This window comes from Nostoc sp. KVJ20, assembly GCF_001712795.1.
GTDB lineage: Bacteria > Cyanobacteriota > Cyanobacteriia > Cyanobacteriales > Nostocaceae > Nostoc.
Genome location: NZ_KV757676.1, coordinates 1 through 57,671, shown reverse-complemented (window position 1 = coordinate 57,671; position 57,671 = coordinate 1). Strand labels below are relative to the sequence as shown.

The 57,671-nt window shown below is 41.6% G+C and carries 44 protein-coding genes and 1 tRNA gene (1 of these 45 running past the window's edge); 19 read left to right on the top strand and 26 right to left on the bottom strand.

The features are described from left to right. On the top strand, window positions 1-715 hold the 3' portion of the coding sequence (locus A4S05_RS27780; RefSeq protein WP_069073013.1) for a hypothetical protein. It extends 173 nt beyond the left edge of the window; the window shows 715 of its 888 coding nt (coding positions 174-888); the start codon falls outside the window, past its left edge; the stop codon is at window positions 713-715. Window positions 716-802: 87 nt separating this feature from the next. Here A4S05_RS27780 and A4S05_RS27775 read toward each other — a convergent pair whose 3' ends face one another. The 6 genes from A4S05_RS27775 to A4S05_RS27755 all read right to left on the bottom strand — a co-directional run bounded on the left by A4S05_RS27775 (window position 803) and on the right by A4S05_RS27755 (window position 4,714). Beyond that, window positions 803-1,525, bottom strand: coding sequence for a hypothetical protein (locus A4S05_RS27775; RefSeq protein ID WP_069073012.1), 723 nt, complete (start codon window positions 1,523-1,525; stop codon window positions 803-805). 292 nt (window positions 1,526-1,817) lie between these two features. Beyond that, window positions 1,818-2,012, bottom strand: a complete 195-nt coding sequence (rpsU, locus tag A4S05_RS27770; protein ID WP_069073011.1) for a 30S ribosomal protein S21 — start codon at window positions 2,010-2,012, stop codon at window positions 1,818-1,820. A 134-nt stretch (window positions 2,013-2,146) separates the two neighbouring features. Then, window positions 2,147-2,458, bottom strand: a complete 312-nt coding sequence (locus tag A4S05_RS27765) for an RNA recognition motif domain-containing protein (protein WP_069073010.1) — start codon at window positions 2,456-2,458, stop codon at window positions 2,147-2,149. A gap of 249 nt (window positions 2,459-2,707) precedes the next feature. Continuing rightward, window positions 2,708-2,839, bottom strand: coding sequence for a hypothetical protein (locus A4S05_RS43695; protein ID WP_256091204.1), 132 nt, complete (start codon window positions 2,837-2,839; stop codon window positions 2,708-2,710). A gap of 14 nt (window positions 2,840-2,853) precedes the next feature. Beyond that, a complete protein-coding gene (locus tag A4S05_RS27760; protein ID WP_069073009.1) occupies window positions 2,854-3,714 on the bottom strand; it encodes a 3'(2'),5'-bisphosphate nucleotidase CysQ family protein in 861 nt (286 codons plus the stop codon). Between the two features lie 103 nt (window positions 3,715-3,817). Continuing rightward, the gene (locus A4S05_RS27755) at window positions 3,818-4,714 is read right to left on the bottom strand and encodes a sugar kinase (RefSeq protein ID WP_069073008.1); all 897 of its coding nucleotides are present in this window, start codon (window positions 4,712-4,714) and stop codon (window positions 3,818-3,820) included. A gap of 141 nt (window positions 4,715-4,855) precedes the next feature. On the opposite strand from A4S05_RS27755, the gene rsmI reads away from it, so the two are divergent. The 5 genes from rsmI to A4S05_RS27730 all read left to right on the top strand — a co-directional run bounded on the left by rsmI (window position 4,856) and on the right by A4S05_RS27730 (window position 13,462). Further along, the gene (gene rsmI / locus A4S05_RS27750; protein WP_069073007.1) at window positions 4,856-5,716 is read left to right on the top strand and encodes a 16S rRNA (cytidine(1402)-2'-O)-methyltransferase; all 861 of its coding nucleotides are present in this window, start codon (window positions 4,856-4,858) and stop codon (window positions 5,714-5,716) included. A 249-nt stretch (window positions 5,717-5,965) separates the two neighbouring features. Continuing rightward, window positions 5,966-7,453 carry an ArnT family glycosyltransferase gene (locus A4S05_RS27745; protein WP_069073006.1) on the top strand — a complete coding sequence of 496 codons (1,488 nt, stop codon included), beginning with the start codon at window positions 5,966-5,968 and terminating at the stop codon, window positions 7,451-7,453. A 478-nt stretch (window positions 7,454-7,931) separates the two neighbouring features. Beyond that, the gene (locus tag A4S05_RS27740) at window positions 7,932-8,210 is read left to right on the top strand and encodes a GlsB/YeaQ/YmgE family stress response membrane protein (protein WP_069073005.1); all 279 of its coding nucleotides are present in this window, start codon (window positions 7,932-7,934) and stop codon (window positions 8,208-8,210) included. A 54-nt stretch (window positions 8,211-8,264) separates the two neighbouring features. Beyond that, complete coding sequence (locus A4S05_RS27735; RefSeq protein ID WP_069073004.1) at window positions 8,265-9,176, top strand: hypothetical protein; 912 nt, start codon at window positions 8,265-8,267, stop codon at window positions 9,174-9,176. A gap of 641 nt (window positions 9,177-9,817) precedes the next feature. Further along, window positions 9,818-13,462 carry a response regulator gene (locus A4S05_RS27730; protein ID WP_069073003.1) on the top strand — a complete coding sequence of 1,215 codons (3,645 nt, stop codon included), beginning with the start codon at window positions 9,818-9,820 and terminating at the stop codon, window positions 13,460-13,462. Window positions 13,463-13,556: 94 nt separating this feature from the next. Here A4S05_RS27730 and A4S05_RS40685 read toward each other — a convergent pair whose 3' ends face one another. The 4 genes from A4S05_RS40685 to A4S05_RS27715 all read right to left on the bottom strand — a co-directional run bounded on the left by A4S05_RS40685 (window position 13,557) and on the right by A4S05_RS27715 (window position 16,387). After that, a complete protein-coding gene (locus A4S05_RS40685; RefSeq protein WP_141699821.1) occupies window positions 13,557-13,742 on the bottom strand; it encodes a hypothetical protein in 186 nt (61 codons plus the stop codon). A 51-nt stretch (window positions 13,743-13,793) separates the two neighbouring features. Continuing rightward, complete coding sequence (locus A4S05_RS27725) at window positions 13,794-15,200, bottom strand: lysophospholipid acyltransferase family protein (protein WP_069073002.1); 1,407 nt, start codon at window positions 15,198-15,200, stop codon at window positions 13,794-13,796. Between the two features lie 113 nt (window positions 15,201-15,313). Then, complete coding sequence (locus tag A4S05_RS27720; RefSeq protein ID WP_069073001.1) at window positions 15,314-15,775, bottom strand: DUF2127 domain-containing protein; 462 nt, start codon at window positions 15,773-15,775, stop codon at window positions 15,314-15,316. A 539-nt stretch (window positions 15,776-16,314) separates the two neighbouring features. Then, window positions 16,315-16,387, bottom strand: a tRNA-Ala gene (locus tag A4S05_RS27715). Between the two features lie 71 nt (window positions 16,388-16,458). Here A4S05_RS27715 and A4S05_RS27710 point away from each other — a divergent pair. Next, entirely contained in the window at window positions 16,459-17,367 is a 909-nt protein-coding gene (locus A4S05_RS27710; protein ID WP_069073000.1) for an oxygen-dependent tRNA uridine(34) hydroxylase TrhO, read from the top strand. A gap of 121 nt (window positions 17,368-17,488) precedes the next feature. On the opposite strand, the gene A4S05_RS27705 is transcribed toward A4S05_RS27710, so the two are convergent. From A4S05_RS27705 to A4S05_RS27695, 3 genes are all read right to left on the bottom strand, one after another. Next, entirely contained in the window at window positions 17,489-19,006 is a 1,518-nt protein-coding gene (locus A4S05_RS27705; protein WP_069072999.1) for a hybrid sensor histidine kinase/response regulator, read from the bottom strand. 7 nt (window positions 19,007-19,013) lie between these two features. Next, on the bottom strand, window positions 19,014-21,815 hold the full coding sequence (locus A4S05_RS27700; protein WP_069072998.1) for a PAS domain S-box protein: 2,802 nt from the start codon (window positions 21,813-21,815) through the stop codon (window positions 19,014-19,016). 685 nt (window positions 21,816-22,500) lie between these two features. Further along, complete coding sequence (locus tag A4S05_RS27695; RefSeq protein ID WP_069073029.1) at window positions 22,501-24,033, bottom strand: SagB/ThcOx family dehydrogenase; 1,533 nt, start codon at window positions 24,031-24,033, stop codon at window positions 22,501-22,503. Between the two features lie 293 nt (window positions 24,034-24,326). On the opposite strand from A4S05_RS27695, the gene A4S05_RS27690 reads away from it, so the two are divergent. The 3 genes from A4S05_RS27690 to A4S05_RS27680 all read left to right on the top strand — a co-directional run bounded on the left by A4S05_RS27690 (window position 24,327) and on the right by A4S05_RS27680 (window position 28,013). Continuing rightward, window positions 24,327-25,166, top strand: a complete 840-nt coding sequence (locus tag A4S05_RS27690) for an alpha/beta fold hydrolase (protein WP_176727127.1) — start codon at window positions 24,327-24,329, stop codon at window positions 25,164-25,166. Between the two features lie 149 nt (window positions 25,167-25,315). Next, window positions 25,316-27,037 (top strand): serine/threonine-protein kinase, encoded by a 1,722-nt coding sequence (locus tag A4S05_RS27685; RefSeq protein ID WP_069072996.1) that lies wholly within the window; start codon window positions 25,316-25,318, stop codon window positions 27,035-27,037. A gap of 94 nt (window positions 27,038-27,131) precedes the next feature. Beyond that, window positions 27,132-28,013, top strand: a complete 882-nt coding sequence (locus A4S05_RS27680; RefSeq protein ID WP_069072995.1) for an RpnC/YadD family protein — start codon at window positions 27,132-27,134, stop codon at window positions 28,011-28,013. Window positions 28,014-28,145: 132 nt separating this feature from the next. On the opposite strand, the gene A4S05_RS27675 is transcribed toward A4S05_RS27680, so the two are convergent. The 5 genes from A4S05_RS27675 to A4S05_RS27660 form a co-directional block, all read right to left on the bottom strand. Next, on the bottom strand, window positions 28,146-28,934 hold the full coding sequence (locus A4S05_RS27675; protein WP_069072994.1) for an ABC transporter permease: 789 nt from the start codon (window positions 28,932-28,934) through the stop codon (window positions 28,146-28,148). 77 nt (window positions 28,935-29,011) lie between these two features. Then, window positions 29,012-29,995: an ABC transporter ATP-binding protein gene (locus A4S05_RS27670; protein ID WP_069072993.1), complete on the bottom strand. Its 984-nt coding sequence runs from the start codon at window positions 29,993-29,995 to the stop codon at window positions 29,012-29,014. 243 nt (window positions 29,996-30,238) lie between these two features. Beyond that, a complete protein-coding gene (locus tag A4S05_RS27665) occupies window positions 30,239-31,885 on the bottom strand; it encodes an ABC1 kinase family protein (RefSeq protein ID WP_069072992.1) in 1,647 nt (548 codons plus the stop codon). A gap of 31 nt (window positions 31,886-31,916) precedes the next feature. Next, window positions 31,917-32,213, bottom strand: coding sequence for a membrane protein insertion efficiency factor YidD (gene yidD / locus A4S05_RS39485; protein WP_084227296.1), 297 nt, complete (start codon window positions 32,211-32,213; stop codon window positions 31,917-31,919). Between the two features lie 78 nt (window positions 32,214-32,291). Continuing rightward, a complete protein-coding gene (locus A4S05_RS27660) occupies window positions 32,292-33,356 on the bottom strand; it encodes a mannose-1-phosphate guanylyltransferase (RefSeq protein ID WP_069072991.1) in 1,065 nt (354 codons plus the stop codon). 115 nt (window positions 33,357-33,471) lie between these two features. Between A4S05_RS27660 and A4S05_RS27655 the strand changes: the two genes are divergently transcribed. Together A4S05_RS27655 and A4S05_RS27650 are read left to right on the top strand one after the other, a co-directional pair. Next, window positions 33,472-34,992 carry an LCP family protein gene (locus A4S05_RS27655; protein WP_069072990.1) on the top strand — a complete coding sequence of 507 codons (1,521 nt, stop codon included), beginning with the start codon at window positions 33,472-33,474 and terminating at the stop codon, window positions 34,990-34,992. 120 nt (window positions 34,993-35,112) lie between these two features. Continuing rightward, window positions 35,113-35,619: a pentapeptide repeat-containing protein gene (locus A4S05_RS27650; RefSeq protein WP_069073028.1), complete on the top strand. Its 507-nt coding sequence runs from the start codon at window positions 35,113-35,115 to the stop codon at window positions 35,617-35,619. A gap of 82 nt (window positions 35,620-35,701) precedes the next feature. On the opposite strand, the gene A4S05_RS27645 is transcribed toward A4S05_RS27650, so the two are convergent. Beyond that, the gene (locus A4S05_RS27645; RefSeq protein ID WP_069072989.1) at window positions 35,702-38,719 is read right to left on the bottom strand and encodes a GAF domain-containing sensor histidine kinase; all 3,018 of its coding nucleotides are present in this window, start codon (window positions 38,717-38,719) and stop codon (window positions 35,702-35,704) included. A gap of 783 nt (window positions 38,720-39,502) precedes the next feature. Here A4S05_RS27645 and murJ point away from each other — a divergent pair. From murJ to A4S05_RS27630, 3 genes are all read left to right on the top strand, one after another. After that, window positions 39,503-41,107 (top strand): murein biosynthesis integral membrane protein MurJ, encoded by a 1,605-nt coding sequence (gene murJ / locus A4S05_RS27640; RefSeq protein ID WP_069072988.1) that lies wholly within the window; start codon window positions 39,503-39,505, stop codon window positions 41,105-41,107. Between the two features lie 148 nt (window positions 41,108-41,255). Further along, window positions 41,256-41,777 (top strand): porin family protein, encoded by a 522-nt coding sequence (locus tag A4S05_RS27635; protein WP_069072987.1) that lies wholly within the window; start codon window positions 41,256-41,258, stop codon window positions 41,775-41,777. Between the two features lie 210 nt (window positions 41,778-41,987). Next, the gene (locus A4S05_RS27630) at window positions 41,988-42,254 is read left to right on the top strand and encodes a hypothetical protein (RefSeq protein ID WP_069072986.1); all 267 of its coding nucleotides are present in this window, start codon (window positions 41,988-41,990) and stop codon (window positions 42,252-42,254) included. Window positions 42,255-42,305: 51 nt separating this feature from the next. Here A4S05_RS27630 and A4S05_RS27625 read toward each other — a convergent pair whose 3' ends face one another. The 4 genes from A4S05_RS27625 to A4S05_RS43685 all read right to left on the bottom strand — a co-directional run bounded on the left by A4S05_RS27625 (window position 42,306) and on the right by A4S05_RS43685 (window position 47,319). Next, window positions 42,306-45,191: a DUF3769 domain-containing protein gene (locus A4S05_RS27625; RefSeq protein WP_069072985.1), complete on the bottom strand. Its 2,886-nt coding sequence runs from the start codon at window positions 45,189-45,191 to the stop codon at window positions 42,306-42,308. Between the two features lie 195 nt (window positions 45,192-45,386). Continuing rightward, window positions 45,387-45,503, bottom strand: a complete 117-nt coding sequence (locus tag A4S05_RS27620) for a photosystem II reaction center protein I (RefSeq protein ID WP_041566417.1) — start codon at window positions 45,501-45,503, stop codon at window positions 45,387-45,389. Window positions 45,504-45,846: 343 nt separating this feature from the next. Beyond that, complete coding sequence (locus A4S05_RS44100; protein ID WP_069072984.1) at window positions 45,847-46,548, bottom strand: acyltransferase; 702 nt, start codon at window positions 46,546-46,548, stop codon at window positions 45,847-45,849. A 642-nt stretch (window positions 46,549-47,190) separates the two neighbouring features. After that, window positions 47,191-47,319 (bottom strand): hypothetical protein, encoded by a 129-nt coding sequence (locus A4S05_RS43685; RefSeq protein ID WP_256091202.1) that lies wholly within the window; start codon window positions 47,317-47,319, stop codon window positions 47,191-47,193. A 610-nt stretch (window positions 47,320-47,929) separates the two neighbouring features. Between A4S05_RS43685 and A4S05_RS27605 the strand changes: the two genes are divergently transcribed. Next, window positions 47,930-48,253: a hypothetical protein gene (locus A4S05_RS27605; protein ID WP_069072982.1), complete on the top strand. Its 324-nt coding sequence runs from the start codon at window positions 47,930-47,932 to the stop codon at window positions 48,251-48,253. A 585-nt stretch (window positions 48,254-48,838) separates the two neighbouring features. After that, the gene (glgP, locus tag A4S05_RS27600) at window positions 48,839-51,403 is read left to right on the top strand and encodes an alpha-glucan family phosphorylase (protein WP_069072981.1); all 2,565 of its coding nucleotides are present in this window, start codon (window positions 48,839-48,841) and stop codon (window positions 51,401-51,403) included. 69 nt (window positions 51,404-51,472) lie between these two features. Here the strand turns inward: glgP and A4S05_RS27595 are convergent, their stop codons facing one another. After that, window positions 51,473-51,940: a DUF29 domain-containing protein gene (locus A4S05_RS27595; protein ID WP_069072980.1), complete on the bottom strand. Its 468-nt coding sequence runs from the start codon at window positions 51,938-51,940 to the stop codon at window positions 51,473-51,475. A 37-nt stretch (window positions 51,941-51,977) separates the two neighbouring features. Then, entirely contained in the window at window positions 51,978-52,736 is a 759-nt protein-coding gene (locus tag A4S05_RS27590) for a DUF429 domain-containing protein (protein ID WP_069073027.1), read from the bottom strand. A gap of 277 nt (window positions 52,737-53,013) precedes the next feature. Here A4S05_RS27590 and A4S05_RS27585 point away from each other — a divergent pair, with 277 nt between their 5' ends. Further along, window positions 53,014-54,276 carry a glycosyltransferase family 4 protein gene (locus tag A4S05_RS27585; RefSeq protein WP_069072979.1) on the top strand — a complete coding sequence of 421 codons (1,263 nt, stop codon included), beginning with the start codon at window positions 53,014-53,016 and terminating at the stop codon, window positions 54,274-54,276. Between the two features lie 199 nt (window positions 54,277-54,475). Further along, window positions 54,476-55,342 (top strand): hypothetical protein, encoded by an 867-nt coding sequence (locus A4S05_RS27580; RefSeq protein WP_069072978.1) that lies wholly within the window; start codon window positions 54,476-54,478, stop codon window positions 55,340-55,342. A gap of 157 nt (window positions 55,343-55,499) precedes the next feature. Here A4S05_RS27580 and A4S05_RS27575 read toward each other — a convergent pair whose 3' ends face one another. Further along, the gene (locus tag A4S05_RS27575) at window positions 55,500-57,080 is read right to left on the bottom strand and encodes a B12-binding domain-containing radical SAM protein (protein ID WP_069072977.1); all 1,581 of its coding nucleotides are present in this window, start codon (window positions 57,078-57,080) and stop codon (window positions 55,500-55,502) included. Window positions 57,081-57,671 lie beyond the last annotated feature (591 nt).

The following is a 57,671-nucleotide window of genomic DNA, read 5'->3' as shown; positions in this document are numbered from 1 at the left end:
TGGCGAAAGAGCAATTTATCTATTCAACGACAAATCCCAAGGATACCAAACAGCTTTGTGGCTTTATCAAACCGTTGATGCTACAGATAGAGCGCTTGGTGCAGCAGCTTTAGCTAACAAAGTTGGCGAGAAAATTCCTTTATTGGGTTTTTTAAACTCTGTCACTCCCAAACCTGATAAAGCCCAAACCATCGATCTGACATTAAAATTAGTGGCTGAGTTAGTAGCCTTCTGTCAAATTAACGGTATTCCTGGAGACAGTATTGGGGATTTTGTCGCCTCTTTAGGTGAGTATAGTGGTGAGTCACTCATTCGCATGGTGGCATTAGTTTGTGTTGATGGTTTGATACCTTTGGGCCCAGACTTCATCAGCAAAGCAATATCCGGGATTAATCAAACAAATCCACAGGAGTTAGAACAAAACTCGACTTTCCAAAACATCAAAGACGTAATTCCAGGAAACAATGCTGGTAGTAAGCTTAACTTTATCGGTGAGAGCTTTGACTCAGTTAAAGGTTGGATGAGTGGGTTAGTTAGCGCTAATAATTTAACGCCACAAAAGGTAGTTAGCAATTTGCAAAGTTTTGTCGATATTGCTGATGACAAGTTAGACTACCTCGCGGCGTTCCTGGATGTATCAACAAATTATTATGAACACACTGGTACGCAAACTTTGGCACATCGCTTGATTGAACGAGCGGTAGCTGAGATTTAGGTTGATGGGGACTGGGGACTGGGGACTGGGGACTGGGAACTGGGAAGATTACCCAATACCTGATCTCTAATACCCAATCTCCAAGGCCTATTGGGGTAAACGTAGATCAGATGCGATCGCATATAAGTAAGGTTGAAAAATAGCCAAGTTTTCCAGTTTTTCAAATTTACCTGTTTGCGTACCTGTGTCAAATGCAGTGGTAATTACGTAAAGTTTACTGCCATCAAAGGCAACATGACCGATGTGTTGCTCTTTTACTCCACCTTGTTCCTTGAGTCCAGCGAACCCATAGCGGATTCCCTGAAGCTTACCAATGGGTACTGGTTGTGGTGGGTAGGCTGAGAAAGTAATCTCTTTGCCATATTCACCCTGACGATCTTTCGCAAACGCAGTATAGTGATCTACAACCCAAGTCTTAAGTACTGGTAATACCTGGGTTTGGTATTTGGTACTTTGGTAGTCCACTTGGGAAGCAGTTGGAATACCCGCTGCTACGAGTTTATTTCGGAAATCCTCATTATTTGCTAGTGGGTAAATGTTAATCTCAACTGTACCCAAACGTTTCCCTTTAGAGGAGACACACAACAGGGGTGCATTTCCCTCACAAGCAGAAACTTGCCAGTTAGTTGGAGCAGTAGCATTTCCCAGGATTTTCTGCCAGATATTTCCCTCATTCGGATTAGGAAGTTTTGCAACGCCAGAGGGTTTTATGACTTTAGGTGGAGAAAATTGGGGGAGAACAAATTTGGCTCCCAGCGGTATTGATACCAACAAAATAGAACCTAGTAATAAATGATAAAGTCGTAACATTTTTTTAAAATCCAGAGCCAACTATTGCAGACGCACCATAACTACAATACTTTATCGGTATAGAGGAACATAGATACATTTATATTGCTACAAGTTCCACAAATGGAACAGAGGGTATGTTTAATTATGCCTAGTAGCGCTGTATTAATTTTCAGCGCTACTACGAACAGTGTTATTTATTTATTGATTGATGTTGATGTATGCCTAATTACTTGTGACTTGGCAAAGATATGGCAACAATGAAGAGATGCTGGCTAGATGTGAAATCGAAGGGCAAATTTGCTGGGACTTTTTAATTGAAGCGAGAACGTTGTTGACGACGTTGCTTGTGCCTAGCAATTGCTTTACGCTTCTCTTTTTCTATCGGCGTCTCGAAGTGACGCTTTTTTCTCATATCTTGGAAAATTCCTGCTTTAGAAACTTCCCGCTTAAATCTTCTCAAGGCTGATTCAATACCTTCATTCTCCCCTAAAACTACTTGTGTCATTCTCATTCCTCCTTAATATGGATGAATAGTGGATGAATAGTTCAAGACTAGATACCAAATAAAATATTCCAGCAGAGTGGAGCCTTTGGCTTTATCTGCTGGAGACTCTAAATGTGAAACTTTAACGAATCGACTTAGTAGCGATCATTGTTGCGGCGGGCATTACCGCCACCCCAGCTACCACGAGGAGAACTGCTTCTTTCCTCACGAGGTTTAGCTTTGTTCACTTTCAAGTCACGCCCCATCCATTCCGCACCATCAAGTGCATCAATGGCAGCTTGTTCTTGTGTGTCTGATTCCATTTCCACAAAAGCGAACCCACGCGGCCGGCCTGTTTCCCGATCTGTGGGTAGTTGAACACGATTTACTGTTCCGTATTCTGCAAAAGCCTGCTTTAGGTCCTCTTCTGTAACCTGATAGGACAGGTTCCCGACGTAAATTGACATAGAAATCTCCGAATTCAGGGAGTGTAGAGAGTTAAATTCGGAGAGACGGTTTTTAGAAATCAAAACTAGTTACTCAACCGAAAATAATCTTTATGTCCATGAGTGTAACACAGCCTTTAGCCTTTGAATATCGTCTTATAGTGAATTTTATTCACAAATCAAACCTTTAGGGGAGGTTTGCAGACTTCTCCATTGACTGGCTTTTGTTGCTTGTACTATAAAAGTTACACTTTTAACAGGAAATCGGAATTAACTAGCGATCGCCCAGATATTTAGTGTTTTGAAAATTAAGCTGTGGACTAAAAGGTAAAGATTATTATCGGCAATGGGGGCAATCATACCATAACTAACTTTTTTAAAAGCAAATTCCAAAATATTCATCCTCAAGTACCCTATTAGCTATGGTCAAACTGCGCTAAGATTCCTTCTGCTTTCTTACACAGTAATTCGTGATATTCACCGTTACTAGCGAACAAACCTCCCCATTGATTGATATCACCAGTGTTATACTGCAACGGAGTGCCGTCAAAGTGGGTAAATTTACCACCTGCTTCGGTTAATATAAGTTCTGGGGCTGCCATATCCCAATCTTTGGGCGCAGACTTGCCGGAAAGAGAAATGTAGATATCTGCCTGTTGCTCGACAATGGTGGCGATTTTGCAGCCTACACTACCCACAGATTTATGATTTTGACAGGGTAGGTGTTGTAGTAAGTGATCTAAGCGTTGGTTACGGTGAGAGCGACTCACGACTAAAGTTAAGTCCTCAACTCTTTTACCTGATGACACTTGCAAAGGAACAGATTTACCACGGGTTTCTACAAATGTCCCCCCGCCTTTGGTAGCGTAATACAATTTTTCCGCCTCTGGTACTGCCACTACTGCCAACACTGGGCGCATTTCCTTGACTAAAGCAATGTGAACCGCATAGTCTCCAGTTTTTTCGATAAAGTCTCGTGTGCCATCCAAAGGATCAATTATCCATACCCAAGGGGCGGAAGGCTGTGCGCCCGTAGTTGGCGATTGATAGGTTTCTTCACTGATGTAAGCAAAATCTTCATTACCCAAAGTTGCTTGTAGCTTCTGCAAAATGTATTGACTCACAGCTACATCGGCAACGGTAACAGGCTCATTCTGTTTATATTGAACTTCTAAATTAGGGTCTTTTGCAGTGCCGTGGTAATACGATCGCAGTATATCTGCTGCGCCCCAACCAACCTCACGAGCGATCGCTAATATTTCTTGTAAGTCTTTCATTAAATTTGGCCTATCTAAAAATATGTATAACGTGATTAAGGGCGCACAGCGATACTTAGTTTAACTAATTACGAATTACGAATTACGAATTACGAATTACGAATTATCTTAAGTTCATCCAGCGCCGTGTGCCAAAAAATTTACATGAATCAGCAGCAATATTAGCTGCCAGTGCCAGCGCATCAATAAAACTTTCCCTTAAAATGTAATGACAGAAAGCACCGTGAAAAATATCTCCAGCCCCTAATGTATCAACTGCTTGAATCTGCGGCACATCTACGATACCAGTTTTAGTGCAACTCAAGTATTCAATTGGTTTTTGTCCGTGGGTAATGGCAATGTGAGGAATGTCAAATCCACTAAGATAGCTAAAAACGTCTTCTCCAGTCTGGCAGTTCGGGGGATAAAAATTTGCTGAACAGATAGCGTAATCTACGAATGGCAGAATTTGCTCAAATCCAGGCTTCCAACTACCACCATCAATTACTACTGGGATATTCTTAGCTTTAGCCATTTGGGCTATGGAATAACTAATCGCCATCTGATGTCCATCAATGAGGACGATATCGACATTTTGCAAAATATCTGGCGGGATAGATGCGGTGCTGGCTTGAGTTTTGACAGCATTGATGGAAACCACCGCTCGTTCACCTGTGGTTTGGGTGACAATGATTGAGGAAACAGGCGGTGCTAAATCAGTGGTAGGCTCAAGGTCTGCGATCGCAACTTTGTAATTTGCCAAGTCACCTCGAATTAGCTGCGTCATTGGATGAGAACCCACTATCCCCAAGACTGTGGCCTGATTATTACCTAAATAATTGAAGGTTACAGCCGCGTTTGTTGCTGGGCCACCTGCCGCTACAGTATAGTCAATAGCGACAATTTTCTGATTATTCTGAGGAGGGGAGTCAGCAAGGTAGATTAAATCTAAGGTTATTAAACCTACAAATAAACCACGATCCGATTTTTGATTTTGAATTTTGGATTTTAGATTATCCATTTCTCATCTATATTTCGTAATTATTTTCAACTCTTGTACAGACGCGATTCATCGCGTCTCTCCTGCAAAGACGCGATGAATCGCGTCTCTACAAACTCCTATCCGATGAATCGCGTCTCTACAAAATCCTAATTTTCCCTCATGCAAACTGATCCAAAACCAGGAACACTTTATGTTGTCGGTACACCAATTGGCAACCTGGAAGATATAACCTTTCGGGCGGTGCGAATTTTGCAGACTGTGGATATCATTGCTGCGGAAGACACCCGTCACACGGGAAAACTGCTACAGCATTTTCAAGTTAAAACTCCCCAGGTAAGTTACCACGAACATAATCGTACCAGCCGCATCCCAGAATTATTAGAGCATTTAGTTAACAATAAAGCGATCGCTCTGGTGAGTGATGCTGGGATGCCAGGTATTTCCGATCCGGGATATGAATTGGTGAAAGCCTGTATTGAGGCGGGAATTCCAGTAGTTCCCATTCCTGGCGCTAGTGCAGCAATTACCGCTTTGAGTGCAGCTGGATTACCAACGGATCGGTTTGTCTTTGAAGGCTTTCTCCCAGCTAAAAGTCAACAGCGACAAGAACATTTAGAATCTCTGCAAACAGAATCTCGGACATTGATTTTCTATGAATCGCCCCATCGATTGCGAGATACTTTGCGAGACTTAGCTATTGTTTGGGGAAGCGATCGCCAAATTGTGCTAGGGCGGGAGTTGACTAAATTGTATGAGGAATTTTGGCGAGGGACAATTGCCGATGCGATCGCTCACTACAGCCAACGAGAACCCCAAGGTGAATATACATTAGTCGTGGCAGGAATTCCAGCTAGTCAGCCCCAATTGACAGAAGAGGAACTGAAAGCCGAATTGAGACAGTTAATTAGTCAGGGAATATCGCGATCGCAAGCTAGTCGTCAATTAGCAAAATTTACCTCCCTTCCTCGTCGCCAACTCTATCAACTAGCTCTTTCTTTAGTCCTGACTCCTGAATCTTAAATATCTAATACCGCTTTTTAAAACTTCAAAATCAAAAACTAAATTTCAGGTATGTAAATAATTAAATATTTTTCTGATTACTTATTTTAATAAAATAAAAATAGCGGTTCTCGTTTGTATGCAATACATCTTGACCTCACTTCCATTCCTCTATCCTAAAAAAAGAGAGGCTTTGAATCTTACTCCCCAAAGCTAGAAGGGAAGGGACTGGGGGTTAGGCGTAGTTTTTTCCAAAATACAACTGGTTATATGCAAAATAATCTGATTACAAACAGCTTCCAAAAATCGCCAATCTTTTTTTTGTTAACTCTAGCTATAGCTATCAGAATTTATAATATCAATTCGCCCATTATCGGTATTCATTCCTGGCGTCAGTCAGATACAGCAGCAATGTCCAGAAATTTTTATGAAAATGGTTTTAATTTATTTTATCCTCAAATTGATTGGGGAGGTAATTCTCCTGGCTATTGTGAAACCGAGTTTCCAATTTATTCGTTTATCGTTGCTCTTATTTACAAAGTTTTTGGAGTTTCAGAATTTTGGGGTAGACTATTATCAATTATTTGTTTTTTGGTAGCGTCCTACTTCCTATATCAATTTGCTAGCAAAATTCTAGATAAGAAAGTTGCATTTTGGTCTTGCTTATTTTTTATAATTCTACCTTTAAATACTTATTACAGTAGAACTTTTCAGCCAGAGTCTATGCTGCTGATGTGTTCAATTATCGGCATATACTATTTTAATAATTGGCTTGAATCAGAAAAATGGCGAGATTTAATGCTATCAGGTAGCTTTGTAGCCTTGGCCTGTCTAATCAAAGTTTTACCAATAATATATTTAGGAATTCCACTTTTTTACTTAGCGTGGACTAAATTTGGTATCAAAGTTTTTTCTCAACTATCTCTGTGGATTTATAGCATATTGATCCTAGCATCTGTAGTTTTATGGTATTACCACGCTCATCAACTATTCTTGGAATATGGTAATACTTTTGGCTTTTGGTCAGGCTCAACAAATAGATATAACTATAATATTGTACTCACCTTACATTTCTGGACAGAAATATTATTTAGAACTGCTGTCAGGCATTTTGCTATTTTTGGCTTACCCATATTTTTACTAGGATTGTTCATTACTAGAAAAAGTTCAAAAGAATATGTATTAGATATTTGGTTAGTTTCAGTAATTTTAACTTGGATTTTAGTACCAGTTACTAGCTTAGTACATGAATATTACCAACTCCAATTTATGCTTCCAGGAGTGATATTTATGGGTAAAGCTTGTAGTCAATACTTCGATAACAATGCTCAAAAATTGAATCAGAGAAAAATTATAGTAGTCTTATTATGTCTAACTTTAGCTGCTGGTTCTGTGATTTACAGTATTGATTATATGTTCAAAGAAAGAATAGATAAATCTGCTGTTTTTCAACTGGCACAGCAAGTAAAACAAAATACTGCACCTGATTCGCTAATAATTGCTACTACAGGGAGTGATCCAACATTACTCTATTTATCACATCGGAAAGGATGGCTGGTTAGCCACAATGATGTAACTGAAAACACTATTTTATCTAGAGTTAATTTGGGGGCTAAGTATTTAGTAGGAAGCTTTAATTTTGTCGAAAGTTATAATTTATTTGTAGATGATAATCAAAAGCAAAAAGTTAATAGCTTTCTCCAGAAATATCCTAATACTCTCAAAGATCCTATGAACTTTATCGCTAAATTACCATAAATTAGACAGCTTTTAAGAAGAATACAAAATACAAAATTGATAACAAGAAAATGGGGATAACCTCTGCGGTAAGCAAGCGATAGACATTTGTATAGCCAATGCAGCAATTGGATTGCTAGTAGCTTCCGAATTCTCTATGGCTTCCGTAACGCAACACCAGTCTGCTCAAGTTGGGAAACCCACCTACGCGGCTGGCTCCCCTACATATACTTAGATTTTTTCAGAAATCAAATCGGATTGCTAAAAAACTTAGTACATATTTAGTTGGCGTTATTTCTTATACAAGTAATATGAGGAATCCAATCGAGTTCCTAATCGTTCCTAATATTGATCCCTGAATACGGCATAATGAATATTCAAATGATATCTAAAGATTTTTGATATTAGTTCTCTAGATAGATCAGGAATTTTGCAGGCAAACTTTAAGATGAAATAGTCAAAAGTAAACAAAGTAGGTTCTCACGAAGGAGAAATTCACATGACTAACATTATTGCTTGGCTGGTTTTAGGTTTAATTGCAGGTGCATTAGCTAAGTTATTTTATCCAGGAACTCAAGGTGGTGGTATTCTCTCCACAATTATATTAGGAATTCTTGGAGCCGTAGTTGGGGGTTATTTGGGTCAAGCTTTGCTAGGTAGTAGTTCAGCCGCCGCTGCATCTGTGGGAGCATTATCTCTAGGAAGCATCTTATTTGCTGTTCTTGGTGCTATGCTACTGATTTTCCTTTGGGGTTTGCTGAGTCGTCGAGCTGTATAATTAGCTCAAATTAACAGTTTTGGGAATCACTTCTAGCTGCAATAAACCGATAAAATGACATTAGAAAAAGAGCGAAGAACTATAGGAGTTTTCGCTAGATGTTCGGATGCACAATTGGTACTTCAGGAACTAAAAGCTTCTAATTTTCCAATGCAAAAAGTTTCTGTAATTGCACGGAATGCAGAAGAAGAAAGTGATATTGCTGGTGTTGATGTTAAAAAGCACACTGGCAATACATCTGAAGAAAATGCTGCTGGAGCCTTTACTAGTAGTACTTTAGGCGGTCTTGATAGTTTAGTATCCGGTCTAGCTCTCAGGGCAATTCCTGGTATAGGCTCAGTCATGCTAGCCGGAGCAGATGCAACTGCGATCGCTACTACTTTAACAGGTGGTCTGCCTAGTATATTGCTAAGTTTAGGGATTTCTGAAAATCAAGCACAGGGTTACAGCGATCTTGTCTGTAAAGGTTACTATTTGGTGATAGTAACCGGCATAGATATAGAAATTCGTATTGCTAAGAGAATTTTTAATCGCTGTGATACTCAACAGTGGAGCGTTTCTGAGCCATACTCGACCCCAAATAGTCGCTATAAATACGCAGTTGGTGTTTTTAATACGCGCCAACATGCAGAAAGAGCGCTGACTGAACTAAGAACCGCTGGCTTTCCCATGAGTCAAGTATCAATAGTTGCTCAAAATACAAGCTGTCTAAGTGATATTATTGAGGAAAACATTAGCAGTTCCCAAGATAACTATACTAATTTAGGAATTCCTGATGATCTAGCCGGATATTATGAACATCAGGTGACTCTTGGCCACTACTTAGTAGTCATCAAAGGCACTGATATTTACATAGCAGGTGCGAGAGCTATTTTAGAGAGTAACAATATCCAACATTTGAGTATCTATAGCCAATCTGAACTTGATGTGTCTAGGAGTGATCGCCAGGTTATTACGAACTTATAGCTAAACGTCAAGTTAATATCAAGATTACAATTGCATTGATGTAATACAAGTAGTCAGACACAATTAAATTCATTGGTGGAGACAGGGAACAGGTTACAAGAAAAAACTTGCGTAATTAATTCTGTCTGATTATTTATAACAGCAAAAGCCACTATATTTAGTGTTTCTAGAAATTGCGTTTTTTCGATAAACTTAATTTTTACTATCCAGCCTTTTTATTAAGTACAAAATTTGTTTAACCTTGAATAAGAATTTATAAATCAGAATTCAGGAGCGGAGCCGGAGACGTTTCTGTTAGCTCCGGTCAGAATTAAGACGTTCTCTACGAGACGCTAGCGCGAACGCGGACTCGCTAAAGCTGCGCTATCCGCCACTCGTACAAAATTCATTCTGAATTCTGAATTCTGACTCCTGACTCCTGACTCCTAAATTCTGTTTCGATCACAATAAAATATTAAATAGGTGTTGATTTTTTGATAAAAATGTCATGTCAACATAAAACCTAAGCGACAAGATGGTAGTCTTCGAGTAAAATAATATCTGTTTCAAATAGTAAAATAGTAGCTTCATAACCAATCCTACCCATTTCTGGTTCTGAACCTATTTCCATTTCTATAAGATTTGAATACCTGCCTGGAATAATGTTGAACCGTTTGAAGATTGGAACCAAAATTGGAATAAGTTTTGCCCTGAGTTTGGCCACTCTGACCACTATTGGTCTAATCTCCTACCATAGCACCAATGAGTTAATTGAAACTTCACGCAAAGAAAACCATACCTACGAGGTGTTGAGTCAGCTTGAAGACCTCAACTTACAACTAACAACTGCTGAGACTGGGCAACGCGGTTACATTATTACTGGAGAAAAGCGCTATTTAGAACCTTATAACGCTGCTCTTGAATCACTAAATCAAAAAATTAAGGAACTTCAAAATTTAACAGCAGATAACCCCAACCAACAAAATCGGCTTGATATTTTGCAGCCATTGCTAACGCAGAGAATGGCTGTAATGAAAGATGTCATTGAAATACGGCAAAGCCAGGGTTTAGAAGCTACCCAAAAAGCTGTTTTGACAGACGAGGGTAAGCGGCTAATGGATCAAATCCAAAAAGTTATTCAGGCGATGAAAACTGAGGAGAGCGCACTGCTGAAACAGCGCTCTGAGAAGGCACAAGCAGCTGCCCAGCAAACGCTCGGCAGTATTGTCTATAGTATTCCCTTATTTTCCGTAATCTTAGCTTTAATTGGATTTTCGCTGACCAGACATATCTCAGTACCGCTGAAACGAGTTTCTGATTTGGCAGAAAAAATGGCGGATGGGGATTTATCGGTAAGTTTACCAGATAGCGATCGCCAGGATGAAATTGGTGTGTTGACGCGCACCTTCAACCAGATGATTATTAATCTGCAAAACACAACTAAAAAAAATGATGAACAAAACTGGCTAAAGTCTAATTTGGCTGAATTTACCCAAATGCTCCAAGGAAAGCGAAATCTGGAAAGTGTATCTAGCCTAATCTTGTCGCATTTAGCACCACTGGTTGGAGCATCCCAGGGCGTTTTTTATGTTATGGACTCCGTAAACGACCAGCCAATGCTGAAGTTATTGAGTAGTTATGCTTATAAAGCCCGCAAAAACTTGGCAAATCAGTTTCGCTTGGGCGAAGGATTGGTGGGACAATCTGCTCTCGAAAAACAAAGAATCCTCCTCACAGAAGTTCCTAGTGACTATATCCGCATCAGTTCTGGCTTGGGAGAAGCACCACCGCTAAATATTATTGTGTTGCCCATACTATTTGAAATGCAAGTAAATGCCGTAATTGAACTTGCCTCTTTTGGGCCTTTTAATGAGTTGCACCTAAAATTTCTAGAGCAATTGAGTGAAATTCTTGGTGTATTTTTAAATAATATTGCTTCCCAAGTGCAAACCCAACAACTACTTGAAGAATCTGTTGCTTTAACAGAAGAACTGCAAAGCCAGCAAGAAGAACTACAGCAGAGCAATCAACGCTTGGAAGAACAGGCACACGAGTTACAAGAATCACAATTTCTTGTCAAGCAGTCTAACGAAGAATTGCAACAACTAAATGAGGAATTAGAAGAAAAAGCAGAATTGTTAGAAGTGCAAAATCGGGAAGTTGCCCGCAAGAATCAAGAAGTTGAGCGGGCGAGACAGTCTTTGGAAGAAAAAGCGGAACAATTGGCGTTGTCTTCCAAATATAAATCAGAATTTCTCGCGAATATGTCCCACGAACTGCGGACACCGTTAAATAGCCTGTTAATTTTAGCAAGGCTGCTAGCAGATAACTCTCTTAACAACTTGACCGAGAAACAGGTAGAGTACAGCCGGACTATTTACTCGGCTGGAAACGATTTGCTGGAGTTAATTAATGACATTCTAGATTTGGCAAAAATTGAGTCGGGTACTATGTTGCTCGATATTGAGCAAATTGCTTTAGTAGATTTGCAGACATCTCTAGAGCAGACTTTCCGGCAACTTGCTCACAATAAAGAACTCAGTTTTACTATTGAATTAGATGAGAATTTACCACCAACAATTTATAACGACTCCAAACGCCTGCAACAAGTGCTGAAAAATCTTCTAGCTAACGCCTTTAAGTTTACAGAACAGGGAGGCGTGAAGTTACAAATTAGCATGGCAGATGAGGCCGCCCAAGTTGATAATTCTATGATTGCTTTTGCCGTTAGCGACACGGGTATAGGCATCCCAGCCGAAAAGCAGAAGATTATTTTCGAGGCATTTCAGCAAGCAGATGGTACCACCAGCCGCAAGTACGGGGGAACTGGCTTGGGCTTGTCTATCAGCCGCGAATTGGCTCAACTGTTGGGTGGAAGAATTGAACTAATCAGCCAACCAGAACAGGGAAGCACCTTCACCCTCTATTTGCCCAGGCGACAGGAAAAGAATGCTAAAAATCCTCTCACTACACCACCCCCTGAGCCAACTACCTCTATTAGTGCAGCATCGACCATAAAAGAAGTACCAATGGTCGAAAAAAGATCCACAAATGTGGATACTTCAGCATCCGCGAAAGTACTTACCACTTTCCCCAGCGAAATTCCAGATGACCGGGAAATTATTCAACCAGGCGATCGCGTTTTGCTAATTATTGAGGATGATGATAAATTCGCCCGCATCTTACTAGATATGTCACGTGAGCAGGGTTTTAAAACCATTGTTGCTTTACACAGCAAACAAGGTCTAGCACTAGCAGAACAGTTTAAACCCAATGCGATTATGCTAGATATCCACATGCCAGAGATGGATGGTTGGACGGTGTTGGATCGTCTGAAGCATAAACCAGATACCAGACATATACCAGTACACATACTTTCTGTTGATGAAAGACAGCAACGGGGATTACATCTAGGGGCGATTACCTATCTACAAAAACCTGTTTCTCCAGAAGCGCTAACTCAGGTATTGACTGAGATTAAAGGCTTTATTGAGCGTCAGGTGAAAAATCTCCTGATCGTAGAAGATGACCCAGTGCAAGCTCAAAGTATTATCGAACTGATTGGTAATGGCGATGTTCAAAGTACAGCAGTGGGTACGGGAGCAGAAGCCCTTTCGATTTTGCGATCGCACTATTTTGATTGTATGGTGTTGGATCTAGGTCTGCCCGATATGAGCGGGTTTACACTAATTGAGCAGATAAAACTTGAACCCAAGCTTTTGAAACTGCCGATTATCGTTTACACCGGCAAAGAACTCAGCCGCCAAGAAGAAACCCAACTGCGGGGGCTAGCAGAGACAATTATCATTAAAAATGTGCGATCGCCAGAGCGGTTGTTAGACGAAACTGCCCTATTCTTACATCGCGTACAAGCAAATTTGCCGCCACCAAAGCGGCAAATGCTAGAGCAATTACATCAAACTGACCCGGTGCTGGCTAATCGGAAAATTTTGATTGTAGATGATGACCTCCGAAATATTTTTGCCCTCACCAGCTTTTTAGAAAGTTATCAAATGCAAGTGCTATTTGCCGAAAATGGCAGAGATGGCATAGAGAAGCTGCAAACTAATCCTGAGATTAATATAGTTTTAATGGATATCATGATGCCGGAAATGGATGGTTACGAAACCACCCGCGCCATCCGCCAGCAACAACAGTTTCGTTCCTTACCAATAATTGCTTTAACTGCCAAAGCTATGCCAGGTGACAAGGAAAAGTGCATCCAAGCTGGAGCCTCTGACTACATTACCAAACCTGTAGATACTGAACAACTGCTTTCATTACTTCGGGTTTGGCTGTATCGGTGAAGGTAATGGGGTAGGAAAAAACCTTATCAAGGAAGGCAAAAGGGAGCAAGGGTTTAGGACAAGAACTCCAAATTTTCAATTTGGTGGCTCTTTTTCAGGAGAGGTTTGAATCCCCAACCAACTGAGGTAAAATCTTCTGCCTCCTGCCTCCCAATACGGTTCGGTTAAGGCAAAAGACGCGATAAATCGCCGTCTCTACAATAATTGGTCTTTTGTAGAGACGGCGATTCATCGCGTCTTTGTGATAAATTATCGAATCTTTGTGATCTAAAATTTTCATCAAAAAGCCTTAACCGAACCGTATTGTCCTGCCTCCTGCCTCCTGCCTCCTTCAACTAATCATCTTCTCTAAAGCAACCTGTAAATCTTTTGTCAAATCGCTCACAGCTTGTCTAGACGCGAGGCGATCGCCCTGACAATTGCGAAAGCGTTCCGTAACTAAAATTGGCTCTCCCACGGTGATTTGTGCCTGTCGCAAACCCAATCGAGGTCGCCCCGGAAGTGTTGTATCTTGAATTCTGGAAAGCATATCGAATATAAGCAAAGCTGTTTCCGCAAACCGTTCCGTCGTCGGTTGTTCCTGAATATAGGTAGCTGTGACTGCAACAAAACTTTCCACTATTCGCATGTGTCGCATTCGCAAGTCTGCTTCCTCTGCAATCCAGTCTGCTAAACCGCGTTTAAAGGGTGCTAAAGCCTTGATATCTGGCAAATCTTCCCGATAAATGTAATTCCAGCCAGCTTCTTCCAAGCGGCGACAGCGGTCAATAAAATTACCCTGCGCCTGAACTCCAAAATATTCCTCGGTAACTTGTAATGCCTTATCTAGCAAGCGATGCAGTCGGGCAATTAATACCTGATTAGGAGTAGCAGATTCATCAATTGAGATGGTTTTTGGGATGTCTTGATGATAAAAACGACGATAAAACTCTTCCATCTCGGTAATCAGATATTCAGCTAACCTACAGAGGCGTTGATAGTAAATCTCTTCACGATTGCCCGAATCAATTTCCTTTACTGGTAAGCCACTATCAGCTTCCAACTTACTCAACAACCAATCCAGTTTAGACCAGGGTGGCTCGGCGTAACGATATTGAATAGCGATCGGCAAAATGATCACAGTCTCAGTCCGATTAGCTTTTTGCAAGTCTTCTACACACCAGAACCCCATTTGAGCAACACCTGGTTCCAGTGGACTAACAATACCACTATGACCATTAGTACCGCCTTCCGGTGCCACTGCGATCGGTAGTTCGCCATTAGCAAACAACTCTCGTGCAGTTTGGATAGCTTGCCTATCTAGTCGCCTACCGCGATGAACCGGCACACCTCCCAGCCGAGAGAACAACCAACCTAGCCACTTTCCAGCCCAAACCGTCATACCCCGATCATAGAGAAAATAGCTGTGAACCAGTGATTGTAGTGTAATACCTTCCTGACGAGCGACTTGTGGCACAATGCGAGAAAGCAAATACAGCATACAGAGGGGATCTTCCACCTCTGGGTGACGAAATGCCAACAAAAAACGAATTTTTCCAGCCTGGAATTGTTGATAAAGTTCAGCTAATACCTCAACATTCGTGGCTTCAATCTTGACAATTCCAGCTGGTAGCCAAGGGCGAGTGCGAAACCGTAGTGCGATCGGCAATAACCACCGAACAATCTGGAGTACCAGCGGGTTCAATCGTTGGGGAATAAATTTCAGTGGTGGTTGAGTAGAGTGAATCGATCTAGGCAAGTCGCTCTCCAGATTGTATTTTTAGCGATTGTACAACGTGGGGTCTTAGTTTTGCGTAAACCTGGAGCTTCTTAAAAGAGTGGGCGTGTTTCTCTTGGACTAATGACTAATAACTAATGACTCCGCGCAGTGGTTTGATTTTTAGGAAAATTTCGGAATAAATAGCCAAACACAGCTAAGTTCAACACAAAAATAAACATTTTTATAGGAGAGATACCCTGAATTAATTCATAAATTTCTGGTGGAATACTGATACCGACAAGTCCCAATACCAAGACATGGGCCCAACGTTTTTCGTACCATAAACCAATGGCTTCAATAGTGGTAACAATAGCATATATTCCTGTTCCAATACCGCTAAATGCCAAGGTTCGAGGATTTAAGTTAATAACTTTCTTTAAAAGCCAATCAATAATCATCGACTTACCTTCTAAAACATAATTTTCTGAAAAAGCCTCTAGAGTTTGATAATTTTTTAATGTCAATAATAAAGCGATTGAAGTAATCATAAGCAGCAAAGCGGCAAATGATTTGTAGAGAACAATTGCTACTAATCCCAATGGACGCTTTTTCAAACAACCCCCTAAGTATAGATAAATCCAAATTTGATTAACTGGTTATGGATGATGCTAACTAAGACGCTTATTGTAGCAGTACTTAATCGCCCTATCTTTCCACTTTTCCCAAGAAGTCAACTAGGGAAACTTCAACAATTGAAGAAGAATTCAGAAGTCAGAATGGGCTAAACCTTAGCTATCCGCTAACAGGAGTCAGAATAAAGACGCGACGCTCGTTCGCCCTTGGCGTCTCCCCTTGGGAGAAGACTCGCTAACGCGGACTCGCTAACGCTGCGAAGCACCGCCAGTCATACAGAAAACATTGCTGTTAGCGGATAGCTAAGGTTTAGCCCATTCTGACGACTGACCCCTGAATTCTGTTCGATAAATTACTACTAACTACTTGTGGTATGGGCGGAAAAGCCCGCGGAGTTCACAGGAGAGGTGAGACGCCCATCCTACAATAAATATTGGAATATTTTATTACTTGGAAGGCGCTTGTATATGCGTAGGTGTAGCCGAACCCAGGCATCACACATTTCAATAAACATCTTCAATGGAGGTTAGCGGACTCGAACCGCTGACATCCTGCTTGCAAAGCAGGCGCTCTACCAACTGAGCTAAACCCCCGTAAAATTAAAATAGTAGGTAACTTTGATTGCCGTTGCTATTGTAACTTATATTGTTCCATTATCAAAGGGATGAAGCCAGAAAATATCCAAGTTGTTGCAGCACTGTATAAATTTGTCAAGCTGCTAGATTTTGCCGAGAAACGAGATCCTCTGCTGTCTTACTGCCAAGCCCAAGGTGTCAAGGGGACTATTTTGCTGGCACAAGAGGGTATTAACGGTACAATTGCAGGTTCGCGTCAGTCCATTGACTCAGTTCTCCGGTTTTTGCGTTCTGACCCTCGTTTAGCAGACCTAGAATCTAAAGAGTCATATACCGAAACTCCGCCCTTTGAGCGGATGAAGGTGCGGTTGAAGCCAGAAATTGTCACTTTAGGGTTGCCGGAAATTGACCCAAATGAGCAAGTTGGTACTTATGTCAGTCCCCAGGAATGGAATGATCTAATTTCTGATCCAGAAGTAACCGTGATTGATACCCGCAATGATTATGAGGTAAATATCGGTACTTTCCAAGGCGCAGAAAATCCCCAAACTGGCTCATTCCGGGAATTCCCCGATTATGTGCGTCACCATCTCGACCCAACTAAACACAAAAAGGTTGCTCTGTTTTGTACAGGCGGCATTCGCTGTGAAAAAGCTTCATCCTTTATGCTTGCCCAAGGTTTTGCAGAAGTCTATCATCTCAAAGGCGGCATTCTCAAGTATTTGGAGGAAGTTCCAGCACAAGAAAGTTTATGGCAAGGCGAATGTTTTGTCTTTGACGAGCGGATAACTGTTAGTCATGGATTAGAAGAAGGGAGTTGTGAGCGGTGCTTCTGTTGTGGGCGTCCGATTTCTGAGGAAGATAAGGTGTCTCCAAAGTATGAGCAAGGTATCTCTTGTCCCTATTGTTTTGATAGCCTCACCGAAGAGAAAAGAGCGCGTCAAGAAGAAAAATGGCGTCACTACCAAAGGGAACAGGGAATAGGGAATAGGGAATAGGGAATAGGGAATAGGGAATAATTAAGAGTTTTATCTCTGGGAGTAAGATAAATATGTAACTAAGCACGGACTGTTTTAGGTGTGGTCTAATTCCTCTTTTCTATTACTTTCCGTTCCTTCTTTAAATAGCTTCAGTCAAGGATAATTCGGAATTTAAGGGCAAAATTACTGTAAATTTAGTACCGACTCCAACTTGACTTGTGACACTGATTTTACCCCTATGAGCATCAACGCACCTTTTAACGATTACTAACCCCAATCCAGTACCCTGAATTGATTGGACATTTGAGGCTCGGTAGAATGATTCAAAAAGTCGAGTTTGGTCTGCTTCGGGAATACCCATACCTTGATCTTGAATATAAAAAATTGCTACTTTCTCAATCGGGTCGCATATTAAATCAAACTGAATGTTGCCTCCTCTGGGAGAATATTTAACCGCGTTTGAAAGTAGATTTACTAACATATAATGTAAGAGTCCTTGATCCATTACAGCAGATGTGTTTTCACTATGACAGGTAAAAACAATTTCACACACGCTACTTTCAACAATAGAAAAATCTTCGACTAACTCTCGACAGAATTGCTGTAAGTTAAGTGGAGTAGGGTTATATATGAGTTTTTCTGCTTCCGCTCGACCCATAAATAGCACTTCTTCCATAAGTTTTTCTAAAGATTGCACAGCACCTTGAATTCGCTTTAAATAAACGCCTTTTTTTGCATCTGTTAAATTTGCTCCTTGCATTTCGATGAGTTCTACTGCCGTTTGAATAACAGTTAGCGGATTACGAAACTCATGAGATACGGTAGAGATAAATAGTGATTTGAGACGGTTAAGTTCTTGCTCCTTCTCTAATGCTTGCTCTAGCAATTTTGTTTGGCGTCGTTCGCTAAGATCCCAGAAAACAACTACTACACCATTTATCTGGTCAGATCCTCGTTTTAGTGGTGAAGCACTATCGCCAATTGGAATTCTTTTTCCGTTTTTTGTAATCAGAGATGTGAATTCCCCTAAATAAACAACTTGTTGCTCCCGTAGCACTTTTGTCACAGGGTTTTCTAATGTAGTCTCTGTAACTTCATCGACAATATGAAAAATTTTCGTCGCCTCATTTCCTAAAGCATCTTCTTGCTGCCAGCCAGTCAGCGCCTCAGCTGCGGGATTCATGAATGTCACTGCTCCCTGCTCATTGGTCGCGATGACAGCATCACTCATCGAATTTAAAAGGGTTGCTAACTGATCTCGATTCTCTCGCAGGTCACGTTCTAACTGGTGTTTTAAAAGACCGATCTCGATCGCTATTCTTAAATCTTTTGTAGTAAATGGTTTAACAATGTATCCGAAAGGTTGGGTAAGTTTGGCTCTTTCTAAAGTATGATCATCACCATAAGCAGTTAAAAAAATTACAGGAACGTCTAACTGCTCACGGATCTGACTAGCGGTAGCAATACCGTCCATCTCACCTTTAAGAATAATATCCATTAATACTAGTTCTGGCTGAGTTTCCGATGCTTTGGCAATGGCAACTTTTCCAGATGAAGCTGTACCCGTAACAATGTATCCTAATTGAGTGAGTTGGCTAGCAATAGTTCTAGCCACAATCACTTCATCTTCAACGACTAAAATCCTAGCTTGACCCATTTGATATTTATTGATGCAAAGTTAACTGCGTGAATTGAATTTTGAATCCTGTTCCATGATTTCGTTCTAGAGTAATGTCGCCTTCGAGTTGTTCTATAACCAAGTCATATACTAACGACAGACCCAAAGAATCAGTATTTTTCCAATCTAAATTATCTGGTAAACCAATCCCATTGTCTCGGATGGTCATCTCGATGCTATTACCGATATTGCGTAGAGCAATGCTGATTGTGCCTGCTTGTTGGTTGGGAAAAGCGTGCTTGAGGGCATTGGAAATTAATTCATTAATAACCAATCCACAGGCAATAGCTTGGTCAACATTCAAACTCACTGAATCTATATCAGTTTCTAAACCGATTCTACCAGGCCATATTTGATAGGAAATTAGTAAGCTTGCTGCTAAATTATGGATGTAGTCAGCAACATCAATTTGCCCAATATTAGCGGAAGTATACAAATTTTTATGAATTAGAGATATTGATTCAATTCGGTTCTGACTTTCTCGAAGAACTTTGATTACTTCCGGATCTTTGAGTGTTTGAGACTGAAGTTGTAATAAGCTGGAGACAATTTGCAAATTATTTTTAACTCGATGATGAACTTCCTTTAAGAGAACTTCTTTTTCAGCCAAGGCATTTTTTAATTTCACTTGAGCTTTTTGTCTTTGAACAAGTTCAGTTTGAGCTTGCTCAAAGATGCTGGATTGTTGAATTGCGATCGCTAATTGGACTGTAAGTTGATCGAGCAAATCTAATTGATTTTCTTCCCAATCGCGGAAACCAGAGCATTGGTGAGCAACCAATAAACCCCAAAGGTGAGAGCCGGGGCTTTGAGAGCCTACTTCTAGCAATATGGGTACAACTAAATTTGCTTTGACTTCAAACTGTTCTAACAGGCGAACATGACAATCAGTGAGTCCAGCTTCGTAAATATTAGCGATCGCTCGTTTGCGTCCCTGATAATACTCCACTCCTGCACCTGTTTGAAAACACGTATCATGAATCTCTACACCCAAAGAAACTGTCCATCCAGGTTCCACCGATTCAGCCACAATTGTGCCGATCATCTCTGAGTCAAACTGATAAACTACTACTCGATCAACCCCAAGTAAATCTCGCACTTCTTTAACTGTTGCATTCAAAATATCTTGGAGATTCAAAGATTGACGAATCCGTTGAGCAACGGTTCGCATCAATTGCTCCCGCTCGGCTTGAGCTTTTAAAGCAAGTTCAGTTTGCTTACGTTCTGTGATATCTTGTCCAATACCAATAATTTGACCATTTGAAAGTTTAATATTAGTCCAAGAAGTATCCAATAAACGACCATCGCGCACCTGAGTTCTAAAGTCACTCCAATTGCGTTGTGCAGACTGAACAAAACTTATTACATACTGTCGATATTCAGAATTAGGATATAACGCTTCCAAGACATCATGAGTTTGGCAATCTTGAAGTTTCCAACCGAGAATATTTTCCCATTCTTGGTTCACCCACTGAAGTTTACCATTGGGAGCAATGAGGGCAATCATTAACGGTATATTCTCAAAAATTCTCCGTAAAAACTCATTTTGCTCTTGGAGTTTTGTCTCAGCATTTTTTCGGTCATTAATATCATTAAATACTGTTAAAATCGCTGACTCATTGTTAAAATTTAAATATTGTAGTGAAGCGATCGCCCAAAAATAAGTTCCATCTGCTCTTTTTAATTGAAGTTCATAATTATGAATAAAACCATGTTGATTAAGAAGTTTTAATAGCACTTCTAAATCTGCCAGATTATGATATAAATCTAATAAGTTTTTGTGATTGACCAAATACTCTGTAGAGAACCTAAATGTTTGAAGCAACTCTGGGTTAGCGTATAAAATCAAACCATCAGATGCACGAGAAATAATTAATGGAACAGGAATAGCTTCAGAAACAACTTGAAATCTAGCTTCACTTTCCTGAAGAGTTTTTTCTATTTGTTTATGTTGTGTAATGTCTCGGATATTAGCCAAACGAGCTTGGTGACAAGCATAGTCTATTAAATGTGTGACAATTTCAACATCAATAATCTGTCCATCTTTTTGCCGATGTCGCCATTGTCCAGTAAAGTGTAAGTGAGAGTAATTTTGTTCTAAATATTCCAAGAAGATAGGCATATCTTCTGGAGGGCAAATGTCAGTTATTCGCATTTGCAAGAACTCTTTTTGTGAGTAGCCGTAGTGGACAACAGCAGCTTCATTTACATCTAAAAATTGTAGATTACTCTGGTTATATATCCACATTGGATTGGGATTTTTAGAAAAAAGAAGATTAAAACTCCTTTGACTATCATCAATAAGTTTTTTCCGATGTAATTCTAAATACCTGATTACTTGTCGAGCTAACTGTTGTAAGGCTACTTGCTCTTTAACACTCAAGTTTCGCGGTGCAAAATCAATTACACAAAGACTACCTAATGCAAAGCCACTTGAGGTAATGAGGGGAATTCCCGCATAGAAGCGAAAATAATTATTTGATGTTACCAGGGGATTTGTAGCAAACCGTTCATCTTGCAAAGCATCCGGGATGATTAATATTTGACTTTGCAAGATAGTATAGCTACCAAAAGAAACGCTGCGAGGAACTTCTGATATAGTTACTCCAATTTTTGACTTGAACCATTCTCGTTTTTCATCAACTAGACTAATCAGGGCGATTGGTGTTTCACAAAAGTTAGCAGCTAGTTGAGCTAGTTCATCAAAAACTTCTTCTGGTGGCGTATCTAAAATTTGATATTCATTAAGTATTTGTAGACGTTGGCTTTCATTTTCAGGAAATAGCATTAGTGGTTATGTGAAAAAAATTTTATTAAATATCAGATTTAAGCAAAATAATTAAAATCTACGGAATGAAAATTGTGTTTTTCTTAACGTTTTTAATGCCAGATTACATTAGCTAAAGCCTATGCTGAAGTTAATCAATGTTTTTACTCTATAAGATTGTTAAGATATTTATTTTTTGTAGGAATAATTTCCTCCATTTGAATGGGTATTTGGGGTTGCTTAAGGGTGGTTTTCAAAAAATAATATGCACCATCAGTATTTTTATCAAACTATAGGCAGTTTTTGCAACCTCATCAATAAATAAATTTAGCAAGGAAGTTCACTTGGTAATACTAAGAAGTTATAAAATAAGTAATAACACGGAAATATACGGAGATTGATAATTCCACTCCCAACTCCTGAGCTAAATTTACGATAGTTTACTACAGCAAAGCTTCAAGAAGTATTTTCCGAAATTAAACCACATCGAACCCAAAAAAAAGTTGACAATTTACGTCAACACTGAAGTAATGATTGTACCACCGTACAATCATTCTATGAGGTAAGATTTTTTACAGAATATATTTACTGGCAAAAGTGTAGGTTAGGAAATGAACCGCATACTTCTACGGCAAGATACGCGTAGCTTCTCGCAGATAAGAATCTTTGTGGACTTGGTGTTATTTGCGGTGGTCTGCACTATATTTTATCTTGGGCGTCCTAATGTAGTGATATATAAAACTGCTTCATCACTAGGGATACCCAAAACTTCATTTACTTGGTCATCAAAAAATCCACCGATACCACTGACGCCTACATTCAGGTGCATTGCTGCTAAATTCAAGCGCTGTCCTAAATGACCGGCATCCATGTGTAAGTAACGGTAAACGCGATCGCCATATTGTGCGATCGCAGCTTTCAAATCCGCTGTATGAAATAATACTGCTGCGGCATCCCGCCCCAATTCTTGTCCCAAACAGAGAAAATGTAACTCTCGCCGAAAGTTTTTAAACCGAATTTGGCGTAATTCTTGGGCTTTGGGTGCGTAATAGTAACAACCCGCCTCCAGTCCTTTGACTCCGCAAACAGCAATGAATGTTTCTATTAAATTCAGATCAAAGTAGTCTGGAGAAATATCTAAACTTTGGTCTATGTAATTTTGCGGTTGGTAAGTGAAATCGAGTAAACTTTTCAATTCCTCAAAGCTTAAATCATCACCATTATAAGCGCGGGTAGAGCGTCGCTTGTACATAGTAATTTCTAGTTCTGACAGCTTTTGTCCCCAGTTTATAGGTGCGGTGGTGGTAGGAATTTTCAAACAGAAAGGAAAGTTGTATTTATCCTCCAAAGATTTTTCTTGTTTGATAACTGGTAGATTGAGATTGCCAGTTATACCTGATTGGATTTGGGTGTGTTGATGGAAATATGTCAGCAGTTCGCCATCGGGGATTTGGGGATAACTAGTTTCGGTGGCGGAAGGTAAGGCAGTACATCCCAATGGTAAATTTTGATTGACATCTAATAAATCTGCCAGAGGTAAGATAGCGATCGCACCTTCTTGTTGGGGATCGATATAAAGTAGATCGTTGACTGATTCATCCACAAAGCCGCCGATTAAATGGGGGCGATAGTCAGTAATCGCAGCAGCTAACTCGATATTACCCAACAAGTGTCCCGTATCCAGAAAAATCCGCCGATAAGCCCGATCTTCGTATCGCCACGCAGAACGATAGAATACCGCAGTGACAATAATTGCCAGTTGAGTATTTTCTAAAGAAGGATGCCAGAAACAAGCTCCTTGGAGAGTTTGCCAAACATCACTTTCCCAGTAATGCATGAGAGAATGAGTCCGACACTGGTAGTTATATAGACCAGGCGGCAATAACGACGTACCACGGGAAACCACATACACCTCAGCAGGGTATAATCCGCCAGCACTGGGAGCAGCGCGTAAATACACAGCACTTCCCATAGAAGGCATTTTCGCCGTCAATCCATAGCTACGAAACAACAGCCGCGAGAGTCTTTGCCACCATTGAGCATCTGGGTTATTAGCAAACGCCTCTGCTTTTTCTTGGATATAGGGTTTGAGATCAAAAGTAGAGCCGATTTTGTACTCTTTAAAGGGCACTGGCTGTTTAGCCCAGTCTAACCTTTGACTTTTGGAGGCAAGAGTCTCAGGATTGTATTTAGTCCGTTCGTGATAATGCTGGGCAATTGATTGGTGTAATTCTGGCATAGTACTTTCAATATCCTTGGGGCATCCTTTATTTTTGATCTTGGCATTCATTAGCCTCATTGTTTCGTGTCAATTGGTACAATCCTCAGAGTCATAAAGTGGTAATTGGTAACAATTGATTGGGGAGTGGGGAATGGGGCATTGGGCATTGGGCATGGGGCATTGGGCATTTGGGTATTAGTTATTTTTGTCTCCCTTGTCTCCCTTGTCTCCCAGTCCCCAATCCCCACTCCCTACTCCCCACTCCTTCGCAGTACCATATAAACGCAAAACTATCTACAGCTGGATGTGTAATGATGCCTGTGCGTCAAACTTTATCAAAGCCTGATATCCAACTTTCTTATTTGGAGTGGAACCAAGGTAAAGAACCTTTACTGTTATTACATGGTTTAGGCGACCATGCTCTGGTGTGGTCTAGTTTAGGAGATTATTTGGCAGCAGACTATCACATAGTTGCACCAGATATGCGCGGACATGGCCAAAGTAGTAAGCCAGAGATAGATTATAGCTTTGAGAGTGCGATCGCAGACCTTGAAGCACTCATGGATCATCTGGGGTGGACTTTTGCCCATATTGTCAGTCACTCGTGGACAGGAAAATTAGCCGCCATCTGGGCAAGACAAAACCCAAAGCGGTTGCAGAGTATAATTCTGGTCGATCCGATTTTCATCTGGAAAATGCCCAGTCTTCTCAGGGTGACTTTTCCAACGTTGTATCGCTTCTTGCCTTTTCTCAAAAGCATGGGCCCCTTTGCCAGCTACGAAGAAGCCGAACAACAAGCACAGCAGTTAAAGCAATATCAAGGATGGAGTTCCTTACAGCAGCAAGTCTTCCAAGCAGGAATAGAACAAAAACCCGATGGTAGTTGGGGCAGCAAATTTACCATAGCCGCCCGCGACGGGATTTTTGAGGCAGTAATGCAAGTGCCCGGTTTTACAATTCCCCTTGACACCCCTGCCCTATTCATCCAGCCAAAACAAGGACTGAACCGCCAAAATTGGCAAATTCAACCCTACAAAACCCATCTTAAAAACTTACGCATCTGTCAAGTTCCCGGCAATCATTGGCCATTTTTGACACAACCAGAGGCATTTAACCAAACAGTGGCGGCTTTCTTGGCAGAACACAGATAGAAAATCTCATGATTATTTAGACGGGATTATCATACGGCAACAGAAGAATTAATAGGAGCAATGTCTAGGGAGATTGGGCATGGAACATTGATTATTCCCCCATTCCCCCCATTCCCCATTTCCCATTCCCCACTCCCAGCTAGTCAGTCATGAGCCTTTGTATCAATCCCGTTTGCCCTCAACCAAATCACCCGAATAATCATCAAAATCGCTTTTGTCAAAGTTGTGGTTCCCATCTAGAATTGCTAGGGCGTTATCGGGTAACGTGCCTGTTAAATGAAAAAACAGGGTTTAGTAAAGTTTATGAGGCATACGAACAAGATACTCCCAAAATCCTCAAGATACTCAAAGAGGATCTATCAAGCGATGCCAAAGCAGTAGAACTATTTCAGCAAGAAGTAACCGTGTTGGGACAACTCAAGCATCCCGGTATTCCCAAAGAAGATAGTTACTTCCAGTATCAAACCCGAAATGGTTTAGTGTTGCATTGCATAGCAATGGAAAAAATCGATGGCTACAACTTAGAACAGTGGCTAAAGCAGCAGAATTGCCCCATATCCCAAAAACAAGCCATAGATTGGTTAAGACAATTGCTAGAAATTTTGGATGTAGTGCATGGCAAACAGTATCTACATCGAGATATTAAGCCATCTAACATCATGATTAGATCCCCCTTTGATAAAGGTTGCAGGAATCTAGTACTAATTGATTTTGGCACCGCCAGCGAAATTACTAAAACCTACCAAGACCAACTCAAAAACAGCGAAAAGATGACAGCACTTATGTCATCTGGCTACAGCGCCCCAGAACAAATGAATGGTCAAGCAGTACCGCAATCAGATTTCTTTGCTTTGGGGCGCACATTTGTATTTTTGCTGACGGGATACCATCCTTTGGATATGTATGATGTCCAGCACAATTTGTTGCACTGGCAAAATCATGCAATCGATATTTCACCCTTACTTTTGAATTTAATTGATTGGCTAATAACAACTGATATAGAAAAACGTCCTACCAACGTCCAGGAGATTTTACATTGCCTAGAAGAAATTGAAACTAAACTAACAGAAGCTATTCCTATAGATATTAATATACTAAATTTTTCTCAAATTGAACATTCACCTCAGCCTGTTACTGACAAATTATTGCCTGTAAATAAACAACCAGAAAAAGTTCCCTTATTGGCTTTTTTTGCAGCCCTACTAGTGGTATTAGGATTACTTAGTATGCTGGCTTTAGCAACACGAAAATCAGATTTTTCTGGAACATCAAATTCCAGACAATATCCAGAGAGAAAAGGCAAAATTGATTACTTTGATTATAAAGAAGGTAGAGATAACCAGGGAAGAATCGCCGAGTTTAATATAGCTATTTTATCAATAGAATATAAATGGCTTGTGGGTAGTAGTTTTCAAGTTAAATATAATGACGAAATTATTAGTGTTGACCTTTTGAATCTGAATTTACAACAAGAAACTATAGAGAAGGTAATGGAAGATTCCAGTGAAATAATCTCTGTGGGTACAGCGTCTTGCAAGGGTGATACAGCAGTTCAAGAACGTGTGGCTTTAGAACGTTCCAAGCAAATACAACTTTTAGCTAAAAAGTTATTTATTAATGTATCAAATATCAAAGGTTATCGCTTATTGAATTTGGGTCAATTTCAGCGAAGCGATTGCCACAAAAATCAGGATTTAACTAAATATCAGAGAAGTGTTATCATCATTGGTGTTAAAAGAGGATCAGCAGGTGTGATTCTTGATGAAGCTCTACGGAATAGGTTAGAAAAAAATCCTTTTGCTGATTTTAAATTAGAAGATTATTCTTTGGGATCGGCACAGAAATTTAAGACGATACCAAGTAATTTATAAAATCCATAACAAAGTACATCAGTGCATAGGTGCAGCCCATCGTATATATCGCCACTTTAGCCATAAACTACAACTATGGTCATCTACATCTCCTATGGCTAAAACAGCAGATATTAGCACCAAGCGATTAATCAGCCTCGCACCCGAAAATTGGGTAAAATGGGTAACACAAATTCCCGATATTGGATCTGGAGAAATTATCAACTCCGAATTCCAGTGGATTAGCCGTGAGAGTGATGTATTAGTCCGCGCCACCAGTCCCCAATATGGCGAATTTATAGTACTTAACGAGTTACAATTACGTTACAAGCCTGAAATGCCCAAACGGATGCGGGCTTATGCAGCACTGGCAGAAGAAAAGTACAATTTGCCCACCTATCCAGTACTGGTTAACATCCTCAAAGAAAGTGATGTTGAAATCCCCACCAGCTATGAATCGCAATTTGCAGGTTTACATGCGCGTCAAGACTACCGCGTTATAAACCTTTGGGAAGTCGATGTGGACATCGCTTTTACTCAAGCTGTTCCCTCCTTGCTTCCCTTTGTCCCAATTCTCAAGGGAGGTGCAGAAGAATCGACTGTGCAACGGGCATTGCAAATTCTCCGCGCCGATGAGCAATTGAGCCAGTTAGAAACCGTTATGGCTTTTTTTGCTACCTTCGTATTAGACAGCGCTATAGTTCAGCAAATCATGAGGTGGGATATGGCAGTATTACGCGAATCTCCCTGGTATCAGCAAATTTTGAGAGAAGGGGAAGAACGTGGGGAAAAACGTGGGGAAGAACGAGGACGGCGAGAAGGACGGCAAGAAGAGATACTGTCAGGTATTGAACTCGCTTTAGAGATAAAATTCGGCGCTGAGGGATTGCAACTGATGCCAGAAATTTCTCAAATTTCAGATTTAGATAGACTAAAAGCAATTCAGCAAGGAATTAAGAGCGTGAATACTCTAGATGAATTACGGCAATTAATTTGAAGAAGAATTCAGGAGTCAGAATTCAGGAGTCAGAATAATGAGTGGAGGATTCCCACCCACCACTACGTTATCCGCCAGTCGTACAGAATTCATTCTGACTCCTGACTTCTGAATTCTGTTTGGATAAATTGTTCATGCTCCCATCCCAGAATACCGCTTCAAACCCGCACGCCAAAGCAAGCGATTCACACCCAAAAATACTAATATCCAACCCACCATTGACCAAAATCCCTGCCCTAAATTCACGGGTAGCCCTACCAAAAGACTTGCGGGAAAATCAATCAAATAGGGAAAAGGCGTAAACATAACTATTTTCCGTACAGGTTCAGGAAAGACTTCTAAAGGTGCTATCAGACCAGATAAAAATAAATAAAATAAAAACCAGAAATTTTCTAAAGCGCTAGCTCGTTCTGTCCAAAAGGCAAACATAGCAAAAGTGTACTGAATCAAAAACCGCAAAGTAAAAGCTAGCCCCGCAGCCAATGTAAAGAGTAAAAACCTATCCAAACTTGGTATCCAAAAAGCTTGGGGATAGAGAATGAAAAATAATCCCACTAATAAAAAAGTAAACATTAGGCGGGCAAATCTTTCAGAAATATGCGCCGCAATATGATGCCATACTGGGTCGAGTGGTTGTAGCAACTTGGGCGAAAGCGTGCCTTCCACGACTTCTTTTTCAAAGTCCCAAATTACCCAAGCAACTGTAAGTTGTCTGACAACGAAAACCGTGATAAAGTAACGAGCAAAATCCACAGGTGATAGCCCAAACTGTCCTCCTTGTGAGGCTTGTATCCAGACACCCATAAGGATAATCGGCAAAGATCCAGCTAAAACCCATAAGATTAGTTCTGCCCTATACTCAACCATATAGGCATAGTATACTGACAGCAAAGTTAAGGCTTTTCTGATTATCCGCTTCATTTATTCACTTCCCGCTACAAAAATTACCCACTGACTCAGAATTTCCTACTCTTGTACAGACGCGATTAATTGCGTCTCTAATCCACAACGCCTGCCTGAAAAACTCTTCCAATTACTTCTTCCACAGGCGGTTCGGTAACTGTTAAATCAATTACCTCCAAATCCGCTAAAATCTGAGATACGGTGCGGGTGAGCGCCTCTCGTGATACCATAAAACGCACTGCTCGCCCTTCTAAGAGTTTCACGTCACCATAGGTCATAAGTTTTTCTATTGGTAGAGGTTGGGCTAACTCTATATAGACTTCTCGGTAAGGAGCAAAACGTTCTAGCAATCCGTCTAAGCTACCGTCATACATCAGTCTTCCCTGGTGAATCAACAGCACCCGTTGACACAAAGCTGTGATGTCAGCCATGTAATGACTGGTTAATAGCACTGTAGCTTGATAACGCTGATTGTATTCGCGTAAGAACTCGCGCACTGCAGCTTGAGCATTTACATCTAATCCCAGCGTTGGTTCATCTAAGAACAATACATGGGGATGATGCAAAAGTGCTGCCAACAATTCTGCCTTCATTCGCTCACCCAAAGATAGCTTCCGCACTGGTTGGGTAAGTTTACCTTCTAGGGAAAGCATCTCTGTTAATTCTCCTACCCGTCGCTGAAATTCTTTATCAGAGATGTTGTATACAGCCGCATTAATTTTCAAAGAATCAAGTGCTGGTAAATCCCAAATTAACTGCTGTTTTTGCCCCATTACCAAGGTAATTTTTTGCAAAAATGCTTCTTTACGCTGAAATGGAACTTGTCCAGCGACTCTGACTGTACCGCTGGAGGGGTGAATCAGCCCCGTAAGCATTTTGAGTGTGGTGGTTTTACCAGCACCATTTGGGCCTAAAAACCCCACTATTTCACCAGGGGCAATTTCAAAGGAAACATCCTGAACTGCTTGAATTGAGCGGTAGGTGCGGCGAAAAAAGTGGGTGATTGTACCTTTAATACCCGGACTTTTAACTGCTACTGGATAAGATTTACTCAGATTTTCAGCGATGATAATTGACATATTTTTTATATTAGAACCACAGATGTACACACAGAGAAGTCTGAGTGGCGGCTTCCGCGACTCAGAACTTCGATGGTAATGGGAAAACATTCTAAAATTGGGGAGGGGTTAAAGCCCCGAACATCATTTTTCGTTTGATAACCCAATCCCCAATCCCCAATCCCTAATCCCCAGTCCCCAGTCCCTTTTACTTTTAGATTTTAGATTTTTCCTTCAATTCAAAGTCCAAAATTTAAAATGGTTTTACCGTAAACGTCCCGATCGCAATGTACTGATAATTAACCACAAACCCAATAAACTGGCGACTGCAAACAGGATGGTGCTTAAAAAAGATAGCTGAGTTGTCTGCGCTCTGGTAGAAATTATTGCCGCACCCATAATCAGCGAACCCACTAATATACTAAAAGATAGTCGGTTGGCGGCATCATCCATAGTGCGCCGCACACCATCTAACCCCCGCAGCGATAGATTCCACTGTAAGGTTTCTGAGGTAACTCGGTCTAATAACAGTTCTATTTGACGGGGAGATTGGAGAGAGAGACTTTTAATATCTAAGGCTGTTCTTAGGAGCGATCGCACTGGATTATCCCCTATTAACTGGCGTCGAAACAAGTCTGTAATTAATGGTTTGACTTCATCAAAAAAATTCAGATCCGGGTTGAATGTCCGCGCTACACCCTCTAAATTCGCTATGGTTTTGGCATACAAACCCATATTGCTAGGTAACCTAATTTTATTGTTGCGGGCAACTTGTAAAACTTCATAAATGATCTTACTGAAGTTTATTTGCGTGAGGCTGACATTGTGATACTTTCGCAACATGCGATCGTAATCATTTTCTAACCGCGACAAAATTACTGGTTGGGCGGAATCTGATAGCTGCAAAGTTAATTGAGCGCACCTTTGAGCATCTAAATCAACGATCGCTAACAACATCTCTGTTAATATCTGCTGTGTACGGGGATCAAGTCTTCCCACCATGCCACAGTCTAACAGCGCAACACGACCATCTTTGAGATAAAACAAATTCCCTGGATGGGGATCAGCGTGAAAAAAGCCATCAATATATAGTTGCTGAAAAAATACCCGAAATAACAAAGTGGTTATTTCTTTACGCTCTACAGCCGGATCTTTACCATTATTGTTGTTATTCAAATCCGCCGAGAGGAACGGTACCCCATCCAGCCATTCCATCACCAGTAATTTTTCTGTGGTCAATTCCCAGTTAATTTCCGCAACCACTATTTGCGTGGGATCAAACCAACGGCTTTTAGATAAGTTGCGCCGCAGTTGATCTGTAAAACCCGCTTCCCGTGTAAAGTCTAACTCGGCTTCTAGCGCTTTGGTAAATTCTTCAGCGATGGACTTGATTTCATAGGTTTGCCCAAACTCAGTCCGCGCCACTAAATCAGCAATACCTTGAATTAAAGCAATATCTTGGGCAATAGTAATATCAATTCCCGGACGTTGCACTTTCAGAGCGACTTCTCGACCGTCTGCTAATGTCGCCCGATGTGTCTGGGCAATTGATCCCGCCGCTACGGGGATCGGGTTAACTGTACTGAAGGTTTCTGCTAGTGGACGTTTTAATTCTTTACGGAGGATTATTTCGATCTCTGGCCAGGGAACTGGCGGTACTTCGTCTTGTAGGGTTGATAGTTCCTCAATGTAGGCTGCACTTAGTAAATCTGGACGGGTAGAAAGTAGCTGGCCAAGTTTGACGTAAACTGGACCCAAGTCTACCAGAATATTTTTTAAAACCGCAGGTGTCGGTAGCTGTGGTTCATCAGCTTTGCCACCAGTAAGCAACCTTCGCATATAGTCCCAGCCATTGCGAAGGAATACTTCCAGGATTTCTCGTTGACGGGGAACAGTTTGGGTGAGGAACATTTTTGTAAAGAACTGCAAAGATGCAGAGGAGTTAAAGAGGTAAACAGCAGGGGATGACAATACAACGGAAGTCGGCTCTAGCTTTGGTACTTGTTAAAGTTTTGCTAGCTGCGGCACAGTCTTTGAATCTTTTTATGGATGATTGTACGGCTTCGTGGAGCTTCTGTTCACTCAGCATCCGTTTGACGTAATTAGAGCAGGAATCCCCACCATGTAATAAGCGATGGGAACAACTAAATCCTTTGGACGGAGAAATATATTTTTGATAGGCAGTAATAGAATCAATGGCCATTGTTTTGGCGAGAGGCTCAAAGCTAATAATGTCCATAACTGTCAGATAAAATAACAGACAGTCAAGTTATAATAGGAAAATAGACTTTTTCGCCTCTGCCAAGGGTTTTAATTTTTACAGCAGGTCGGTAAATCGGGAATCGCTTTGAAGAATTTTGAGGATCTGCTTAATTTCCTGGGTACGGTCTTTTTTAACAACGAGAGTGACATTGCGATCGCGCACAATCACCACATCCTCTAAACCAATAGTAACAACTACATCTTCTGGATTTGAGGCATAAATAATCGCCCCCTGCGTATCTAGCCCTACATGAGTAGCGAGTTCCACATTGGGATTCTCTTCTGTCTTCAGTAAGCGTTCGATCGCATTCCAATCTCCTAAATCATCCCAACCAAAATCAACTGGCAAAACGTATGCTAGAGTTGTCTTTTCCATTAGCGCATAGTCTATACTCTTCTTAGGCAACTGGGGATAGATATCAGGGCCATGTTGTTCTAAAGGTTCGATAATTTCTGGAGCATGGGTATGTAGTTCCTTGAGAACAACCCCCGCCCGAAAAACGAACATTCCACTATTCCAGCTAAAACGTCCCGTAGATAAAAAAGTCTCTGCCGTTTCTCGGTCGGGCTTTTCAGTAAAGCGGTTCACGTGATAAGCTGGCAACTCATTAAAGCTACCTATTTTTTCACCTTGTTCAATGTAGCCGTAACCGGTTGATGGAAAAGTAGGCTTGATCCCCAGTGTAACGATCGCTGCTGTGCTTGTTGCCAATTGCGTAGCTGCATTTAATGTGTGTGCAAACGCTTCTTGATCAGCAATCCAGTGGTCAGCAGGGAAAAAGCCAATCACAGCGTCTTCACCATAGCGCTGTTTAATTTCTAAACTTGTCCAAGCAACGGCTGCGGCAGTGTCTCGGCCTTCGGACTCGATCAATAAGTTTTCAACTGGTAAATCAGGTAATTGTTGTCTAACCCCTTCAGCTATCTGACTCGAAGTTACGACCCACAAGGAATCCCAACTGCCCGCGAGTTCTAACAAGCGATCGGCGGTTGCTTGTAATAAACTTCTAGAGCTACCATCTAGACTTAAAAATTGCTTGGGTCTGTCTTTGCGACTCAGGGGCCAAAAACGTTCACCTTTACCACCAGCAAGGATTACGGGGAACAATAAAGTATTCATGTTGTCATACACGCCTACCGAAGAACATTACAAGTTTACAGTGAGCTTTTCCACTGGCAATATTTGTAGCTTGGATTAACATACTTTTAGGGAGTGGTTGAGTGGGGAGATAATTGTGATAAAACAAGTCGAATGGTCGGAAAATCCGGTTACATCTCAGCAAGTAGTAGACTTTGAAAGTGAAGTGCGATCGCAGCCACTTCAACGAACGGAAAATCAAGTAACACCTGCACCAGTAGCAGATTTAGAGGAGGAGGATGTCGAACTAAACCCGCTAGCGAATCCCAACCGTAGCGTCGCCGAATCTGTGGGTGCAATTCCCAATCAGCTTTACGAGAGACTGGGCTTAACCATGCCTCGATGGCTGTTGTGGATTATGACGGTTGTCATCGGCATTACCTTATCTGGACTGCTGGTATCAACGTTAGCGCTGTGGACTCCTTTGTGGAGCAACCTAGATCGAACAGATGAAGATTTAGGAACTGCTGGTAAAGACGAGGTAAAAATCCCACTCCCAGGCGAGTTATGGGGCAAACTCTCCCAGTATCAGCTTTCCCGACCGATGAATATTTTGATTATGGGGATTGAACCAGTCAGCGGTACGGTTGATGGCTCTCCAGAAAGCTTTGCTGGAAAAAGCGACTCCATGCTGCTGGTACGGCTTAACCCTAGTGAAAAATCTGTACGGGTGCTTTCCATTCCCAGAGATACGATGATTGCTATCCCCGAAAAGGGAGAAAAGGGATTAACGAAGGTATCTGATGCCAATGCCCAAGGCGGCCCAGTCTTGGCAGCACGGGTAGTTAGCCGTACCTTAAACAACGCCCCAATCCATCGCTACATCCGTATTTCTACCAGTGGTTTACGGCAGTTAGTCGATCAATTAGGGGGAGTAGAAGTCTTTGTTCCCCAATCAATGGAATATAAAGACTCCAGCAGTCGTCTATCGATTAATTTAGTTAGTGGCTGGCAAACCCTCAACGGCGAACAAGCAGAACAGTTTGCCCGATTCCGCGAACCAGGTTTGGGAGATTTGCCAAGAGTGCAGCGTCAGCAAGCACTAACAGCAGCATTGCTACAACGCCTCAATAGTCCTACCATTTTACCCAGGTTGCCTCAATTAACTCGCTTGATGCGAAAATACTTTGATACCAACCTGAAGATGGAAGAAATGATGGCGTTGGTGAACTTCGGCCTCAACCTAGATCGGGATAACTTCCAAATGACCGTGTTGCCTGGTACCTTTAGCCGTTTTAGCAAAGACCCTGATAGCTATTGGCTAAATATGACTGGACAACAGAGCCTGTTGAATGATTATGTTGGGGTAAATGTACCTGGTCTGAAGCCAGATATGCGTCAGGTTCCTAACCTCAAAATTGCTATTCAAAATGCTTCCAATCAACCTCAGCTAACTGAAAAAGTTATTGCTTATCTCAAACAGAAAGGCTTTACTAATATTTACAAAGTGCCTGATTGGCCAGATACCCAACGTCAAACTCAGATTGTTGTCCAAAAAGGCAACCGCCGAGTTGGAGTTGATTTGCAAAAAGTCTTAGGCTTAGGTCAAATAGAAGTGTCTGCGATCGGTGATTTAGAGTCTGATCTTACAATTCGGATTGGTAAAGATTGGAAATAGCTAAGAGTCATTAGTCATTAGTCATTAGTCATTGGTCATTGGTCATTGGTCATTAGTAAAATGACAAAGAACAAAGAACAAAGGACTAATGACAAAGGACAAATGACAAATAATAAAGTTATGAAAAAGATTTTATTGCGCTTTTTTGGTTTGATAGCGATTTTGATACTAGCCTTTTTGTGGATAATACTTAATCCCAAACCGGCTTTTGCTCAAATCAACACAATTAATTACAACAATATAAATTTAGAAAATCGTGACTTCTCTCATACTGATTTGGCAGGTGTAACTTTTGTAGCAGCAGAAATGCGGGGGACAAATTTTCAAGGAGCAAATTTAACCAACGCAATTCTTACTAAAGGAGTTTTGTTAAAGGCAAATTTGGAAGATGCGAACTTGAGCGGCGCTTTAGTAGATCGCGTCACTATGGATGGTGCTAACCTGAAAAATGCCATTTTTACAGAAGCAACTTTGACCCGCAGCCGCTTTTATGATGCTGATGTCACTGGTGCTGATTTTACCGATGCTTTAATTGACCGTTATCAAGTGTCGCTGCTGTGTGAAAGAGCCGATGGCTTCAATCCAGTTACGGGTGTCTCAACGCGAGATAGTTTGGGTTGTAAGTAAAGAATCTCGGCGTTGAGCATAAAATGCTTATCCTCGTTTCCTTACTTAAGATTGACTGAAAATTGTCAAAAATCAGTCGCCTCTAATTACCACTGGGAATTTCAATTAAAAATTCTGTTCCTTCTCCTGGTTTAGAAGAACATTTAATCTGACCATGATGTTTTTCAACTATTATCTGATAGCTAATAGACAATCCTAACCCTGTACCTTTACCTGGTGCTTTGGTGGTGAAGAAGGGATCAAACATGTGCGATCGCACCTCTTCTGGAATCCCAAGACCATTATCAGCTATTCTAATTACAATCTGGTTATGAACAGCTTGCGTACTAATCCAGATAGTTAAAGGTATTTTTGGACACGTTTGCAATAATTTCAAATACCTTTGCTGTATAGTGTTAAATTTTTCCTCTAATGCATCAATACTGTTACTCAAAAGATTCATAAATACTTGATTTAATTGCGCGGGATAGCATTCCAGCAAAGGGAAATCATCGTATTGTTTAACAATCTCAATAGCTGGGCGTTCAATATTATTTTTGAGGCGATGCCCTAAGATTAACAAAGTACTATCCAAGCCTTCATGAATATCTACTGGCTTTAATTCAGCCTCATCTGTACGAGAAAAGTTACGCAGCGATAGCACAATCTCACAAATCCGCTCTGTTCCTACTTGCATTGATTCAAGGGTTTTGGGTAAATCTTCGATGAGAAAATCTAAATCAGTCTTGTCAATTTGCTCTTGGACAGTTGGCGACAATGAGGAATTTTGTTGGTAAAGTTTCACTACCTTTAGCAGTTCTTGAGTATATTCATTTAAATGAATAAGATTGCCAAAAATAAAACTGATAGGATTGTTGATTTCATGGGCAACTCCAGCCAGTAGTTGTCCTAATCCTGCCATTTTTTCACCCTGAATTAATCTAGTCTGAGTTTGTTTTAATTCTTGCAAAGTTTGAGTAAGCTCTAAGGTTTGACGTTTAGTTTGTTCTAATAATTCCGCTTGCTGAATCGCTATTCCCAATTGCACCCCGACTTGAGCCAGTAAATTAATTTCTTCCTCTTTCCAATAACGCGGTTGCGAATTTTGATAAGCAACTAATAATCCCCATAATTTCTCACCTTCCCGAATCGGAACAAAGGTTTCGTTACGCGGAAGTTCGTTATCGTCGTCTGTATCCTCAAAAGTTTCTATAATCATTGGTTGGGTTTGTACAACAGGTTTCCAACCATCTTTAAAAGAATCTGCCACAAATTTACCACTCCAATCAGGGTTGAAGCGGTAAATTGCAACTCGCTCGACTTCGAGCAACTCTCGCACAGCTTGAGTAGTGGTTCTAAAAATAGTTTTAATATCGAGTGACTGTCGAATTTTATCAATAGTTGCAGCCAGCAATTCTTGTCGTTCCATTGCTTTCTCACGTTCAGTGGCTTCTGCTAACTGGACAACCTGCATTTGTACTTGCTTTAAATAAGAATCCTGTTTTAATGCGACTCCCAATTGCTCGGCTATTTGACTGGCAAATTCAATTTCAGAGGGTTGCCAGTAACGAGGAGCGGTGCATTGGTGAATACACAGCAATCCCCAAAGTTCGCCTTTTTTCAATAGAGGTGCGACCATATTTGCCCGCACTTGAAATTTTGCTAGGATTTGAACGTAGCAACCTGGAAACTTTCCTTGATAAATGTCAGCGATCGCATTTACTCGACCTTGAGCATAAAGAGGTGCAAAGTTTTCACCGAAGCAATAATCATAAACTTTTTCTGCTATTACCGAGTTACATTCAGGTACAACATCCTCAGAAATAAATTCTCCTTCCCAATCTTTTTGAGGGTCAAAACGAAAGACTGCTACTCGGTCTGCTTGCAGCATTCGCCGTGCTTCAGTGACAGTAGTCTGGAAGATTGTCTCTAAATCTAGGGACTCCCGAATTCGAGTAATCACGCTAGTTAATGTCTTTTGTTGCTCTGCTTGATACTGAGCGTATGCCAGCAACTTATGGTGTCGCACTGCCACACCAATTTGTGTGCCGATTTTGGTCAGTGATTCGACTTCATAAGATTGCCACTGTCTGGGTGAGGCATTTTGGTAGGCAGCGATGATTCCCCAAAGTTGATCTCCTTGGAGAATAGGGGCAGTTGCAAAGGCTTTTGCTTGGAATTGCTCCAACAGCGTTATATGGCAGTCTGTTAATCCGGCTTGATAAATGTCATTAACTGTAAATGTCTGGTTGTTAACATAACGTCCGCCTTGCGTCTGTTGTAAATAAGTATCAGCGATCGCAGGCTCAATGCCAACTAGGGAAATCCAGCCTTCTGCAAATGATTCCGCAACAAAGTTACCACTCCAATCGGCATTGAAGCAAAAGATGGCAACTCGATCAGCTTGCAGCAATTTGCGGATTTCTTCAGTTGTGGTTTTAAAGATAGTTTCAATATCAAGAGGTGAGCGAATTTTATCAACAATCTGAGCAATTACTTGGTCGCGTTGAACCGCTTGAGCTAATTTTGCTGCTTGCAATTGGACTTCATGGAGATGCTTTGCTTGTTGAATTGCAACGGCAAGATGGTCAGCGATTTGACGAATAAATTCAATTTCCGATTCTTTCCAGTCACGAGTCTCACTGCACTGATGAATGCAAAGCAATCCCCACAGTTCCTTCTGGCGCGATAGAGGGACAACGAGGTTAGCCTGTACCTGAAATTTACTCAAAATTGCCACATGACAATCACTCAGCCCTGCGTTGTAAATATCTGCTACTGCTTGGACTCGACCTTGTTGATAACTGGCAGCAAATTGTTCTCCAAAGCAGTGGTCGTAAACTTTTACTGCCATTGCTGAGTCCCAGCCAACTGCAACATCCTCAGAAACAAATTCTCCCTCCCAGTTTTGTTCACGGTCGAACTGGAAGACTGCTACTCGATCAGCATTTAGCAACTGACGCACTTGTGTAACGGTCGTTTGAAAAATTGTTTCTAAGTCAAGAGACTCCCGAATTCGGACAATTACACTTGCCAAAGCCTTTTGTTGCTCTAGTTGCTCTTGAAGTTGAGCGCTTGACAAGAGAAGTTGATTTTCCGTGAAATTTGAATTGGGTTCCATTGCTCTGGGTTATGTCGTTTTTATACAAAGGTTCCTATTACCAAACTTCATGGTGTCAAAAATATGACAAACTGCAAATTTTTACAGTGTTTAACTATTTCCCAGAAGATGGTTATCAGAGAAGGCAGGAGGCAGAAGTATTACCCAGTTTAAAAAGAAGATACTGGTACGAGACGTACAGCACGTTTGCGACAGCGTCTCGCAGAGAAGTGCGATATAAATCTAAAGCTTCCACAGCTTAAGTCCCACGTTTTTAAGAGTGGGTTACTCCTGCCTCCTGATTGTTATAGTTCCCCTTTCTTGATCTATCCTCGTAATGAGTTAAAAAATAATTTTGGCTTGTACACAACAAGGAGATGACTAAGTTAATATTGCCGGGACAAATCAGAAAAGCGATCTTACCCTTTTTGAATCGTTAACTAACTAACTTGCAATTCGCTGTATCATAGCAATCTCAGGAATTTAATTTTGGGCGTAGGCGTAGCCCAACCTAGCCCTCATTTCTCACAAGCTTCAGGCGTTTGATAGAGCAGAGGGGCGGAGGGGCAGGGGGGCAGAGGGGAAAGAACTTAGTATTTGAACTCTCCCCTGCTACCCTGCTCCCCTGCACAAGCGCAGGCTTTGAGAGGTGTGGTGAGAAATCCGGGCTAGGCATCGCTTTGCCAATACAAAGAGCGAACGCATTTAAAATTACTAATTTGTCAAAATTTACCTGACAGACTGCGGGATTTCAGGTTAAATGTTTAAAAGTATGCACTCTGCAAGAGTTGTCGGATAATATTCGTGACACAACAAGACCAAAAACCCTCTCGTTCTTTCGCTGGAATTGCTGGCATTGTTGCCGCAGCCACATTAATTAGTAAAATTTTCGGTTTAGTGCGGCAGCAAGCGATCGCTGCGGCTTTTGGTGTTGGTGCTGCTGCCACTGCCTATAGTTATGCCTATGTTATCCCTGGCTTTCTATTAATATTACTCGGTGGCGTAAATGGGCCGTTACACAGTGCAATTGTCAGTGTTTTAGCGAAGCGTCGACGAGAAGAAGCGGCTCCCCTTGTGGAAACCGTGACAACGTTGGTAGCTGGATTGCTGTTGGTGGTAACAGTCGCTCAGATTTTCTTTGCGGATACGATCATTGATTTAGTTGGTCATGGCTTGGAGGCGACAACCAGAGCGATCGCTATTCAACAACTCCGCATTATGGCACCGATGGCTTTATTCTCAGGATTAATTGGTATTGGCTTCGGTACTCTCAATGCAGCCAATCAATATTGGTTGCTCTCCATCAGCCCTCTGTTATCTAGCATTACCGTTATTATCGGCATTGCTTTCATGACGATGCAAGTGGGCAAGGATATTATCAAGCCAGAATACGCTTTAATCGGTGGTATGGTCTTAGCCTGGGGAACCTTGGCAGGAGCAATTCTCCAATGGCTGGTGCAGCTAATTGTTCAGTGGCGGTTAGGATTAGGTACGTTACGCCTGCGGTTTGATTTTAAATCCCCAGGTGTTCAAGAAGTGATTAGAATCATGACTCCGGCAACAATTTCTTCCGGGATGATGCCAATTAACTTTGCTACTGTGCTTTACTTTGCAAGTCCCATCCCTGGTGCTGCTGCTGGCTTTAACTATGCCAATTTGCTAGTGCAAACTCCTTTAGGGATTATTTCTAATATCATTTTGCTGCCTCTGTTACCAATATTCGCCAAACTTGCCGAACCAGAAAATTGGGACGATCTGAAAATACGGATTCGTCAGGGACTCCTACTTAGTGCTGTCACCATGCTACCTCTAGGAGCGTTGATGGTAGTGCTATCTGTACCCATTGTCCAGGTAATATATGAGCGGGGTGCTTTCAAGCAAGATGCTACGCAGCTAGTTTCCGAGTTGCTAATTGTTTACGGTATTGGGATGTTTGCTTATTTGGGACGTGATGTCTTGGTGCGGGTATTTTATGCCTTGGGTGATGGGCAGACACCTTTTCGCATCAGTACCTTTAACATCTTTCTCAATGCTGCGCTCGATTGGATTTTGGTTGGGCCTTTCGGTGCCCCCGGTTTGGTGTTAGCAACAGTGGGTGTAAATTGCAGTTCCCTGTTGATGCTGTTATGGTTGCTCGATCGCAAACTAAATGGTTTACCTTGGCGTGAGTGGAGTGTGCCAATTTTGGGTTTGACTGCTGGTAGTGTGGTAGCTGGGGTGGCAAGCTATGGAACTTTAGTTGCAACGCAACAGTTGTTAGGCAAAACGGGTTTAGTGGTTCTGCTATTGCAGTTATGTATATCTGGCTTCGTGGGGATTGCGGTGTTTGCTGCGATCGCTTCATGGATGAAAATACCAGAGGTGAATATTTTCATATCTCGTTTACGTCAACGCTTTTTAAAAAAATAACCTTAAATTTCTCAGTGGGTACACCCAAGTAGGTGAGAAATAATTCAGCCAATTGGGTGAGCCAGGTGTGCGAGGTTACATTTTGTAAAAAAAGAGATTCTAGTACTAGAGAACATTGACTTTAACTAACTCTGGTGAGAAGAATCCTATGAAACTTACAAAATTAGCTGCCTCTGCACTTGCTGTTGCTTCTATTGTTTTTTCAGCCGGCATTGCATCTGCTCAAACAGCAGGTACTAACGGTACTAATGCTAACTACATTGGTGCTGGTGTTGCGGCTGGTGCTACCAGTGGCGGACAAGGAAACGATGGAGCACAATTCGGTGGCAATATTCAGGGACGTTACGCCATGCCCAATGCGCCTGTTTCACTACGGGGTTCTGTGCTATATGGTGGTGATGCTGCTGCAATTATGCCCATAGTGACTTACGACGCGCCCATCGCCAGAAACACTAACGTTTACTTCGGTGGTGGTTATTCTTTTGTAACTGACGAAGGTCAAAGAAGCCCATTGGGCAATCAAAATTCACCTGTAGTCACCCTTGGTATTGAATCAGAAGTTAGCAACAATGTCATCGCCTATGGTGATACCAAATGGGGCATTGACGCCTACAGAAATAGTGATGCTGATGCCGTCAGCTTCCAAGCCGGATTAGGCTATCGCTTCTAGTTATTACGAGCTAGAAAATAGCTGATTCGGAAACGAAAGCAATGATGTTTGCCAGCCGTAATAGTAATTCATTCTTTCATGCCTGAGTTTTTATACTCAGGCATGAATCATTTTTATTGATGATTTTGATAAAAAATTATATTGGCTATTCTCAATAGTTTTTCTTACAGTGAAATTACCAATTTTGAATATGTGTAAAAGATATTACTCATGGAAAAGATTAATCCCATTCCCGAAATACTTGGTGAAACAACTGACGTAGAATCTTGGCTGATTCGAGCAGGGCTAAGATTTTCAGACTTAGGTGATGATGCCGCCAGCATAGCAATCCGCAAGCAATGGCGAGAGTACCAAGCCGCAGTTCAAAGATGCTGTGTAACCCTACACCAACCACCTTCACGTGTTCAACTAGGCGGCGACTATGCCAACCTGAGAATACCTGGCGGTGGATCAACCAATTGTGCGATCCGCTGTTGAGTCGTCCCAAGTTCTTAGACTGGGCAAAAAATAGAATTTATTCAGCAAGACCTAATTATCCTGTTGCACGCCGCCCACTACTGGCTTAACTTCCGAGAATGGATCAGTGCCGCCACCCCAGTTAAAATCACTAATTCGGAAGCTGATGCCGCCTAACTCCAACACCGGATTGTAACGTAAGGTGATGCCATAGGTACGACGGCTATATTCCAAAATGTAATCGGTGCTACTTTCTCTACCAGTATCCAAGTTCACAGATGTTTGAAAGCCTAAGCGAAAAGGGCCGTAGATTTGCTGTGATATCCCAGCGGTCAACACTTTGTTATCAACGGAGCGGTCAAACAAAAAGGGTGATAATCCGCTATTTAAGCCTTGAGAGAAACTGACATTAAAGGCGGTATAGTCGAAAAAAGGTCGAGAAAAATGACCAATTTGCCCTTGTAATCCAATTGTACCAGTGAGAGTGCTTTGGTTATCACCATTGGTATAAGAACTAGTAGTGCCTGTAAGGCTAGCGATCGCTAGCAAGTAAGGAACTACAGGGGTAGCTGTGTATCGCAATCCCTCACTGGCAGTGGGTGGTAATGGTTTTCCTTGCCACAGCAACAGCCCTCTACTGAGGGTAGCACTTCCTTGTACACGACCAAGTGAAATGCGATTGTTTTCCCGCACTGGTTCTAGCAAGTCTAGGCGATCGGTGTTGGCATCAATATACTGGGCACTTGCCTGATAGTTGAGGTTGATGCCACTTTTTCCTAAAGGAATTACAGGAGAGCTAATAATGCCGCCAAAACTGCTCTGGACAGTTTGAAAACCCAGAGTACCGTTGTAGAGGCGATCGCGGTAGTTATATTGCACATTCAATGTGTGGGGAAGAGAAGTGCCTAATGTTTGGCTCAGTCCTAAATTCACTCGCAAATTTTCTTCCACGTCATTCAAGTTAAAACTAGTTAACTCCCCAGTTCCCTGAATTATCGTCCGTGGACTCAAAACAGATTTTATTTTGGTCTTCACTGCAAAGAGTGCGCCTAAATCACCCGTGCCTTCTTGCACAGCTCTCTGTAATAATAACTGGGGCGTAATTGTCCAACGAGTTTGCTCTGTATCGATTATTGGAAAGCCACGCTCAATGTACAAACCACCCCGATCTTCTCCATCGTAGCCGGGGGAGATGATTGCAGGTGTAACGTCCCGCTCTCGGCGGTCAATAGTACGCTCATTCAGGGGAATTGGCAAGGAGACTGTTTGATCCAATACCAAACGCTGCCCCTGTGTCCTGATCCGGTCTACCAAGGGTGATTCTCGCGTCAAAGTTACTGTATTTGCGCGTAATTCTAATTCTGGAGGCGAAAACGGATCGTTGGTGATGCGGACATCCCTTGCTTGCCAGCCTTGCGGATAAAAGTCAATTTGTTCAGCTTCAAATCTGAGCCGATTGACTGCCCCCCCTGCTTTCGGTGGCGGGATGTTGCTAGCGTCTGACTGACCACCAATTGTCACATCAATTCCTCCAGGGCTACTCACACCGGAAAGGGGTTGATTGGCTCTAATGCGATCGCTCGGCGGACGTTTTGAAACTCCACCAGCACTTATAGCCGTGGGTGAAAAAGCAAAATCTGTTTGTGCTGAGGGTACATAAATTTCTCCTCTACCATTTTCCAGTTCCCCACTATCTTGAACAAAGTTATAGGTAAAGCGTTGTCCGCGCAGTATTTGATCGCCCCGTGTTAACGTTACATTGCCCTCTCCCGCAGCAATCAAGTTATCCAAATTGACTTGCAGGCGATCGGCATCTACCACTGCCCCATCAAATCGCACAACTACATTCCCTACAGCTGTAATAATTCGCCTTTGCTCGTCATACTCTTGGCGATCTGAAGTGACTTCCACAATTCTCGGCCCGGTTGGCGGCGTGGTAGCTGGTGCGGTTGCACCAGATGGTTGACCTTGTGGCTGATTAGTGGTATTTGCCTCTGGTGTCGGCGTTGGTGCTTGGCTTAGTTGCTGAACTTGCGACTTGAATTCTACAGTGATGGGCACTGAGAGTTGGTTTGTCGGGTTGCGAGATGTGAATTTTATAAAATTTTGTACTGATTGAGAACTCGGCGCAAGATCAGCAGCAGATACAGAGATATTGTCTCTAACAGGAGACTGTTGTGCAGTAATATCAGTTTGCTGTTTTTGTGGAATTAACTTCTCAGCTAAAATTTCCGCCTTGGACTCGACTAATTTGTTGTTGGTGGGAATTGGAGGAATTTGAAGAGGGCGCGGAGATTGGGCAACAACAGGAATAAAGCTACCAGAGTCCAAAAAGGTTTGTTTTTTTCCACTAGAGTTGGAAATTGGCGTAGACGCAAAGCGGCTTGTCGTTAGATATCGCTCACCGAGTTTTTCAGAAGGTTTACCTTTTGCGTCTAAATGGGAAGCCTCCGCTCCAACTTTTTTTGGCAACTCAGTGGCTTCTTTTTCTATCTGCCGTTTACGCAGCGCCGATCTTAGAATTTCCGAGTGCCGAACGCCGACGCTCGAACTTATCTTTGTGTCTTCTTTCTCTTGGCGATTAGAGGTTTTAACCTCCTGCGTGGGATGACCAACGACGAGTGACTGCCCCAAAAGTGCGGCGGTTCCAGAATCGGTAAGTGGGGAAGTTTCTGGTGGGAAGATTTCTGGTGAATAAGGTACAGAGGAAGTTTGGGCAACTACCAACTCATCCTGAGTTGAGTTTATCGGAGTTGGGAATTGCGGATCACTTTTGGTGTTATCCGCAATTCCCAACTGAGCCAAAAGCTTGGGCTGCTTGGATTTGTCTGTCTTTTCGTGTATTCCAGTATCTACACCTGAAAGAAACTTTGTATGACTAGCAGATGAGGTGGGATTTACAGGTTGTAAAGATTCGACGATAGGAGGCGGATCGGGTGGCAGAACTGGATGAAGCATATTTGAGCAAAATCGGGCTAACAAACAGCCAAATGACGAAGGAAAGGTTAAATATACATTTTGCCTTCCGACTGTCGCCTTCTGCTATCTACAGCAAGCTACCTGGAGGAAGAAACTTACTAAGCGCAAATTAGTAAGTTTCAGTGGCGTTTAGTATTTTCCGCCTTCCAAAGTCGCGGATGATTTATCGCCCTTTTACTCTAAATCCCGACGGCCGGGGTTACGAGCGGGATCGTTCGACAAAAATCCGAAGATGAAGATAGTTACGAAGAAGGCAACAACAATATAAACAGCGATTTTTAAAGTCAGCATAGAAATATCTCCAACGGGTAAAACAAAGAAAGCTTTTCTTTCGGTATCTGCCATGCAGAAAAGATAGCTACTTTATATTACCCAAATCTCGTCCCTTTTTTAGAGGACTCTGGGGACTAGGGATTGGTATTGGTAGTGTCTATCCTATCCTACGCTTATTGAGAATAGTGCAAGATACTCAGTTGTCTGACTTTCAGATGCCCTTAGGAAATAACTTAGAGACTGTTTACTCCTGTGACGTTGACTAACGGCAAAAGTTTCTAAAAAAAAGGGACAGGTTACAGAGGAAATAATTACTATCCCCCCCCCAGTCCCCAGTCCCCAGTCCCCAATCCCCAATCCCCTATTTCTCAGCTTGAACCTTTGCTATATCTTTGCCAATTCGGTTTTTGATTACTCGTGCAGGTATACCGACAGCAACGGAGAAAGGAGGAATATCTCTATTGACAACTGCTCCCGCACCAATAACACTGCCTTTGCCGATAGTAACGCCATCTAATACTGTTACTCCATGTCCTAGCCAACAATCATCCTCAATTACAATTCCCTTGCGAGTAACACCTTGGTATTTAATTGGCTTCATCGGATCAGCAAAATTATGATTATTGGCATATATCCCCGAATGGGCAGCAATCAAGCAGTGTTTACCAATTCGGATGTCTCCTGGCCCCTCAATACACACATTGGGAGCAATGAAAGTGTCTTCATCAATATGTATATACGTGTCTTCCAAAGACCCTATATCGACGTTACGCTCAATAGCGACTCTATTTCCTAGATGAATTCTATTATTCTTGTGTCCTCTAGCATCCATCCGCACACCCTTGAAAATATAGACTCCACTGCCTATCTCAATACAAGAAGTACCGTTAAATTCAACCCCATTTTGAATATATACTGGACTGCCTATCTGGGAAAAAATACTCCGATATCCCAAATTACGCAACTTTGGCCCCAGAATAAGTGTCGGAATATCTCCTAACACCGTAGTTACTAAAAGTTCTTGCACGCGCTGCAACTTTGAAAAATTTTGCTCGTTATGCATGGCTGTATATATTTTCAATCAATTGTTGTTGACAGGTTTGAAATTTTTTGGCTGTATCCTAATCTTCTGCCAATACCAACAGCGTTAGTATTTATTGACACAGTAAGTAAGTTGGCAGTATTACCAAAATTCCCCAATATTTTTAGATGGTTTTTCCAATACTTGAAAAACCAAAGTCTGGCTTTGACTATGTGAGCAATTCTTGCAGTTAGGTGTATATAATAACTCACCTTATATGCATAATTGTGTTAATTCGCTAGAAGCTTTTAGACTATATGTAGGTAAAATTGGGCTTCTTTTTAACCAGTTCAATTAACAAAACAATTTAAGTGCATTGCAGAATCAAAACTCAGACTATTAAATTGTCTGATGGGAGAATTTGCTGGTTTAGATAGGCTACTGTTTTGGTTATCTGGCAAAGTTGAAAAGCTTGTTAAGCAACTAGGGATAGAGTTATTTGCCTTGAGACTACTTCCTCTCAAGCGATTTTAGTATTTTGAAACAACTCAGTTCCACAAGCTATTTTGCAACAAAAAATACATTTAACTAGACTATATTCAAAGTTTAGATAAAATTCTGCCTAGCATAAATATGTAATTATTGTTGGATTTTTCTGGGTATTTTTGCCCAAGTAAAATCCAATTAAGGTGGATTATCTCCCACATCAGCCATCACATTGAAGTTAACCATCGGTGCAAACAAGTAAGCGCTTCCCCGACTGCTATGACGGCTTTCTTGCAACGAATTTCTAGAGTATGCTGCTCCAATCATGTTGCACACGGATGATTTACAGACTAGCCAATTCACATTTGTAATTAAATGAATTGCCTTTAATAACAATTGTTTTTAACGATAACACATTTTATTTTTAGTGGAACAATCTCATGAAATAAGTTGATTTCTAGGCTGCTTGTTGATGAGAATGGTGGAAATAAGTTAACTTTTTTACGAGAGCGATACCTGCTGCGGGCAAAGCCTACACTACTCTAAAATAATTTTATACACTTAGATACAATCCATTGAAGATAGTGAATTTAAAAATGCTGTAAGTGGTTAATTAGGATTTTTGTCTATATTTCTACCCTTACTTATGCAAGTGATTTTATGATTGGGTGTTAAACTCAGGATGATATCTACTATACTTATGAAACTCTATTCTGAAACATCTAAAAATTTTCCTCTTCCCTATTACTGATATCTAAAAGTTTGTAAATCACCCATTCGGGTGAGCCAAGCGGGTGATGCGTCCTTGGTACTACTTGTTATAAATTTTATTGAAAGAAAGCTAAAACGTAGCTTATTTTCTAGGAGAAGTCCACAAAAGAACATCAAATTGCCCCAATTGAGGTATCGGTTTTAACTCACACACTTGGTTCAAATTATGGCTTTAATTAAAGAAATTGTGCAACAAGCTCTAACTAGCGGCTATCTAAGTGTTGTAGCCGAAGACCAAATCCGATCGCAGCTTCAAAGTAATTATGACTCAGAAGACCTAGATGCCTGGATCATTTTACAGCGAGCGATTGCAGCAGGTGATGTAAAACTTGAGTCGCGCCGAAAAAAAGCTTCCATCTCTCCTAAAGCCAAGGACGCTTCATCGAGTATTAAGCTTGCTTACCAAATGGCAGCGGAGATGGCTTATGCAGCAGCTTTAGCTCTCACTATGACAAAGAATACTAAAGATCAGCCTTCATTAGGTGCATAAGATAACACCTTACGTAAGTTATTTTCCTGGTTTAGTGTCAATATTTAATACCAAGTAGTTAGCATAGGCGTAGCCCGCCGCAGGCATCGCTTTTCCTGCTTAACTGCTTGGTACAGTTTTCATCCGATTATTTATGGCATTTACGTTCTGCCTTATCTACAACACGCTGCGCGATCTGCCTCTTGCCTTCTTACAGAGCTTTTTTAATTAGTGCCATTTTATTAAGAAATAATTAAAACTTTAACTTTCCTGGACACAGCTATGAGGAATTTTCACCCTCAGCTAAGACCCAATAATTGATCCCCGGAAGCAATACTAAAATAAATATAAATTATTTATTGAAAACTAGATTTTTTTTAAGTGATACATGCCAGTAAATGATTAAATTTTAATATACCAAGTACATGGCTGAGGGTAACGCATGGAATTAGAAACACCTTGGTGTAAACTTTAGCAACGAGGTTAAAAAAATTCTCAATGCTTAACAAAGTCATCGCTTTTTCACAAACTACTGTATAAAGAATTGGCAACATTGGTAAAGAGAGTAAACAATAACCATAGCTAAACTTGGAGTTTTGCCAACCTATGCAGCCAATTCGTACATTTAACGTATCTCCCTCATTACCACCGCGACTCGAACCACTGCGGCGGCTAGCATATAACTTGCACTGGGATTGGAACGTTGATACTAAAGACTTATTTCGTCGCTTAGACTCTGACCTGTGGGAGTCTAGCCATCATAACCCGGTGTTAATGCTGGGTACCATATCTCAATCGCGGCTTCTGGAAGTTGTCGAAGATGAAGGCTTTCTAGCGCAAATGGATCGAGCTGACCGTCAGTTAGACGATTATTTGCAAGAGCGCACTTGGTATCAGAAACAACGGGAGCAAAAACCCAAAGAATGCTACGCCTATTTTTCGGCGGAATTTGGACTTGTAGATTGTTTGCCCGTCTATTCTGGAGGCTTGGGCGTTCTGGCGGGGGATCACCTCAAATCTGCCAGTGACCTTGGGTTACCACTTGTCGGTGTAGGTTTACTGTATCAGCAAGGCTACTTTGCTCAGTATCTCAATGCTGATGGCTGGCAGCAAGAACGCTACCTGATGAATGATTTTTACAATATGCCCTTGCATCTAGAGCGCAATGCCGATGGTTCAGAACTGCGGATTGCGGTAGATTATCCAGGGCGTAAGGTATATGCCAGAGTTTGGCGCGTACAGGTAGGAACAGTCCCCCTGTATTTGATGGACACCAATATTGAACCGAACAACACTTACGACCACGACATCACAGATCAGCTGTATGGTGGCGACATCGATATGCGTATCCACCAGGAAATTATGCTGGGGATCGGTGGTGTGCAAATGCTCAAAGCTTTGGGGCTGAAAGTCACCGCTTACCACATGAATGAAGGCCACGCCGCCTTCTCTGCCCTAGAACGCATCCGCTTGCTGATTCAGGAAGAGGGGCTGAATTATCCCCAAGCTAAACAGGTAGTGGCTTCTAGTAATATCTTTACTACCCACACACCAGTACCAGCGGGAATTGACTTGTTCGCTCCCGACAAAATGCTGCACTACTTGGGGTACTATGCAGAGATATTTGGGTTGCCCAAAGAGCAATTTTTAGGACTGGGGCGCGAGAATACAGGCGATTTATCTGGGCCTTTCAGTATGGCGGTACTGGCGCTGAAGATGGCAACATTTTCTAACGGTGTCGCACAACTACATGGTGTGGTATCGCGGCAAATGTTTCAGGGCTTGTGGCAGAAAGTGCCAGTAGAGGAAGTACCGATCGCAGCAATTACCAACGGTGTCCATGCTCGGAGTTGTGTGGCCAAATCGACTCAAGAATTGTACGATCGCTACCTCGGCCCAAATTGGTCATCAGCACCACCAGATAGCCCATTGTGGGAGCGGATGGATGCCATACCTGATGAGGAATTGTGGCGCAATCACGAACGTTGCCGTTTGGATATGATTTTGTATGTGCGAGAGCATTTGGTCAAGCATTTGACCGATCGCGGTGCTTCCGCCTCCGAAATTATCCAAGCCCAAGAAGTTTTAGATCCTTACGCTTTCACCATTGGCTTTGCTCGTCGCTTTGCCACTTACAAACGCGCTACCCTCTGGATGCGTGATTTAGATCGGATTAAGCGGCTTCTGCTGGCTAACAAAGACCGGAAAGTTCAATTTGTGATTGCTGGTAAGGCACATCCCAAGGATATACCCGGTAAAGAACTGATCCGCGATATCAATCACTTTATCCGCGAACAAAACTTAGAAAAGCAGGTAGTGTTTGTTCCCAATTACGACATTCACATCTCCCGGTTGATGGTTGCGGGTTGTGATATCTGGTTAAACACACCGCGTCGTCCACGGGAAGCCTCTGGTACTAGTGGGATGAAAGCCGCAATGAATGGCTTGCCGAATCTAAGTGTACTAGATGGCTGGTGGGATGAAGCTGATTACGTCCGCACAGGCTGGGCGATTGGACATGGAGAGAATTACGACGATCCTAACTATCAAGACGAAGTAGAAGCAAATGCGCTCTACGAGTTGTTAGAGAAAGAAGTTGTACCATTATTTTACGAACATCGCGATAGTGATGGCTTACCCCGTCCGTGGGTTGCCAAAATGAAGGATGCAATTCGGTTGAATTGTCCCTTCTTTAATACAGCGCGGATGGTAGGAGAATATGCACAACGCGCTTATTTTCCGGCTAGCGATCGCTATCATACCCTGACTGTTGATAACTATGCCCCAGCGAAAGAACTAGCTGCTTGGAAAGAAAAACTGAGCGAACACTGGTTCAATATCAGAATCAAAGATGTTGACGTATCAGCAGCTTCAGACATTGAGGTTAATCAAACCGTTGCTGTCAAAGCCAAGGTTGACCTAGCAACTTTGAGCAATAATGATGTGCAGGTGGAATTATATCAAGGTGCGATCGATGCCAATGGTGATATTGTCAACGCTGTACCAGTGGTAATGGATTACCAAGGTGAGGATGGACAGCAATTGAGTATTTACACTGGTAATATCACCTATACCGCTTCTGGTTTACAGGGCTTATCTTTGCGTGTATTGCCGAAAAATCAAAATCTAGCTAATCCTTATGAACCAAGGTTGATTGCTTGGGCAGAGTAAGAGTGCTGAGTAGTTATTGAATACTCAAGAATAGGCGTTGCTGATTTCAGTTTAGCAACGCCTTTTATTTTAGACATTTTCAGGCAGATAATTAATATCTAGTATTTGTTCTAAGGTATAAATACAATACTGAGGTAAGTTATCTAGTTTCCCCTCAGTTTTCTCAATTACATACCCTAAAGCATCATCATAAATTGACGCTAATTCATTTTCTAAGTATTGATATAAATTCGTTGTCAAGTTACGTTTTAATTGATTTCTAAAACTTCTGATTTCTGCCTTCCAATGTCCAGAATTATATTGAGTTTCTTCTGTCCAATATTGCAACAATAAAAGATGTCTAATAATTTGTTCTAATAAACTAGCAACCTTGGCTTTGTCTCTCCGACCCAAATTTTCTAGCTCCTCAATTAAATTTTCTAAATCTAATTCTTCTAAATGGTTAGCTTTCAATAGCTTGATTGTTTCCTCTAACCAGAGATGATCATCAATTTCATAAAGCTCTTTTAAACTCAAGTTAGAACTAACTCCTTGCATAAAAACTCCTTGAGTTAAATCTTAAGATATTACAATTTTAGGATAATATTCTCTGAGGGATGATAATGTAGCCAGTGGTGCGATCGCCTAATACGAGATTACGCTGTTCTCCCCAATACCACCAGTATGCAGCAACATAAGCGCAAATTAAACTATCTAGCTTATCTTCAGTTGCTTTGAGAGCCAAGCCTGTGGTAGGAATTTCGGAAGTAAACGTAGACGCACCAGCGGCTTGCCGTAGGCTACCGCAGAGGCGCAGAGGAGGAGAGAAGGAGGGGAGGATATTGAGGAGATAATTTTGGAGTTTAATTAGTTCTAGGCGACGCTCATTAAGCCGTCCTTTTTTATATTTAAGGATGCGTTCTAAGTTGAATAGGTTAACGATTGCTGGGTGAGGGAAGACTTCTATTTGATATCTGCTGAGTTTTTGCGGTTCAATGGTGGGTGCGTGTGCAAAACCGCGTGATTCTAATTCTAAGCCAAAGTTGATGGTGCGCTCTGCAAAAGGTAGGTTTTGATTAGCTGGGTAGCATCCCGCATGATATTTACCAAAGTATTTGTGGCTAAGTTTATCGGGGAGGCGACTCCCGGTAGCGTTGGGTATGAGGGTAGGTGCATCTACGGCGATGATGGCTGGTTCCTCTGGTTGTACACTTTGGTCGATCCAGGTGAGGATGTCTGCAATGGCTTCTTTGCGGTCTAGATCGAGTAGTTGTAGTTGTCCATCTACCCATTCTAAACAGCATAGTCCACTTGGTTGCGATCGCCAGCCTAAATCAATGCCAATAAATTTCATGGTCATAACACGAATTTGCGATTATTTTCGCATTTTCGGGCAACCATTTACCTAAATTTACTTGCTAAAAATAGTGATAAATAATCTTATAATCTTAAACAGCTTGTCTTAATTTATTTTATCTGGTACTGAAGAAGAATTCAGAAGTCAGAATAAATCAGTCAGGGATTCAGACCCGCGACTGATAGCAAAGCGTTAGCGAGTCATACAAAATTCATTCTGAATTCTGACTCCTGACTGCTGAATTCTGTTCGATAAATTAATCAAGATTATTCCAATGAAAATTTTATTTTTGCATCCCAATTTTCCCTCACAATTTCGCAATCTAGCGATAGTTTTAGGTAAAGATCCTAATCACCAAGTCGTCTTTGGGACAAATCGTCGTGAAGGGGAAATACCTGGCGTTTATAAAGCTATTTACACTCCTTCTCGTGAAGCGGCTCCCCAAACCCATCATTACGTTCGCAGCCTGGAAAACGCTGTTTTGACTGCTCAGGCTGTCTATCGCGTAACAGAAAAATTAAAAGCTGAGGGTTTCGTTCCAGATATAGTTTATGGTCATTCTGGTTGGGGGCCAACTTTATTTATGAAAGATATTTTCCCGAAAGCAGAATTATTATGTTATTTCGAGTGGTTTTACCATGCTCACGGTTCGGATGCTGATTTTGATCCCAATGAACCACTGAATGCTGATGATGAATGTCGTATCCGCGTAAAAAATACGCCGATTTTAACTGATTTATACAGTTGCGATCGCGGGCTTTCTCCGACGAATTGGCAACGGCAGCAGTTTCCCAAAGAATATCATAGCAAACTCACTGTAATTCATGATGGTGTTGATACCAATTATTTTGTTCCCAAACCAGGTGCAAAGTTAGTTTTACCAAGAATCAATCTTGACCTTTCTCATGTGGAAGAGTTGGTAACTTATGTAGGAAGAGGGATGGAACCTTATAGAGGTTTTCCGCAGTTTATGGAAACGGTGGCGCTACTTCAACAGCGAAGGCCGAAATGCCATGTAGTAGTTGTGGGAGAAGATCGGGTGGCTTATGGGAAGAATCTCCCCGATGGTCAGACTTACAAACAATTAATGTTGGAAAAATTATCTTTAGATTTATCGAGACTGCACTTTACAGATAGGCTTCCTTATAATGAGTACCTTCAGGTTTTGCAAGCTTCTTCTGCTCATATTTATTTAACCCGTCCTTTTGTTTTATCCTGGTCAATGTTGGAAGTAATGGCAGCAGGATGTTTACTAGTAGCTTCTAAGACAGCACCAGTCTTGGAGGTCGTACAGGATGGGGTAAATGGATTGCTGGTAGATTTCTTTTCTCCTCAAGATATTGCTAATAGAGTTGAAGAGGCGCTGAATCATCCTCAAGAGATGAATGCAATTCGGGCGAATGCACGAGCAACAATTCTGAAGCGTTATGATTTAGCGAAACTATTACCACAGCATTTGCAATGGATGTTTGCTGGTAAAAGTTCTGAGAGTTTGAAAAAGCGTCCAAGTTCTAAAGGGTTTGGTAGGAGTCATTAGTCATTGGTCATTAGTCATTGGTCATTGATCGCTTGCATAAATATTTTTAATTTCACGTAATAGTGTCAAGAAAAAGCTGAAAATAACGCTTCTGCAAGAAATATATTAATTATTAGTTATTGCTCACTCACAAATGACAAATAACAAATGACAAATGACCAATGACAAATGACAAATAAATACAAAAGTGATATTTAAAATGCGAATTATTTTTACTATTGCCCATTTTTTCAAACCTAGCAGTGAGGGTCGTCATGCTTCTCAACACAAAGACCCGCAACCGCGTTTGCAAGCGTTAACTAAAAGCCTTAGCGCTTTACACCAATTATTTGGCAAATCTCAAAAGATCATTAACATTGCTCAACGACTAGCTTTTCCTGCTAACCAGCCGCAGTCTCACGAACTAGATATTGTTATTTGTACAACTAAAGATAATCATCTTCTTAATCAGCTTCCCTTACCATCCCATTTATATAAGCATCATTCTACTAATGTAGAACCTCTGCTTTTAGGGTTTGAATGCCAAGCTGTTCTGCAAAGTTGCCTCGGTCAGTATGATTACTACTGCTTTCTTGAAGATGATCTAATTATTCATGACCCTTGGTTTTTTATAAAATTAAATTGGTTTACCCAACAAGCGGGTGATTTAAATTTGCTCCAGCCCAATCGTTATGAAGTCTCCCCCCACGGTTTGGTTAACAAAGCTTACATTGATGGGGATTTAGCTTTACGAGTAACTGCTCCTTTTCAAAATGTGCAAGAGCAACAGGAACTCAATGGTGCAATTATGAATGCACCAATTACCTTTCGTCGCGCCCTCAATCCTCACGCAGGCTGCTACTTTTTAAATGCAAATCAAATGACTTACTGGGCTAATCAAACCTATTTTCTTGACCGGGATATTAGCTTTGTTGGGCCTTTAGAAAGTGCTGCTACTTTAGGAATTATGAAGACATTCCGAATTTATAAAACTTCCGCAGAACAAGCAAGCTTTTTGGAGATTCAGCACTTTGGAACAGGATTTCTGGGGTTAATTGGAGGAAAGGTGGGTTTGGTTGAAAGGTAAATCGAATTTAAGAGTTTGGTTTTTGTGAGCAAAATTAATGCGATCGCTAATTTATTTTTATAAATAGCGATCGCTCGACATTCAATTAAAAGACGCGATGAATCGCGTCTCTACAAATAGACAATTTGCCGCATTATTTTTTCAAATTGGTATAATCTTAAATTGTGACTAATGGTTTTTCAACAGGTGTAGGCGTAGTCAGGGGATCAAATCCTAATTGCTCAGTAATCCGCTCTCTGGCTAAAAGGCGGTATTCCCAAAAATGCTCACCAGCAGCACATAAACCTAAATACATATTCACGAATTGAGGCTTGGTGCGGAGAATAGCCCAAAGCTGTTGCCAAAATTGACCCCGAATTTCCTGCCGTTGCCAGCCTTGTCGCCAAAGTAATTGTGTAAGTAATCGCAGTCCTTTGCCAGGAGGAAAATACATCGTCTGCTGTAGTTGAGGATTAGGTGTAATCTTGAGGCATTGTTCAAAACAACGTCGGAGATAGTTTTTGGGTTCGTACATTCTCCAAATTGCCTCTAAATATTCTTTAGCAACTTCAGCCATCGGCCGGGTAGGAACAAAATTCATTAAGGAATTCTGATCCCCCACCTCCGTACCTCCAAATCCTTCTAATAATCGCTCCTCTCGTTTTAGTCTTTCCCAGAGGGCAGTATTGGGAATAGCTTGCAGTATACCTAGCATCGGTTGAGGAATGCTGGTTTCTTCAATAAAAGCTTGAATTCGCTCCCCAGCGCCAGTTTTTTCTCCATCAAAACCAATGATAAATCCTGCATAGATTAACAATCCAGCTTCATTGATGCTACGACAGGCTTCTAATAGGGGATTGCGGGTATTTTGAAACTTGCGAGTGACTTGTAGGCTGTCTTGATCTGGTGTTTCAATACCCAAAAAGACTGCGTAGAAGCCAGCTTTAGCCATTAGTTCTAATAGCTCAGGATCTTCTGCTAGGTTGACGGAAGCTTCAGTCAGGAAGGTGAAGGGATAATTGCGTTCCTGCATCCAGGGGATTAATTCTTGTAAGAAGCGTTTTACATTGCGTTTATTGCCAATGAAGTTATCATCTACTACGAACAGAGATCCGCGCCAGCCTAAATCATAGAGGGTTTGGAGTTCTGCTAAGGTTTGACTGGGTTCTTTAGTACGTGGTTTGCGACCGTATAAATTGATGATGTCACAGAATTCGCATTCAAAAGGACAACCGCGAGAAAACTGGATTGCCATCATTAAGTAATCATCTCGCTTGAGTAAATCAAAGCGAGGGATGGGGCTTTGGGTTACATCTGGTTTTTCAAGAGCGCGAAAGGTTCCTTGTTCTTCACCTTTAGCGATCGCATCTAAAAATTGCGGAACTGTAATCTCTCCTTCATCTAAAATCAAATAGTTAGCTCCTGCTTTTTGAGCCGGTTCTGGCACCGAGGTTGGATAAGGGCCACCTACAGCAACTTTTTTCCCCAGTTGCGCTGCTTTGTGAATTTGGGCAAGAAAGTCTTCTTTCTGTGCAAGCATCGCAGAAAGAATCACCATGTCGCACCATTGCCAATCAGCATCCGTTTCTTGGTTAACATTGCGATCGTAAAACCGAACTTCCCAGTCTGTTGGTAGCATAGCGGCAACAGTCAGAATCCCTAGCGGTGGGATAAATGCTTTAAGCCCCGCTATTTTCATGAATTCGTCGTAAGACCAAAAGGTTTTGGGAAAACGGGGATAAAGTAAGAGTACTTTCATTGCTGTAGTCCTCTAATTAAATTTTGGTTGAAAGATTTTTTACTTTTGATAAATCCGTGTTTTGGATGATCATTGCAGAGATGATGCTACGATCCCACTACCCCTGTTTTTTCTCTATCTGTCTTCAGATAGACTTTTGGATTTGCAAAGGTGATTTTTTAGTCAGTTGACAGCATTACCGCCGTTGTAATGTAGCCATTTTCAATCCGGCGAGGTACTGCTATGCCAATAGACCTAACCCCCTTCCCGAAGCAGGAAGGGGGAAAAATTCAAAGTCTCTCTCCTTTTAGGAGCTACGGTGTACACACAAGTCTGAAATAGTTTACTCACCTGGTTTTCGCGTCAGTTTTACCCCACCCTAACCCTCCCCGATGCATTGGGGCTACGGTGTATACACAAGTCGAATTACCCCCTCTAACTCCCCCTTGCAAAGGGGGAGAACCGGATATTTCCCCCCTAAAGGGGGGAAACCGGAAAATCTTGTTCCCTCCCCTTGCAAAGGGGAGGGCTAGGGTGGGGTAAAACCCTTTCAAGGGTAGGGGTTTAAAAATCAGGCAGTAGAGAGAGTGATTTGAGACACATGAAGTTGTG

Bases quoted from the DNA above. Each gene is read 5' to 3' on its own strand.
- A4S05_RS27775 (WP_069073012.1), bottom strand. From the start codon at position 1,525: ATGTTACGACTTTATCATTTATTACTAGGTTCTATTTTGTTGGTATCA.
- rpsU (WP_069073011.1), bottom strand. From the start codon at position 2,012: ATGACACAAGTAGTTTTAGGGGAGAATGAAGGTATTGAATCAGCCTTG.
- A4S05_RS27765 (WP_069073010.1), bottom strand. From the start codon at position 2,458: ATGTCAATTTACGTCGGGAACCTGTCCTATCAGGTTACAGAAGAGGAC.
- A4S05_RS43695 (WP_256091204.1), bottom strand. From the start codon at position 2,839: ATGAATATTTTGGAATTTGCTTTTAAAAAAGTTAGTTATGGTATGATT.
- A4S05_RS27760 (WP_069073009.1), bottom strand. From the start codon at position 3,714: ATGAAAGACTTACAAGAAATATTAGCGATCGCTCGTGAGGTTGGTTGG.
- A4S05_RS27755 (WP_069073008.1), bottom strand. From the start codon at position 4,714: ATGGATAATCTAAAATCCAAAATTCAAAATCAAAAATCGGATCGTGGT.
- rsmI (WP_069073007.1), top strand. From the start codon at position 4,856: ATGCAAACTGATCCAAAACCAGGAACACTTTATGTTGTCGGTACACCA.
- A4S05_RS27745 (WP_069073006.1), top strand. From the start codon at position 5,966: ATGCAAAATAATCTGATTACAAACAGCTTCCAAAAATCGCCAATCTTT.
- A4S05_RS27740 (WP_069073005.1), top strand. From the start codon at position 7,932: ATGACTAACATTATTGCTTGGCTGGTTTTAGGTTTAATTGCAGGTGCA.
- A4S05_RS27735 (WP_069073004.1), top strand. From the start codon at position 8,265: ATGACATTAGAAAAAGAGCGAAGAACTATAGGAGTTTTCGCTAGATGT.
- A4S05_RS27730 (WP_069073003.1), top strand. From the start codon at position 9,818: ATGTTGAACCGTTTGAAGATTGGAACCAAAATTGGAATAAGTTTTGCC.
- A4S05_RS40685 (WP_141699821.1), bottom strand. From the start codon at position 13,742: ATGAAAATTTTAGATCACAAAGATTCGATAATTTATCACAAAGACGCG.
- A4S05_RS27710 (WP_069073000.1), top strand. From the start codon at position 16,459: ATGAAGCCAGAAAATATCCAAGTTGTTGCAGCACTGTATAAATTTGTC.
- A4S05_RS27705 (WP_069072999.1), bottom strand. From the start codon at position 19,006: ATGGGTCAAGCTAGGATTTTAGTCGTTGAAGATGAAGTGATTGTGGCT.
- A4S05_RS27700 (WP_069072998.1), bottom strand. From the start codon at position 21,815: ATGCTATTTCCTGAAAATGAAAGCCAACGTCTACAAATACTTAATGAA.
- A4S05_RS27695 (WP_069073029.1), bottom strand. From the start codon at position 24,033: ATGCCAGAATTACACCAATCAATTGCCCAGCATTATCACGAACGGACT.
- A4S05_RS27690 (WP_176727127.1), top strand. From the start codon at position 24,327: ATGATGCCTGTGCGTCAAACTTTATCAAAGCCTGATATCCAACTTTCT.
- A4S05_RS27685 (WP_069072996.1), top strand. From the start codon at position 25,316: ATGAGCCTTTGTATCAATCCCGTTTGCCCTCAACCAAATCACCCGAAT.
- A4S05_RS27680 (WP_069072995.1), top strand. From the start codon at position 27,132: ATGGCTAAAACAGCAGATATTAGCACCAAGCGATTAATCAGCCTCGCA.
- A4S05_RS27675 (WP_069072994.1), bottom strand. From the start codon at position 28,934: ATGAAGCGGATAATCAGAAAAGCCTTAACTTTGCTGTCAGTATACTAT.
- A4S05_RS27670 (WP_069072993.1), bottom strand. From the start codon at position 29,995: ATGTCAATTATCATCGCTGAAAATCTGAGTAAATCTTATCCAGTAGCA.
- A4S05_RS27665 (WP_069072992.1), bottom strand. From the start codon at position 31,885: ATGTTCCTCACCCAAACTGTTCCCCGTCAACGAGAAATCCTGGAAGTA.
- yidD (WP_084227296.1), bottom strand. From the start codon at position 32,213: ATGGACATTATTAGCTTTGAGCCTCTCGCCAAAACAATGGCCATTGAT.
- A4S05_RS27660 (WP_069072991.1), bottom strand. From the start codon at position 33,356: ATGAATACTTTATTGTTCCCCGTAATCCTTGCTGGTGGTAAAGGTGAA.
- A4S05_RS27650 (WP_069073028.1), top strand. From the start codon at position 35,113: ATGAAAAAGATTTTATTGCGCTTTTTTGGTTTGATAGCGATTTTGATA.
- A4S05_RS27645 (WP_069072989.1), bottom strand. From the start codon at position 38,719: ATGGAACCCAATTCAAATTTCACGGAAAATCAACTTCTCTTGTCAAGC.
- A4S05_RS27635 (WP_069072987.1), top strand. From the start codon at position 41,256: ATGAAACTTACAAAATTAGCTGCCTCTGCACTTGCTGTTGCTTCTATT.
- A4S05_RS27630 (WP_069072986.1), top strand. From the start codon at position 41,988: ATGGAAAAGATTAATCCCATTCCCGAAATACTTGGTGAAACAACTGAC.
- A4S05_RS27625 (WP_069072985.1), bottom strand. From the start codon at position 45,191: ATGCTTCATCCAGTTCTGCCACCCGATCCGCCTCCTATCGTCGAATCT.
- A4S05_RS27620 (WP_041566417.1), bottom strand. From the start codon at position 45,503: ATGCTGACTTTAAAAATCGCTGTTTATATTGTTGTTGCCTTCTTCGTA.
- A4S05_RS44100 (WP_069072984.1), bottom strand. From the start codon at position 46,548: ATGCATAACGAGCAAAATTTTTCAAAGTTGCAGCGCGTGCAAGAACTT.
- A4S05_RS43685 (WP_256091202.1), bottom strand. From the start codon at position 47,319: ATGATTGGAGCAGCATACTCTAGAAATTCGTTGCAAGAAAGCCGTCAT.
- A4S05_RS27605 (WP_069072982.1), top strand. From the start codon at position 47,930: ATGGCTTTAATTAAAGAAATTGTGCAACAAGCTCTAACTAGCGGCTAT.
- glgP (WP_069072981.1), top strand. From the start codon at position 48,839: ATGCAGCCAATTCGTACATTTAACGTATCTCCCTCATTACCACCGCGA.
- A4S05_RS27595 (WP_069072980.1), bottom strand. From the start codon at position 51,940: ATGCAAGGAGTTAGTTCTAACTTGAGTTTAAAAGAGCTTTATGAAATT.
- A4S05_RS27590 (WP_069073027.1), bottom strand. From the start codon at position 52,736: ATGAAATTTATTGGCATTGATTTAGGCTGGCGATCGCAACCAAGTGGA.
- A4S05_RS27585 (WP_069072979.1), top strand. From the start codon at position 53,014: ATGAAAATTTTATTTTTGCATCCCAATTTTCCCTCACAATTTCGCAAT.
- A4S05_RS27580 (WP_069072978.1), top strand. From the start codon at position 54,476: ATGCGAATTATTTTTACTATTGCCCATTTTTTCAAACCTAGCAGTGAG.
- A4S05_RS27575 (WP_069072977.1), bottom strand. From the start codon at position 57,080: ATGAAAGTACTCTTACTTTATCCCCGTTTTCCCAAAACCTTTTGGTCT.